The sequence below is a fragment of the Ectobacillus ponti genome (genome assembly GCF_024294785.1).
Lineage (GTDB): Bacteria > Bacillota > Bacilli > Bacillales > Bacillaceae_G > Ectobacillus > Ectobacillus ponti.
The window spans coordinates 1-55456 of sequence record NZ_JANCLT010000010.1 but is presented as its reverse complement, the minus strand read 5'-3'; the positions used below and the strand labels follow the sequence as shown (position 1 = coordinate 55456).

Annotated in this window: 61 protein-coding genes (1 of these 61 cut by a window edge); 56 read left to right on the top strand and 5 right to left on the bottom strand. The window is 51.6% G+C overall.

Translation table 11 applies throughout. The annotated features are described in order from the left end of the window. Positions 1-1288, bottom strand: the 5' portion of a protein-coding gene (locus NK662_RS16960) for a hypothetical protein (protein WP_254760132.1). It extends 116 nt beyond the left edge of the window; 1288 of the gene's 1404 nt are visible here — the first part of the coding sequence; it begins with the start codon at positions 1286-1288; the stop codon falls past the left edge of the window. A 336-nt stretch (positions 1289-1624) separates the two neighbouring features. On the opposite strand from NK662_RS16960, the gene NK662_RS16955 reads away from it, so the two are divergent. From NK662_RS16955 to NK662_RS16905, 11 genes are all read left to right on the top strand, one after another. Further along, positions 1625-2197 carry a sulfurtransferase TusA family protein gene (locus tag NK662_RS16955; protein ID WP_254760131.1) on the top strand — a complete coding sequence of 191 codons (573 nt, stop codon included), beginning with the start codon at positions 1625-1627 and terminating at the stop codon, positions 2195-2197. A gap of 12 nt (positions 2198-2209) precedes the next feature. Continuing rightward, positions 2210-2599 (top strand): DsrE/DsrF/DrsH-like family protein, encoded by a 390-nt coding sequence (locus tag NK662_RS16950; protein ID WP_254760130.1) that lies wholly within the window; start codon positions 2210-2212, stop codon positions 2597-2599. Between the two features lie 12 nt (positions 2600-2611). After that, positions 2612-2899, top strand: coding sequence for a glutaredoxin family protein (locus NK662_RS16945; protein ID WP_254760129.1), 288 nt, complete (start codon positions 2612-2614; stop codon positions 2897-2899). After that, the gene (locus NK662_RS16940) at positions 2854-3975 is read left to right on the top strand and encodes an MBL fold metallo-hydrolase (RefSeq protein WP_254760128.1); all 1122 of its coding nucleotides are present in this window, start codon (positions 2854-2856) and stop codon (positions 3973-3975) included. The genes NK662_RS16945 and NK662_RS16940 overlap by 46 nt, the downstream gene beginning before the upstream one ends. Positions 3976-4120: 145 nt before the next feature. Then, positions 4121-4489 (top strand): rhodanese-like domain-containing protein, encoded by a 369-nt coding sequence (locus tag NK662_RS16935; protein ID WP_254760127.1) that lies wholly within the window; start codon positions 4121-4123, stop codon positions 4487-4489. Next, entirely contained in the window at positions 4479-4739 is a 261-nt protein-coding gene (locus NK662_RS16930) for a metal-sensitive transcriptional regulator (RefSeq protein WP_254760126.1), read from the top strand. Before NK662_RS16935 ends, NK662_RS16930 begins: the two co-directional genes overlap by 11 nt. Positions 4740-4820: 81 nt before the next feature. Then, a complete protein-coding gene (locus NK662_RS16925; RefSeq protein WP_254760125.1) occupies positions 4821-5048 on the top strand; it encodes a sulfurtransferase TusA family protein in 228 nt (75 codons plus the stop codon). Positions 5049-5094: 46 nt separating this feature from the next. Further along, complete coding sequence (locus tag NK662_RS16920) at positions 5095-5574, top strand: DsrE/DsrF/DrsH-like family protein (protein WP_254760124.1); 480 nt, start codon at positions 5095-5097, stop codon at positions 5572-5574. Between the two features lie 7 nt (positions 5575-5581). After that, positions 5582-5950 (top strand): rhodanese-like domain-containing protein, encoded by a 369-nt coding sequence (locus NK662_RS16915; protein ID WP_254760123.1) that lies wholly within the window; start codon positions 5582-5584, stop codon positions 5948-5950. Between the two features lie 16 nt (positions 5951-5966). After that, on the top strand, positions 5967-6263 hold the full coding sequence (locus NK662_RS16910; protein ID WP_254760122.1) for a rhodanese-like domain-containing protein: 297 nt from the start codon (positions 5967-5969) through the stop codon (positions 6261-6263). Between the two features lie 36 nt (positions 6264-6299). Further along, complete coding sequence (locus NK662_RS16905) at positions 6300-7079, top strand: sulfite exporter TauE/SafE family protein (protein ID WP_254760121.1); 780 nt, start codon at positions 6300-6302, stop codon at positions 7077-7079. A gap of 85 nt (positions 7080-7164) precedes the next feature. On the opposite strand, the gene NK662_RS16900 is transcribed toward NK662_RS16905, so the two are convergent. Continuing rightward, positions 7165-7338 (bottom strand): hypothetical protein, encoded by a 174-nt coding sequence (locus NK662_RS16900; RefSeq protein ID WP_254760120.1) that lies wholly within the window; start codon positions 7336-7338, stop codon positions 7165-7167. A 341-nt stretch (positions 7339-7679) separates the two neighbouring features. Here NK662_RS16900 and NK662_RS16895 point away from each other — a divergent pair, with 341 nt between their 5' ends. From NK662_RS16895 to NK662_RS16880, 4 genes are all read left to right on the top strand, one after another. Next, positions 7680-9158 carry an FTR1 family protein gene (locus NK662_RS16895; protein ID WP_254760119.1) on the top strand — a complete coding sequence of 493 codons (1479 nt, stop codon included), beginning with the start codon at positions 7680-7682 and terminating at the stop codon, positions 9156-9158. A 1-nt stretch (position 9159) separates the two neighbouring features. Beyond that, complete coding sequence (gene efeO, locus NK662_RS16890; RefSeq protein WP_254760118.1) at positions 9160-10329, top strand: iron uptake system protein EfeO; 1170 nt, start codon at positions 9160-9162, stop codon at positions 10327-10329. 20 nt (positions 10330-10349) lie between these two features. Further along, on the top strand, positions 10350-11591 hold the full coding sequence (efeB, locus tag NK662_RS16885) for an iron uptake transporter deferrochelatase/peroxidase subunit (protein WP_254760117.1): 1242 nt from the start codon (positions 10350-10352) through the stop codon (positions 11589-11591). Positions 11592-11837: 246 nt separating this feature from the next. Next, the gene (locus NK662_RS16880) at positions 11838-12590 is read left to right on the top strand and encodes an SDR family NAD(P)-dependent oxidoreductase (protein WP_254760116.1); all 753 of its coding nucleotides are present in this window, start codon (positions 11838-11840) and stop codon (positions 12588-12590) included. 41 nt (positions 12591-12631) lie between these two features. Here the strand turns inward: NK662_RS16880 and NK662_RS16875 are convergent, their stop codons facing one another. Continuing rightward, positions 12632-13015 (bottom strand): VOC family protein, encoded by a 384-nt coding sequence (locus tag NK662_RS16875; RefSeq protein ID WP_254760115.1) that lies wholly within the window; start codon positions 13013-13015, stop codon positions 12632-12634. A 315-nt stretch (positions 13016-13330) separates the two neighbouring features. Between NK662_RS16875 and NK662_RS16870 the strand changes: the two genes are divergently transcribed. Beyond that, positions 13331-13741, top strand: coding sequence for a cytochrome-c oxidase (locus tag NK662_RS16870; protein WP_254760114.1), 411 nt, complete (start codon positions 13331-13333; stop codon positions 13739-13741). A gap of 63 nt (positions 13742-13804) precedes the next feature. Here NK662_RS16870 and NK662_RS16865 read toward each other — a convergent pair whose 3' ends face one another. Further along, a complete protein-coding gene (locus tag NK662_RS16865; protein ID WP_254760113.1) occupies positions 13805-15514 on the bottom strand; it encodes an Rqc2 family fibronectin-binding protein in 1710 nt (569 codons plus the stop codon). 110 nt (positions 15515-15624) lie between these two features. Here NK662_RS16865 and NK662_RS16860 point away from each other — a divergent pair, with 110 nt between their 5' ends. The 17 genes from NK662_RS16860 to NK662_RS16780 all read left to right on the top strand — a co-directional run bounded on the left by NK662_RS16860 (position 15625) and on the right by NK662_RS16780 (position 32962). After that, positions 15625-18348 carry a calcium-translocating P-type ATPase, SERCA-type gene (locus tag NK662_RS16860; RefSeq protein WP_254760112.1) on the top strand — a complete coding sequence of 908 codons (2724 nt, stop codon included), beginning with the start codon at positions 15625-15627 and terminating at the stop codon, positions 18346-18348. A 225-nt stretch (positions 18349-18573) separates the two neighbouring features. Then, entirely contained in the window at positions 18574-18837 is a 264-nt protein-coding gene (gene remA / locus NK662_RS16855; RefSeq protein ID WP_254760111.1) for an extracellular matrix/biofilm regulator RemA, read from the top strand. Between the two features lie 12 nt (positions 18838-18849). Beyond that, positions 18850-19467 (top strand): guanylate kinase, encoded by a 618-nt coding sequence (gene gmk / locus NK662_RS16850; protein WP_254760110.1) that lies wholly within the window; start codon positions 18850-18852, stop codon positions 19465-19467. A gap of 2 nt (positions 19468-19469) precedes the next feature. Continuing rightward, the gene (rpoZ, locus tag NK662_RS16845) at positions 19470-19682 is read left to right on the top strand and encodes a DNA-directed RNA polymerase subunit omega (protein WP_254760109.1); all 213 of its coding nucleotides are present in this window, start codon (positions 19470-19472) and stop codon (positions 19680-19682) included. A 107-nt stretch (positions 19683-19789) separates the two neighbouring features. Then, positions 19790-20992: a bifunctional phosphopantothenoylcysteine decarboxylase/phosphopantothenate--cysteine ligase CoaBC gene (coaBC, locus tag NK662_RS16840; protein ID WP_254760108.1), complete on the top strand. Its 1203-nt coding sequence runs from the start codon at positions 19790-19792 to the stop codon at positions 20990-20992. After that, positions 20989-23388 (top strand): primosomal protein N', encoded by a 2400-nt coding sequence (gene priA / locus NK662_RS16835; RefSeq protein WP_254760107.1) that lies wholly within the window; start codon positions 20989-20991, stop codon positions 23386-23388. The genes coaBC and priA overlap by 4 nt, the downstream gene beginning before the upstream one ends. Positions 23389-23399: 11 nt before the next feature. Next, entirely contained in the window at positions 23400-23876 is a 477-nt protein-coding gene (gene def, locus NK662_RS16830) for a peptide deformylase (RefSeq protein WP_254760106.1), read from the top strand. A gap of 26 nt (positions 23877-23902) precedes the next feature. Beyond that, positions 23903-24847 (top strand): methionyl-tRNA formyltransferase, encoded by a 945-nt coding sequence (fmt, locus tag NK662_RS16825; protein ID WP_254760105.1) that lies wholly within the window; start codon positions 23903-23905, stop codon positions 24845-24847. After that, positions 24844-26178 carry a 16S rRNA (cytosine(967)-C(5))-methyltransferase RsmB gene (gene rsmB / locus NK662_RS16820; RefSeq protein WP_254760104.1) on the top strand — a complete coding sequence of 445 codons (1335 nt, stop codon included), beginning with the start codon at positions 24844-24846 and terminating at the stop codon, positions 26176-26178. Before fmt ends, rsmB begins: the two co-directional genes overlap by 4 nt. A gap of 4 nt (positions 26179-26182) precedes the next feature. Continuing rightward, a complete protein-coding gene (gene rlmN / locus NK662_RS16815) occupies positions 26183-27268 on the top strand; it encodes a dual-specificity RNA methyltransferase RlmN (protein ID WP_254760103.1) in 1086 nt (361 codons plus the stop codon). A gap of 4 nt (positions 27269-27272) precedes the next feature. Further along, positions 27273-28025 carry a Stp1/IreP family PP2C-type Ser/Thr phosphatase gene (locus tag NK662_RS16810; RefSeq protein ID WP_254760102.1) on the top strand — a complete coding sequence of 251 codons (753 nt, stop codon included), beginning with the start codon at positions 27273-27275 and terminating at the stop codon, positions 28023-28025. Positions 28026-28033: 8 nt separating this feature from the next. Continuing rightward, positions 28034-29995, top strand: coding sequence for a Stk1 family PASTA domain-containing Ser/Thr kinase (gene pknB / locus NK662_RS16805; protein ID WP_254760101.1), 1962 nt, complete (start codon positions 28034-28036; stop codon positions 29993-29995). Positions 29996-30015: 20 nt separating this feature from the next. Then, positions 30016-30897, top strand: coding sequence for a ribosome small subunit-dependent GTPase A (rsgA, locus tag NK662_RS16800; RefSeq protein ID WP_254760100.1), 882 nt, complete (start codon positions 30016-30018; stop codon positions 30895-30897). A 3-nt stretch (positions 30898-30900) separates the two neighbouring features. After that, entirely contained in the window at positions 30901-31548 is a 648-nt protein-coding gene (gene rpe, locus NK662_RS16795; protein ID WP_254760099.1) for a ribulose-phosphate 3-epimerase, read from the top strand. Positions 31549-31608: 60 nt separating this feature from the next. Further along, positions 31609-32247 carry a thiamine diphosphokinase gene (locus NK662_RS16790; protein WP_254760098.1) on the top strand — a complete coding sequence of 213 codons (639 nt, stop codon included), beginning with the start codon at positions 31609-31611 and terminating at the stop codon, positions 32245-32247. 70 nt (positions 32248-32317) lie between these two features. Beyond that, a complete protein-coding gene (gene spoVM, locus NK662_RS16785) occupies positions 32318-32398 on the top strand; it encodes a stage V sporulation protein SpoVM (protein WP_034670092.1) in 81 nt (26 codons plus the stop codon). Between the two features lie 144 nt (positions 32399-32542). After that, positions 32543-32962 carry a hypothetical protein gene (locus NK662_RS16780; RefSeq protein ID WP_254760097.1) on the top strand — a complete coding sequence of 140 codons (420 nt, stop codon included), beginning with the start codon at positions 32543-32545 and terminating at the stop codon, positions 32960-32962. A gap of 40 nt (positions 32963-33002) precedes the next feature. Here the strand turns inward: NK662_RS16780 and rpmB are convergent, their stop codons facing one another. Continuing rightward, a complete protein-coding gene (rpmB, locus tag NK662_RS16775) occupies positions 33003-33191 on the bottom strand; it encodes a 50S ribosomal protein L28 (RefSeq protein WP_254760096.1) in 189 nt (62 codons plus the stop codon). Positions 33192-33553: 362 nt separating this feature from the next. Here rpmB and NK662_RS16770 point away from each other — a divergent pair, with 362 nt between their 5' ends. The 23 genes from NK662_RS16770 to rnhB all read left to right on the top strand — a co-directional run bounded on the left by NK662_RS16770 (position 33554) and on the right by rnhB (position 55362). Continuing rightward, complete coding sequence (locus tag NK662_RS16770) at positions 33554-33916, top strand: Asp23/Gls24 family envelope stress response protein (protein WP_254760095.1); 363 nt, start codon at positions 33554-33556, stop codon at positions 33914-33916. Positions 33917-33951: 35 nt separating this feature from the next. After that, the gene (locus tag NK662_RS16765; protein WP_254760094.1) at positions 33952-35634 is read left to right on the top strand and encodes a DAK2 domain-containing protein; all 1683 of its coding nucleotides are present in this window, start codon (positions 33952-33954) and stop codon (positions 35632-35634) included. A 190-nt stretch (positions 35635-35824) separates the two neighbouring features. Next, positions 35825-36487 carry an L-serine ammonia-lyase, iron-sulfur-dependent subunit beta gene (gene sdaAB / locus NK662_RS16760; RefSeq protein ID WP_254760093.1) on the top strand — a complete coding sequence of 221 codons (663 nt, stop codon included), beginning with the start codon at positions 35825-35827 and terminating at the stop codon, positions 36485-36487. An 18-nt stretch (positions 36488-36505) separates the two neighbouring features. Next, entirely contained in the window at positions 36506-37387 is an 882-nt protein-coding gene (gene sdaAA, locus NK662_RS16755; protein ID WP_254760092.1) for an L-serine ammonia-lyase, iron-sulfur-dependent, subunit alpha, read from the top strand. Between the two features lie 8 nt (positions 37388-37395). Continuing rightward, positions 37396-39426 (top strand): ATP-dependent DNA helicase RecG, encoded by a 2031-nt coding sequence (recG, locus tag NK662_RS16750; RefSeq protein WP_279664967.1) that lies wholly within the window; start codon positions 37396-37398, stop codon positions 39424-39426. Between the two features lie 87 nt (positions 39427-39513). After that, on the top strand, positions 39514-40107 hold the full coding sequence (gene fapR, locus NK662_RS16745) for a transcription factor FapR (protein ID WP_254760239.1): 594 nt from the start codon (positions 39514-39516) through the stop codon (positions 40105-40107). Continuing rightward, a complete protein-coding gene (plsX, locus tag NK662_RS16740; protein ID WP_254760090.1) occupies positions 40104-41105 on the top strand; it encodes a phosphate acyltransferase PlsX in 1002 nt (333 codons plus the stop codon). The genes fapR and plsX overlap by 4 nt, the downstream gene beginning before the upstream one ends. 23 nt (positions 41106-41128) lie before the next feature. Continuing rightward, positions 41129-42073, top strand: a complete 945-nt coding sequence (fabD, locus tag NK662_RS16735) for an ACP S-malonyltransferase (protein ID WP_254760089.1) — start codon at positions 41129-41131, stop codon at positions 42071-42073. Continuing rightward, positions 42073-42813 (top strand): 3-oxoacyl-[acyl-carrier-protein] reductase, encoded by a 741-nt coding sequence (fabG, locus tag NK662_RS16730; RefSeq protein WP_254760088.1) that lies wholly within the window; start codon positions 42073-42075, stop codon positions 42811-42813. The genes fabD and fabG overlap by 1 nt, the downstream gene beginning before the upstream one ends. Positions 42814-43050: 237 nt before the next feature. Then, a complete protein-coding gene (locus NK662_RS16725) occupies positions 43051-43284 on the top strand; it encodes an acyl carrier protein (protein WP_254760087.1) in 234 nt (77 codons plus the stop codon). A 73-nt stretch (positions 43285-43357) separates the two neighbouring features. After that, positions 43358-44095 carry a ribonuclease III gene (gene rnc / locus NK662_RS16720; protein ID WP_254760086.1) on the top strand — a complete coding sequence of 246 codons (738 nt, stop codon included), beginning with the start codon at positions 43358-43360 and terminating at the stop codon, positions 44093-44095. A gap of 49 nt (positions 44096-44144) precedes the next feature. Next, positions 44145-47705, top strand: a complete 3561-nt coding sequence (gene smc, locus NK662_RS16715; protein WP_254760085.1) for a chromosome segregation protein SMC — start codon at positions 44145-44147, stop codon at positions 47703-47705. A 14-nt stretch (positions 47706-47719) separates the two neighbouring features. After that, positions 47720-48709, top strand: coding sequence for a signal recognition particle-docking protein FtsY (gene ftsY / locus NK662_RS16710; RefSeq protein ID WP_254760084.1), 990 nt, complete (start codon positions 47720-47722; stop codon positions 48707-48709). A gap of 144 nt (positions 48710-48853) precedes the next feature. Further along, positions 48854-49186: a putative DNA-binding protein gene (locus NK662_RS16705; RefSeq protein ID WP_254760083.1), complete on the top strand. Its 333-nt coding sequence runs from the start codon at positions 48854-48856 to the stop codon at positions 49184-49186. A 12-nt stretch (positions 49187-49198) separates the two neighbouring features. Beyond that, complete coding sequence (ffh, locus tag NK662_RS16700; RefSeq protein WP_254760082.1) at positions 49199-50545, top strand: signal recognition particle protein; 1347 nt, start codon at positions 49199-49201, stop codon at positions 50543-50545. Between the two features lie 105 nt (positions 50546-50650). Next, positions 50651-50923: a 30S ribosomal protein S16 gene (gene rpsP / locus NK662_RS16695; RefSeq protein WP_254760081.1), complete on the top strand. Its 273-nt coding sequence runs from the start codon at positions 50651-50653 to the stop codon at positions 50921-50923. Positions 50924-50928: 5 nt separating this feature from the next. Next, positions 50929-51156: a KH domain-containing protein gene (locus tag NK662_RS16690; protein ID WP_254760238.1), complete on the top strand. Its 228-nt coding sequence runs from the start codon at positions 50929-50931 to the stop codon at positions 51154-51156. A gap of 131 nt (positions 51157-51287) precedes the next feature. Further along, on the top strand, positions 51288-51806 hold the full coding sequence (gene rimM / locus NK662_RS16685) for a ribosome maturation factor RimM (protein WP_254760080.1): 519 nt from the start codon (positions 51288-51290) through the stop codon (positions 51804-51806). Then, positions 51803-52537 carry a tRNA (guanosine(37)-N1)-methyltransferase TrmD gene (trmD, locus tag NK662_RS16680; protein WP_254760079.1) on the top strand — a complete coding sequence of 245 codons (735 nt, stop codon included), beginning with the start codon at positions 51803-51805 and terminating at the stop codon, positions 52535-52537. The genes rimM and trmD overlap by 4 nt, the downstream gene beginning before the upstream one ends. Positions 52538-52692: 155 nt before the next feature. Next, the gene (gene rplS, locus NK662_RS16675; RefSeq protein ID WP_254760078.1) at positions 52693-53037 is read left to right on the top strand and encodes a 50S ribosomal protein L19; all 345 of its coding nucleotides are present in this window, start codon (positions 52693-52695) and stop codon (positions 53035-53037) included. A 77-nt stretch (positions 53038-53114) separates the two neighbouring features. Then, the gene (lepB, locus tag NK662_RS16670) at positions 53115-53672 is read left to right on the top strand and encodes a signal peptidase I (protein WP_254760077.1); all 558 of its coding nucleotides are present in this window, start codon (positions 53115-53117) and stop codon (positions 53670-53672) included. Positions 53673-53685: 13 nt separating this feature from the next. After that, positions 53686-54555: a ribosome biogenesis GTPase YlqF gene (ylqF, locus tag NK662_RS16665; RefSeq protein WP_254760076.1), complete on the top strand. Its 870-nt coding sequence runs from the start codon at positions 53686-53688 to the stop codon at positions 54553-54555. Positions 54556-54594: 39 nt separating this feature from the next. Beyond that, positions 54595-55362 (top strand): ribonuclease HII, encoded by a 768-nt coding sequence (gene rnhB, locus NK662_RS16660; protein WP_254760075.1) that lies wholly within the window; start codon positions 54595-54597, stop codon positions 55360-55362. The last annotated feature ends 94 nt before the right edge of the window (positions 55363-55456 follow it).

The following is a 55456-nucleotide window of genomic DNA, read 5'->3' as shown; positions in this document are numbered from 1 at the left end:
AGGCCCAAGGGATGAGGGTCCCGCCTCCCGTCCATATCGCTGCAATTTGGCCGAGAGCTGTCAGTGTGGCGACACCGCCGCCGATGGCTGTGCCGAACAGGTTGGCGATGGAGCCGGCCAGGGAGATACCGGAGAAGCCGGAGCCATCCAACCCTGTAACCGCACCCACTGCTGTCAGTGTGATGGCCGCGACATTGGCATTGACTGGGACAGCATGGGACAAGGCGACGCCAAGGTCATTAATAATGCCATTTGATCCCTTTGGCAAGTACTCGCCGACAATTTTTACGAAACCGCTGTCACCCAAGTAGAACAAAGCAGCAATTGGGATGACGGGGCCGAAGATTTTAAAGCCAAACTGCAGCCCTTCAATGAAATAGCTCGTTGTCTGGGCCAGCGCAGTTTTTCTGTAGGACAACAAAAGAATGAAGAGCATGATGACGACTGTGGTGCCGCCAATCAGCGCGGTGGCATCGCCGCCCTGCAGCTTATAGTGCAGCATGAGGTAGATGTCGACTGCATACAAAACAGGAATGAGGAAGGCGAGCAAGCGCTTCCAGCCAGTGCTCAAGCTTGGCTGTTCACCAGCTTCGACAGCTGCGGCAGCGGAAGCGGGGGCCTCCACAGTGGTGTCGGCCAGTGTGCCGCGCTTCATGTCCCGGCGCAGCAGGAAGAAGGCGGTAATGGTTGTGACAATCCCCATCACAATGACAAGCGGAACACTGGCGGACACAACGTCGGCAACTGGAATGCCGGCCGCATCAGCCGTCAACTTCGGCGCGCCTTGAATCACAAAGTCGCCGGACAGGGCGATGCCGTGGCCGAACAGGTTCATCGCCATGGCTACGCCGATTGGCGGGAGACCTACACGCACGGCAACTGGAAGCAGCACTGCACCCATCAGGGCAACAGCCGGAGACGGCCAGAAGAAAAGAGAGATCACCATCATCAGGAGACCGGTCACCCAGTACGCCAGTGTCGGCGTGCGGATGAGCGAAGCGAACGGTGAAATCATGACATCGTTAATGCCGGTTCGGATCAGAAGATTGCTCATGGCCACAATGACCGAGATAATCAGAATGGTAGGCAGGAGTTCTGTGATTGCGTAAATAAAACTGGTGAAAATGCTGCTGATGCTGTGGCTGATGGAGCCGGTGGCGGTGAGCGCAAGCAGGAAAATCATGACGATGGAGACAAGTGTCGTGTCCTTACGCAAGAGGAAGCAGCCGATAATAATAAGAAGAAAGAGGACGTACAGCCAGTGAAGCGCAGTTAATTCAATGCCCATGTTATATCACTTCCTTTATGTGTAGTGATATAGCATATGGGCGGGAGTGGAGATGGTGAGTGTCCTATGAAAAAGATGGTGAGGCAGCTTTTTAGCTGGATATTGGAAATTTGTATTGAGCAGTGTACGTGATGTCTATTTGTTCGTACATGACTGTAAACGAGGGAGGAGATGAGGGCCAAGAAAAAATACTTGCGCTCCTATTCGCTGTGCGCTACTATATACATATACCTAAAGGGGTATATTTTTTTGAAAGGTATCATACCCTCAGGGGTAAAGACGGCTGTATGAAACAGGTGATACAAAGCAAGCTAACCATAAAGGAGGGATGCAGGCATGCACATTACAGCAAATCAAACTCTGGATGCAAAGGGGCTTTCGTGCCCGATGCCCATTGTAAAAACGAAAAAAGCAATGACGGAATTGGCGCCTGGACAGGTGATGGAGGTGCAGGCTACTGACAAAGGATCTACTGCTGATCTGAAGGCATGGGCAGCTAGCACAGGCCATCAATATTTAGGAACGATTGAAGAGGGAAATGTATTGAAGCACTACTTGCGCAAGTCCAGCAGTGAGGAGACAAGTGCAGAGAAACAGCATCCACATATCATCAGTTTGGAGGAACTGCGCCAAAAAGTAGAAGGACCGGAAAAAATCTCTATTTTGGACGTACGGGAGCCGGCGGAATACGCCTTTGGCCATATACCTGATGCAGTATCCATTCCGCTTGGTGAACTGGAGGAACGCTTTGCAGAGCTGAACCGTGATGAGGAAATGTATGTGATATGCCGGACTGGAAGCCGCAGTGACCTTGCAGCACAAAAGCTGGCGCAGCATGGCTTCCAAGTAAAGAATGTGGTGCCCGGCATGACGGGATGGACGGGTCCGCTTCATACAACACAATCCTAAGGAGGAGTACACATGAAAGTTGCGATTATTGCCGCGAACGGCGGTCTGTTTGATGCCTATAAGGTGTTTAATATTGCAACCGCAGCGGCAGCTACGGATGCACATGTGGAAATTTTTTTTACATTTGAAGGGCTCAATCTCATTCATAAAGAGGGTCATAAGCAGTTGCCGCTGCCGGCCGGCCGGGAGCATTTCCAAGAAGGATTCCAAAAGGCAAACGTACCGCCGATTGCAGACTTGGTCAGCATGGCACAGGAGATGGGCGTCAAGTTTATTGCATGTCAAATGACAATGGATGTTATGAGTTTGGAGAAGGAGCATTTTGTCGATGGCATTGAAGTCGGTGGTGCAGTGACGTTCCTGACATACGCCAAGGATGCTGATGTTACACTAACGTTCTAAGAAGGGCGAAGCATGAATCAGGTAACGGTATACACAACGAGTATCTGCCCGATGGTGAAAAACCTTCTGCAGGAGCAAGGAATTCCGTTCCGGGAAGTGAATGTGCAGCGTGATGCTGCTGCAGCACGGAAGCTGGTGGCGACGACTGGGCAGATGGGTGTGCCGCAAACCGAAATGAACGGCCAATGGGTCATCGGATTCGATCCGGATGCAATTGTGGAAGCATTACAAAAGGAATGGGGAGGAGATTGGAGATGGCAGCAAAGTCTATATCTGTACAGGAGATTGCAAAAAAGGTAATTGCCAGGGAAGAGATGTTCATTCTCGATGCCCGCAATACTGGGGATTTTAATGATTGGAAGATTGAGGGTAAGGGTGTTGAGGTGATGAATGCGCCATATTTTGACCTTTTAGATGGAGTTGAATCCATCCAGGATCAACTCCCTGCGGGCAAACCGGTTTATGTTGTCTGTGCAAAAGGCGGTTCTTCTGAAATGGTGGCCGAAATGCTGGAAGAGGCGGGCTTTGAGGCATATTCCATTGACGGCGGAATGAAGGCATGGAGTGAATACCTGGAGCCGGTCAAGGTTGGCGGATTGAAGAATGGCGGTGCTTTGTACCAGTTTGTCCGTCTGGGCAAAGGCTGTTTATCCTATTTTATCGTTTCAAACGGCGAGGGTGCCCTTATTGACACGAACCGCATGATTGAGACGTATGAACAGTTTGCCAACAAACAAAACGTAGACATCAAGCACATAATTGATACGCATCTGCATGCGGACCATATCTCCGGCGGCCGCAAGCTGGCTGAAAGATACGGTGCTGTGTATTATCTTCCGCCAAAGGACGCAGAAGAGGTTGTCTTCCCGTACAAGCCGATTCAAAATGGTGACATGGTTACCGTAGGGGGTACAAAGATTGAAGCCTTGTACTCACCAGGGCATACAATTGGCAGCACCTCCTTTATCATTGACGACCAATACTTGCTGACAGGGGATATTTTGTTCATTGATTCCATTGGACGCCCGGATTTGGCGGGAATGGCACAGGATTGGGTAAGCGATTTGCGTGAAACCCTGTACGGCCGTTATAAGGAATTGGCTGATGACCTGCTGGTGCTGCCGGCACACTTCATGGGTATCCATGAGATGAATGAGGATGGAAGTGTGTCTGAAAAGCTGGGTGTACTGTATAAGCAAAACCACGGCTTGACCATTGAGAAGGAAGCGGAATTTCGGAAGACGGTGACAGAGAATCTGCCGCCGCAGCCAAACGCTTATCAGGAAATCCGTCAGACAAATATGGGCAGAATCACCCCGGATACAGAAGAACAACGGGAAATGGAGATTGGACCAAACCGTTGTGCCGTGCGATAAAGATGAACAGGGATACCAGAACAGGTATCTCTGTCTTTCTGTATGAATGTTTGGAAGAAACTACATGATGCAAAACTCTTGTCCTTATACTGTATGGGGTATATGATGTGTTGTAGTAAGTCTGATACAACGAAGGTGATGCCGTATGTTTATAGTAGGAATCCTTGCAAGCTTTTTAGCTGCTCTTGTACTCTATATACGATATATGCCCGTTTATGGCGTACAGGCTGCTGATGAGGCAAGAGCGGACATTCTTGTTCTGGATGTCCGTGATTATAATGAGACAAGCAAATGCCAGACCAATGCCGCAGTTCATATTCCCTATGCCTATCTGGTGAGATTTTATCAGGATATCCCAAAAAGGCCGCTTCATGTCGTCGCAGCCAGCCGGCTGGACCGTAACCTGGCTATCCGGTTCCTGCGGCGTAGAGGATATACGATAGCGAGTTACCATATTACAAATGGCAAGGGAGCTACAAAACAAGGAAGAGAGGTGTTCCATTGTGGAGTATAACAAAGAAATCCGCAATCGTCTGAAGCGGATTGAGGGACAGCTAAAGGGGATTATGGGCATGATGGAACAAGGAAAGGACTGTAGGGACGTGGTGACCCAATTATCGGCGGTACGCAGTGCAGTGGACCGTACGATTGGGGTGGTCGTCAGCACAAATCTGGAGCAGTGCATCCGGAATAACATTACGAATGGAGAAGCGACAGATGAGGTTGTGAAGGAAGCCGTCGCATTATTAGTGAAGAGTCGTTAAAAAATACCCTTGACGGTATAAAAGAAACGTTGTAATATACCCCTATAGGTAATTGAAAATACATTTTAGGAGGAATACGAGATGAACGTAAATAAAGTGGTAGATGCAAAAGGACTGGCGTGCCCGATGCCGATTGTAAGAACAAAGAAGGGCATGGATGAGCTTATGTCCGGCCAAGTGCTTGAAGTACAAACAACTGACAAGGGTGCAAAGAGCGATTTGACGGCATGGGCAAAATCCGGCGGCCACGAACTGTTGGATCATAAGGAAGAGAACGGCGTGCTTACGTTCTGGATTCGCAAGGCCTAAATTTTTTTGATGAATATTATACCTGCATGGGTAATGGGGGAAGAGCATGACAGAGACGAAAAAAACAACCATTGTGCTATTCAGCGGTGACTATGATAAAGCAATGGCGGCATACATTATCGCCAATGGCGCGGCTGCCTACGATCATGAAGTGACGATCTTTCATACGTTCTGGGGATTGAATGCCCTTCGCAAAGATGAACCTATTGCGGTGCAGAAGAGCTTCTTAGAGAAGCTGTTTGGCAAAATGATGCCGCGCGGCGCCAATAAAATGGGATTGTCCCGGATGAATTTTGCCGGCATGGGCCCGCAGATGATTAAGCATATCATGAAGAAGCATAACGCGATGCCGCTGCCTGACTTGATTGAACTGGCGAAAGAACAGGGTGTGAAGCTGGTCGCCTGCCAAATGACAGTGGACCTGCTTGGGCTGAAGCCTGAGGAAATCATGGATGGCGTGGATTACGCTGGAGTAGCAGCCTACTTGGGAGATGCAGCAGAAGGAAATGTAAATCTATTCATCTAAAGGGGCGATGAGCATGTCGATGGCGATTAATGGATTACTGGTAGTTCTGATTGGCTGGTTGGTGATGAGACGGATGATGCCTGTAAAAGGAGTGCAGGTCATTACGACAGATGAACTGAAAGCAGAATTGAAAAATAAGCAGGTGCAGTTTGTGGATGTTCGTACGTCTGGGGAGTTTCGAGGAAACCATATTAAAGGATTTCAAAACATTCCGCTGCACGAACTGGGACAGAAGGCAGAAAAGCTTTCCAAGGAAAAAGGTGTTGTTGTCATTTGCCAAAGCGGCATGAGAAGCACGCAGGCGAGCAAACTGCTGAAAAAGCTTGGGTTTGTCAATATTAAAAATGTAAAAGGCGGCATGAGCGCCTGGAACTAGAAAGGGAGCGAGTCTAATGAAGAGCATGACAACAAAAGAACTGGAAGCAAAGCTGGCGGCAGGGGAAGCATTGAATTTAATTGATGTGCGTGAGACAGATGAAGTGGCAGCAGGGAAAATTCCCGGCGCTGTGAACATTCCGCTTGGGCTTGTGGAATTCCGTATGCATGAGTTGGATAAAAACAAGGAGTACATTATGATTTGCCGCTCAGGCGGCCGCAGCGGCAGAGCAACGGAGCTGTTGGAAAGCCACGGCTACAAAGTCATTAACATGACAGGCGGCATGCTGGCATGGGAAGGTGCTGTAGAGTAAGGGAGAAGTACGGAATGCTGCCTGGGGGGATGCACAATGGGGCTGAGTTTCATCCTTACGTTATTTCTAATTGGTTTTGTCGGATCTTTTATTTCCGGAATGCTGGGCATCGGGGGGGCCATTATCAATTATCCGATTCTGCTTTATGTTCCCGCTGTACTGGGCTTCACAGCCTTCAGCGCTCATGAAGTATCCGGTATTGTGGCTGTCCAGGTGTTCTTCGCCACCTTGGGAGGGGTTTGGTATTACCGGAAAAGCGAGTATATGAACCGGTCACTTGTCCTCTACATGGGAATCAGCATTTTGGCGGGAAGCTTGATTGGCGGGTTTGGCTCTAAACTCATCAGCGAAGGCCAGGTAAACGTGATTTATGCTGTGCTGGCGACAGCAGCTGCCGTTATGATGCTGATTCCAAAGAAGGGAGTGGAGCACCTCCCTCCCGAGGAAGTGAAGTATAACGGCGGGATTGCTGCGGGGGCAGCGTTTCTTGTCGGGACGGTTTCAGGCATTGTCGGTGCCGGCGGGGCATTTATTCTTGTTCCCATTATGCTGGTAATCTTAAAAATCCCGACTCGCATGACCATTGCTTCATCCTTGGCCATCACGTTTATTTCATCTATTGGATCCATTGCCGGGAAGGTGGCAACCGGCCAAGTTGTATGGTTGCCCGCAGCGATTATGGTTGTGGCAAGTCTGATTGCTTCGCCGCTTGGGGCGAAAGCAGGCCAGAGAATGAATACAAAGGTTCTGCAACTCATCCTGGCAGGATTGATTGTTGCCACCTCCATCAAGATTTGGCTGGATATTTTAGGATAACGATGAAACAATCACAAGGACTGGGCGCACTGCTGTAGGTAGTGTGCTTTTTATTTTGGTGTAAGGGGCCTTCATTGAATTTTTCTCATTGCTTTAGAACCTCAACAGGTATCTCTAATGCCGGGTGCTGTTCTTTCTCGTAGTGTCCATCCGGGCACTGTTTTGTAACATGGGATGAGAAGAAATGGTGGGCCTCTGTTGCAAGAGCTTTCTTGCATACGGGACAGACATCTTGAGATACGGAAAAACGCTTTAGCATGATAACACCTCTTTTAGTTGATAAATCTCATTTGTTTACTAAGAATTATAGTGTGGGGGAAGAGAATTGTAAATGAATAACTGCCTTATAGTTTTTTATTCCCATTTACAAGGTATGGGCAGAACTTCTTTATACAGAGCACATGTGTCTGTACAGTGCAACTGGCGGGTCTTTCTGAGTGGTTTGCCTGGGTATCGTGTACAAATAAGGCAAGAGAAGAGCACCATATATGATGTGGTATATGCAAATGAGATTGAGATTCATTATTGACAGAGTGGATATATTTTGATAAAACAAAGAGAGAATGATAATCGTTTTCAATTTAAATGCGGGGTGTGGGAATGAAAATTCATAGAGTTTTGAGGGGAGTCTTTTCATTTCTCCTTGTTTTGTACATAAGCGGACACAATCTGGTGTTTGCCGCAGATGGAAGTCTGCAGAACGGGATTCAGGCATTGGTGCCGGATGTGGACGGTGCAATTCAACAAGTGAAGGAAGATAATTTTGAAAAAGCAACAGAGTCCTTCCAGGCTTTTAAAAAGAATTGGAGCCAGATGAAGGGCGATATGAGGGAGCAGTCCCCGGATGCGTTGGGAAAAATAGAAACAAAGATGGCGACTGTCTCTGTATCCCTGTTGAATCACGACAAGCAAAAGGCGGAGGAGTCCTTACAGCTGCTGAAAAGTGTACTGAACCAGTACAGCCAAGGATACTTGGAGAAGAACGAGAAGTCTGTCAAGAAAATGACTATAACCGCTTATATCAGTCTGCTGCAGCAGGCGAAGCAATCCCTGACAGACGGAGACATGGCGAAAGCAAAGGCTGAAATAGAAGCGCTGAAGTCACAATGGCTGAGCATTGAAGGGGATGTGGTCAGTCAGTCGAAAACGGTATACAACAATGCTGAGCAACGGCTCGTCCAATTGTCTTCCTATATGGAGGAAGCAGGCGGAGTGAAAAAGGCAACCGCTGCCATCGATGCCATGACCAGGGATTTAGAGCCGCTGTCACAAGCTTCATATGGGATGTGGGATGCTGCATTAATTCCGATCCGCGAAGGAGTGGAAGCCTTGTTGGTTGTGGGAGCGTTGCTCACCTTCAGTAAAAAGGCAAACATGAAGCGGGGCGGCACATGGATTTGGGGAGGCACTATCACCGGGCTTCTTGCAAGCCTGGCCGTCGGCTTCCTTGTGAGCTACGCGCTGAGTGCAGCGGCATTCGGCCAAAATAATTTCTTGATTAACGGATTATCTGGTGTCATTGCCAGCCTTATGCTGCTGTATGTAAGCCATTGGCTTCATCGGAATGCCAATGTGAAGAGATGGAATGCTTTTATGAACCAAAAGACAGAGCAAGCAATCAGCAATGGAAAAGCGTTCTCCTTTGCGGCTCTCGCTTTTCTGGCGATTCTGCGGGAAGGGGTGGAAACGGTGATCTTCCTGGTCGGCATGGTGCATCAAATGTCAATGTCGGAGCTGGCCGCCGGAATTGCCGTTGGCTTCGGGGTCCTCCTTGTCATCGGAGTACTGATGCTGAAGCTGAGTGTCCGCTTGCCGCTCAAGCCGTTCTTCCTTGCTTCCAGTCTGATTATATTTTATATGTGTATTAAGTTTATGGGATCAGGAATCCACAGCCTGCAGCTGTCAGGCATGATTCCTTCGGCGGGAAATGATATGCTGCCGACCATTTCGTTCTTGGGCATGTACCCGTCTTGGTACAGTGCATTGCCGCAATTTGCAGTTATCCTTCTTTCTCTTGTCATCGTTTTGATGCAAAGAAAGCCAAATCGCAGAAAACAAGTGAGCCAGGAGGCCGTATAATATGAAATTTAAAAAACCATTTACCTATACAGCACTTACTCTTTCTCTTCTGACACTCCCTGTCCTGTCAGCCTGCAGCAAGGAAGCAAACTCTTCCAAAGCAAAGGACCAGCAGGAGGCAAAAGCGGAAGGGAAACAAACATCCCTGAAGACGAATGTAGAAGCGATGCAGGCTTCTTTAAAGAAGCTGCAGGAGTCGCTGCAGCAGGATGATAGGAAGCAAGTAAAACAATACGGAACAGAGCTGAATGAGAAATGGCTGTCTGCCGAGAACGAAATACGTGAGAAGTATCCTTTATTGTATACAGACGCAGAGAAATATTTGCAGCCGCTCTATACAGAAGCAATGAAAGAAACTGTTGATAAAACAAAAGCGCAGGATTTAAGCGTGCAGCTCAGCCGTTCACTGGAGAATCTGAAAAATCCGAAGCAAACAGCGATGAAGAATTCTGAGGCGCTGCAGAAGGCGGTTGAAGAGTACAGCGCGTACGTAAATGAGCAAACCGCCTCCTTCGTGACAACAACAAAAGCATTTACAGAAGCGGTGAAGGCGAAAAATATGGAGCAGGCAAAGCAGCTGTATGGCGCTTCCCGTGTATATTACGAGCGCATTGAGCCGATTGCGGAAAGCTTCGGCGATTTGGACCCCAGAATTGACGCGCGTGAAGGAGATGTGGCGGCTGAAGAGTGGAGCGGCTTCCACCGCATTGAAAAAGCGCTTTGGGTGGATGGCTCCCTGACAGGTATGGAGAAATATGCCGACCAGCTGAATCAGGATGTAACAGAGCTCCAGACGAAGATTAAGGGTGTAAAGCTGGAGCCGACGCAGGTGGTTGCCGGAGCGATGGAGCTTCTGAATGAAGCGGCTATTTCCAAGATTACTGGGGAAGAAGAGCGGTATTCTCATATTGATCTTGTTGACCTGGCAGCAAACGTAGAAGGCTCGCAGGCAATCTATCATGCCATTCTTCCAGCCCTGAACGAGAAGAATGCTGAGCTGGCGAAAAAGCTTGATGAACAATTCAACGGTATTACAGCCTCCCTGGCGAAATATAAGCAAGGTGATTCCTATATGAACTATACATCTCTGACAAAGGAACAGGTTCGGGAATTAAGCCAGCAGCTGAGCGCCTTGTCTGAGCTGATGGCACAAACTGCTGAAATTTTTTAATAGAGTAGGAGAGAAATAGAATGGAACAGACCGAAAGCAAAAAGTATTCCCGCCGGGACCTGCTGAAGCTCTCGCTGGCGGCAGGGGCAGGCATGGCAATCAGTGCCAGTGGCATCGGGACATTTGCCGCCATTACGGGAGGCTCAGCCAAAAGCGAGGCTGCTGCAGGAAAGAGCCGGAATACATCGGTTCTTCCTTTCTATGGGCAGCATCAAGCAGGGATTGTCACACCGCAGCAAACGTATATGTATCTGGCCGCCTTCAATCTGACAACAGGCAGCAGAAGCAGTGTCATCCAGCTTTACAAGACCTGGACGGCCCTTGGCGCGCAAATGAGTATGGGGGACACGGCAGAGGATAAGGGCAATGATTGGCTTCCGCCGAAGGACACAGGCGAAGCATTGGATTTGCAGCCGTCGCGGCTGACGATGACTTTCGGCTTCGGTCCTTCCTTCTTCAGCCAAAACGGTGTGGACCGCTTTGGCGTGCTGGAAAAGATGCCAAAGCATGTAAAGGATATCCCGCCATTTCCGCGTGACGACCTGCAGCAGCCCTTCATTGGCGGGGACATCTGCATACAGGTTTGCGCGGATGACCAGCAGGTTGCGTTCCATGCAGTCCGCAACTTTATCAAGACAGCGGTTGGAACGGCAGAACTGAAGTGGATGCAGTCCGGTTTTATCAGCACGCCGGATGGGGAAACCCCGCGCAATTTGTTTGGCTTCAAGGATGGTACAGCAAATGCGTCCCCGGAAGATGTGCATGCGCATGACGAGATTGTTTGGGCCGGAGAAGAAGAGCCGGACTGGATGAAAGGCGGGACCTATATGGCCTGCCGCAAGATTAAAATGTTTTTGGAAGTGTGGGACCGCTCTTCCTTGAAGGAGCAGGAGGATACGTTCGGCCGGAAAAAGACTTCCGGTGCGCCTTATGGCAAGGTGAAGGAGCATGACACTGTTGACTTGGCCCAACAGCCTTCCACCTCACATACCGGGCTTGCGAAACGAACCGGCCAGCAGATTTATCGCAGAGCCTATTCCTATACGGATGGAGTGGATGCAAAAACGGGCTATGTCGATGCGGGCCTGATGTTCATCAGCTATCAGAAAAATCCCGACCGGCAACTCCTGCCCATGCTCGAAGTGCTCTCCAAGCAGGATAAGCTGAACGAGTATACCAAGCATGTGGGAAGCGCCATGTTTGCTTGCGCGCGCGGCATACAAAAGGGAGAATACATTGCGCAAGCTTTATTGGAAGGGTAAAGCTGCTCCGCAAAGGGGGATGGCCGAAGAGACTGCCTGCAGGCGGGCTTCTGTGCCGTCCCTCTTTTTGTGTGCATCGTGCAGAAGGGAAGGAAAAGTATGTTGAAATCAGCCGGACTTCCGGGAGTCCGCTTGTCCCCCTGACAATGCATAAGGTTGCCCCGCATACTTCAACAGCAGAAGAAGGCGCTCTATAGTAAAATAGTGGAGAGAATCGTATATCCACGAAATGGGGAGGTCTTGCACATGCAGTATGATTTGAAGAACAAAGTGGCCCTTGTGACGGGCGGGTCCAGAGGATTGGGACGGTTCATTTGTCTCGCATTGGCGGAAGCCGGCGCTGTTGTGGCCGTCAACTACGCTTACAGCGCGGAGGATGCTGTGCGGACCGTCAGGCTGATTCAAGAGGCCGGGGGAACAGCATTTGCAGTACAGGGGGATGTAACGGATGAAGCTTCTGTGGAGCGCATCGTGCGGGAAGCGGAGGCTGTCTGCGGCGGCACCATTGATATTCTGGTGAATAATGCCACGGGGCCGCAGCCGGAGCTGTCCATCGAAGACAGCACTTGGCAGGATTATCTGGACCAGCTTCACTTTTTTGTGAAGGCGCCCCTGCTGCTGACGAAGGCAGTACTGCCGGGCATGAAGGCAAAGAAGGCCGGCCGGATCATTCAGATCGGCAGCGAGGTTGTGCAAATCGGCAATCCTAACTTCGCCAGCTACGTAACGGCGAAATCCGCCCAGCTTGGCATGACACGTTCATGGGCAAATGAGCTGGGTTCCTTTAACATTACCGTGAACATGATCAACCCGGGCTTTATTCCGGTAGAGCGGCATGCGGGAATCGATACAAGCGGGTATCAGCAGGGCGTGCCGCTTGGGCGTACGGGGGAGCCGCTTGATATTGGCAATGCCGTCGTGTTCCTGGCGTCAGATGCTGGGAGATTTATTACAGGCCAGTCGCTTTCGGTGAATGGCGGCAATACATTCGGCATTTGATAAAAGCTGATGGCTGCAGGGTATCATCTGCAGCCATCAGCTTATTTCCGTTCCACATGCAGTTCAATTAAATTGCCATCGGGATCGGCGCAGAAAATCTGGGCAAAGCCGCTTTTGCTGTCAGGCTTCTCCAGCACTTCAATTTCATGCTTCTGCAGCCAAGCGAGGGTTTGCTCGTAGCTTTGTACCCGCAAGGCAAAGTGGCCTTCCCGGCTGCTCAGCTGTGTGGTATGGCGCAGCGTGTGGGAGCCAGGCTGGACCAGCAGATGAATCTGCTGGTTTCCGACTGCGTACCAGGCGCCTGGGAAATCAAAAGCAGGGCGGTTCAGTTCCTGCAGGCAGAGCACCGTGCCATAGAAATGCTTTGCTTGTTCCAAGTTTGTCACATTCACCCCAATATGGTGCAACTCCTCATATTGAATCAATATATTCACCTCAAAGTTGAATTTTCTTATATCCTATCATGCCAAAAACACTTTGTCCCCTATGCCGGCGGGCAAGGGGAGCGTGCTGTGCAAATATTTCTTCCTCCATATCTTTTATTTCATGTACCGTAATGCTTGTCTGGAGCATACTCTTACATCTGCCTGTAAAAGGGGAGGTACTGTTTCCGCAGAGCAGTCCGTTTCCGGCGCAAGTTTCATGGAAAACCTGCAAAATATCCCCCTTACTTATTTGAGAATTTTTATGTATTATAAAAAACGTATAATAAATTCCAGATAAAGGAAGGTGGGAGGGTGATGGGGGTTCGTTTTATCAAAATTTCGGTCTTATATTTTGTATTGGGTGTTTGTATTGGCATGGGCATGTCCATGACACATCAGTTTGCGCTGACCCCGGTGCATGTGCACATCAATTTGCTGGGCTGGACAGCCTTGACCCTTGCCGGAATCATCTATCACTTATTTCCGCAGGCGGGCGCATCTAAGCTGGCGAAGGTGCATTTCTGGCTGCACAACGTTGGATTGCCGTTCATGATGATCGGATTGGCTGTTCAACTGCTGGCCGGTGTCGAAATGGTTCCGCTGATCGCTCTTGGCGGGACAATGGTGGTTGCGGGAGTCATTGTATTTGCGGTGAATGTGTTCAAGCGTGTGCAAGCACCGGCTGTTGATGCGGCCGCCGGGGAGGAGCAATCACCTTCCATGTAAAATGCAAAGAAGACACCTTTCATATTGAGGGTGTCTTCTTCATTTCCGGTGTAAACTCGCTGCTTATGCCTTCAGCTGCAGAACAAGATCTTCATCCGGCGTCACATATAGTGTCTGTTGGTTGTCATAGGTCACAAAGCCAAGTTTGGCACCGCTCGGTTTTTTGACGTGGCGGATTTTGGTGTAATCTACCGGCACAGAACTGGACTGCTTCGCTTTGCTGAAGTACGCTGCCAGCACGGCGGCTTCCTGCAGCGTTTGCTCGTCAGGCTCCATGGAACGGATGACAACGTGCGAACCTGGTATATCCTTTGTGTGCAGCCAAATTTCATCGCGGCGGGCCAGTTTGTTTGTGACATAATCATTTTGCTTATTATTCTTGCCTACTAGAATTTCAATTCCGGCAGTGGAAACATAACGGTCCGGCACTGGCTTCACCGGCTTTTGCTTCTTCTGGGCTTTGCCGCGGCTGCGCAGGTATCCTTCCTCCACCAGTTCCTCGCGAATTTCCTCCGTATCCTTTTGGGAGGCAGATTCCATTTGCTGAAGAAGACCTTCGAAATAGGAAATTTCAGCTTCTGTTTTTGCAATTTGCTCTTCAATAATAGAAACGGAATTTTTCGCCTTCTGGTATCGGGTAAAGTAGCTTTGTGCATTTTCAGACGGTGTTTTTAATGGATGTAGCGGAATGGTGATGGTCGCGCCGTTTTCGTCGTAATAGTTGATAACCTCAATTTCCGCCTGTCCGCGCTTCATATTGTACATATTGGCGGTCAGCAGCTCGCCGTACAGCTGATATTGTTCCGCCTTTTCCGCATCCTGCAGCTCCCGGCACAGCTTCTCCAGCTTCTTCTCATTCTTGGCCAGTTCATTCGTAATGAGCCGCTCCAAATCATGCGATTGCTGCTTTACCCGGTCGCGCTCGCCCTTGCCGAAGAAGAAGCGGTCGAGAAGCGCGCTCAGGCTGTCGAAGGTCCGGACCTCGCCCAGTATGTGCGTCAGCGGGAGCATGTAGAAGGTTTCCTTTGCTTCCTGTGTGATCATGACCGGCGTATAGTCATGCTGTCTGATGCGCTGCATGATATCCAAAAAGGCTGCCGGCAGTGTCCGCTCATTGACGAGTCCGGCTGTTTTTACGATTTCCTTTGCGAGCAGCGGGGACACGCCGGCAAACACATTCACAAGCTGTTTATCCATTTTCCCTGCCAGAAAATCAAGCGGGCGCAGCAGTTGGTCGGCTGTTTCCACCGCAAGCGGGTCCACCTTATGCTGCTCCGGCGGCGCGACATAGGCATGGCCCGGAAACACGGTGCGGTGCCGGTTGACGGCAGGGGACAGGTGCTTCAGGCTGTCGAGAATGGTGCCGGTGGCGGTATCAATCAGGATGATGTTGCTGTGCCGACCCATAATTTCCACGATTAATGTTTTGTAGGATTCATCGCCAATCTCATTCCGGCTGCGGACTGTCAGGCGGATGATGCGCTCCAGCTCCACCTGTTCAATTCGTTCAATGATCCCGCCCTCCAGATGCTTGCGCAGCAGCATACAGAACATTGGCGGCAATGCCGGCGAGTCGTAGCTGTGTGCTGTCATATGCATCCGTGCATAGGACGGGTGGGCAGAGAGCAGCAGTTTTTCATTTTTTCCCCGTGCCCTTGTATGTAACAGAATCTCATACTTGGAGGGCTGATATATTTTAGAAATCCGGCCGGATTCCAGTCGTTCCTTCAATTCTTTGGCAATTGCTCTTGTAAACAGTCCGTCAAAAGACATGCATACCACTCCTTTCGTGCAGCCAATGGCTTATTATAGCATTTTTTAGGACGAGTCTGAATACCATTTGAGTAGAGCATGTCTCGTAAACAGAGAGTTGAGGTGAGAGGATGAATTGGTATGAGCTGCGGGCCCATGAAGTGGAGAAGAAGACGAACACAAATGTCAAAGCGGGGCTGTCAGAGCAAGAGGCAAATGCCCGCTTAAAGCAATTTGGCCCGAACGAACTGCAGGAGGCGAAACGTCCGTCTGCGCTGGTTGTATTTTTGTCGCAGTTTAAGGATTTTATGGTGCTTGTTTTGCTCGGGGCGACTATTGTCTCGGCCCTGCTCGGGGAAATGGTGGATGCCGTGGCCATCATTGCCATTGTGCTGATCAATGGCGTTCTCGGATTTTTCCAGGAACGGCGGGCGGAAAAGTCGCTGGAAGCACTGAAGGAATTGACCGCGCCGCAGGTGACCGCTCTCCGGAATGGAAAATGGATTAAGATTCCCTCAAAGGGGCTTGTGATTGGCGATGTGCTGAAGTTTGGAAGCGGCGACCGCATCGGGGCGGATGTGCGTATCGTGGAGGCATCGAGCTTGTACATAGAGGAGTCCGCCCTGACCGGTGAGTCTGTGCCGGTACAAAAGAAGGCTGATGCCATTGCCGGCAGCAACGTGGGAATTGGCGACCAGTCCAACATGGCATTCATGGGAACCATGGTGACGCGGGGATCCGGGATTGGGGTTGTGGTCGGCACCGGCATGAACACGGCTATGGGGCAGATTGCCAACATGCTGCAAAACGCAGAGGAAAGTGAAACGCCGCTGCAAATCCGGCTGGAGCAGCTCGGAAAGATTCTTATTGTGGTAGCGCTGGCGCTGACGGCATTGGTTGTATTGGTTGGCGTCTACCAAGGAAATGACCTCTACCGGATGTTCCTGGCGGGTGTGTCATTGGCTGTAGCCGCCATTCCAGAAGGGCTGCCGGCAATCGTGACAGTGGCATTATCGCTTGGCGTGCAGCGGATGATTAAGAAGAAATCCATTGTCCGCAAGCTGCCTGCGGTGGAAACGCTGGGCTGTGCTTCCGTCATCTGCTCTGATAAGACGGGCACCATGACGCAAAACAAAATGATGGTGACGCATCTGTGGGCCGGGGGAGACACATGGCAGGTCAGCGGGCAGGGCTACAATCCGTCCGGCGCCTTCCATCGCGGACAGGAGCAGGTCAACCCGGCAAAGGTCCGTTCGCTGTATCAACTGTTGACCTTTGGATGCTTGTGCAATAACGCTTCCATTGTAAAAAAGAAGAAGGAGTATGTGCTCGACGGCGACCCGACAGAAGGGGCACTTGTGGCCGCTGCGATGAAGGCGGGTTTATCGAGAGAGGTGCTGGCACAGCAGTTTCATATTCTAAAGGAGTTTCCATTTGATTCGACGCGAAAAATGATGAGCGTGATTGTAAAAGACAGCAGCGGCAAGCGGTTCGTGGTGACAAAGGGGGCACCGGATGTTTTGCTTGGCATTTCCGGCAGCATTCTCTGGGGCGACAAGCAGCAGCCGATGAGCACGCTGTACAAAAATGAAGTGCAGAGTGCAGTAAATGTGCTTGGCGGGCAGGCGCTCCGCACGATTGCAGTTGCCTATAAACCGCTGCGCGACAGCGACACGATTCATAATGAGCAGGAAGCTGAGAGCAATCTCATGTTCATCGGTCTGCAGGGCATGATCGATCCGCCGCGCCCGGAGGTGAAGCAGGCGGTACAGGAGTGCAGGGAGGCCGGCATCCGTACCATCATGATTACCGGAGACCACAAAGTGACCGCCATGGCCATCGCGAAGCAGCTGGATATTTTGCCGGAGGGCGGACGGGTTGTAGAAGGCGCTGAGCTGATGCAAATGTCAGTGGAGGATCTGGAGAGCATCGTGGAGGAAACCTACGTGTTTGCCCGCGTCTCGCCGGAGCATAAGCTGAAGATCGTAAAGGCGCTGCAAAACAGGGGCCATATTGTCGCCATGACTGGCGATGGCGTGAATGATGCACCGGCAATCAAGGCTTCTGATATTGGCGTGGCGATGGGAATTACAGGAACGGATGTGGCGAAGGAAGCGTCCTCGCTTATTCTGCTGGATGATAACTTTGCCACCATCAAGGCTGCCATTCAAGAGGGGCGCAACATCTATGAAAATATCCGCAAGTTCATTCGTTACCTGCTTGCTTCCAACGTAGGGGAGATTTTGGTCATGCTGTTTGCCATGCTGCTGGCACTGCCTCTTCCGCTTGTGCCCATCCAAATTCTATGGGTGAATCTCGTAACAGACGGGCTGCCGGCAATGGCGCTCGGCCTTGATTCTGCAGAAGAGGATGTAATGCGCCGGAAGCCGCGCCATCCAAAGGAAGGCGTGTTTGCACGCGGCCTTTCCTGGAAAATTCTGAGCCGCGGCTTCCTCATAGGCTTCGTTACACTGTTGGCGTTCATTATTTCCTACAACCAGAATCCAAATGAACTGAAGTATGCACAGACAGTGGCATTTGCAACATTGGTGCTGGCACAGCTGATCCATGTCTTTGATTGCCGGAGCGAGCATTCCATTTTCCATCGCAACCCTTTTGGCAATATGTACTTGGTGGGCTCCGTCATTATTTCCATCCTGCTCATGCTGGTCGTTATCTATTACGAGCCGCTGCAGCCGATTTTTGACACTATGCCGATTCAGGCGCGGGATTGGCTGCTGATTGTGGGGCTGTCTTCCATCCCAACCTTCCTGCTCGTCGGCTCGCTGCTGACCGGCGGCAAGGACAAAAAGAAAAAGAAGCCGGTTCTGCAGCAGCAGGCAAACTTAAAATAGTCAAATGAAGGACAATATGATATACTTTGAAAAGGTAGTAGAGTGGTCTCTATTACCTTTTCTGTTGCTCATTTTTTTCTGAAGCGGACAAGCAGCCCGCCGGCTGATTTGTAAATTTAGCTTGAAAAAAGCAGCGGGCACGTTCAGAATATGGAGTAGCCACGGTGTGTGGAGACGGTTATATTGTAGAAGGAATTCGGTTAGACTTACTAGGAGGCATCCGGTATGGCCATGCGGTTTTTAAATATTGGATACGGCAACATCGTATCTGCTCATCGAATTATAGCAATCGTAAGCCCAGAATCTGCTCCCATTAAGCGAGTTGTGCAGGAGGCACGCGAGCAAAACGTGCTGCTTGACGCGACATACGGCCGAAAAACACGAGCTGTCATCATGATGGATGATGGCCATGTTGTCTTAAGTCCCATTCAGCCGGAAACAATCGCGCAGCGGCTGAACAATAAAGAAGATTTCAGTGATGAAGGGTAGGTTTACATACACATGAGAAGTGAAAGAGGATTGCTGATCGTTCTGTCCGGCCCGTCCGGCGTGGGAAAGGGAACCGTGCGGAAGGCGCTGTTTGAGCAAGAAGATCTTGCTTTGCAATACTCCATTTCCGTGACGACACGCAAGCCGCGTGAAGGCGAAGTGGACGGAGTGGACTATTTCTTCCGGACGCGGGAGGAGTTCGAGGATATGATCCGCAGCGAGAAGCTGCTGGAGTGGGCGGAGTTTGTCGGCAACTATTATGGAACACCGGTCGACTATGTAGAGCAAACGCTGCAGGAAGGCAAAGACGTCTTCTTGGAAATTGAGGTGCAAGGTGCGCTGCAGGTAAAGAAAGCATTTCCTGAAGGCGTGTTTGTCTTCCTCGCTCCGCCAAGCCTGTCTGAGCTCAAGAGCCGGATTGTCGGCCGGGGCACAGAAACCGAGGAGGTTATCCAAAACCGTCTGCGGATGGCGAAGGAAGAAATTGATTTGATGGATGCTTACGACTATGTCGTCGAAAATGATGAAATTCATCTTGCCTGCGAGCGCATTACATCCATCGTGACAGCAGAGCATTGCCGCCGTGATCGTGTGGCGAAATATTATAAACAAATGACGGAGGCTGAATAAATATGTTAAATCCATCTATTGACTCCCTGTTGAACAAAATTGATTCAAAATACACACTTGTCACAGTGGCAGCGAAGCGCGCGCGTGAAATGCAGGAGCGCTATGATTGCCGTGTGGAGCGCCCTGTTTCCCATAAGTATGTGGGGAAAGCGCTGGAGGAAATCGACAGCCGCATGCTGGACTACAAGCCGCAAGAAGAGAAATCCGGCAAGTAATCTTTATATCTCTTTTCGCCACAACAACCTATTTACAAATAGGTTGTTGTTTTTTTACGATGTATGTAAGAACGGCCGCTGCAGGCGGATAAAGGGGAGAGCGTACGATGCGTGGGAAAAACATTCTACTATGTGTAACAGGAGGCATTGCTGCTTTCAAAGCGGCAGCTTTGACAAGCAAGCTGGTGCAGGAGGGTGCGGTTGTCAAGGTAATGATGAGCGGGGGAGCGGTGAAATTTGTAACCCCTCTCACGTTTCAAGCTTTATCGCGCCAGGAGGTATACACGGATACGTTTGCTGAGAATGAGCCATCCGTTATTTCTCACATCCATCTTGCGGACTGGGCGGATTTGATTATCGTGGCGCCGGCAACAGCCAATATCATCGGCAAGCTTGCGAATGGAATGGCGGATGATATGATTTCCACTACACTGTTGGCGGCAACGGCACCTGTCATGATTGCGCCGGCCATGAATGTACATATGTATGAGCACCCGGCCGTGCAGAAGAATATGGAGACGCTGGCCGGATTCGGCTATCGCTTTATTGAACCGGGAGAAGGATTTCTGGCCTGCGGCTACATGGCGAAGGGACGCCTGGAGGAACCGGAAACCATCGTGGCGCTGATCAAGGAGCATTTCTCCCAGGAGCGTCCGCTCGCCGGAAAAAAGGTGCTCGTCACAGCCGGACCGACAAGAGAGCGTATCGATCCGGTCCGCTATCTGTCAAACTTCTCTTCCGGCAAAATGGGCTATGCGATTGCGGGGGAAGCGGCTAAGCTGGGGGCGGATGTAACACTTGTGACCGGACCGTCTGCACTGCCTATCCCTCCCAATGTACAGGCTGTCAGCGTAGAATCTGCCCAGGAAATGCTGGAAGCGGTATTGTCGCGGTATGATTCAGTTGATGCGGTTATCAAGACTGCCGCTGTCGCCGATTATCGTCCGAAAACCGTGCATGGGGAGAAAATGAAAAAGCAGGCAGACGAGCTTGTCATTGAACTGGAACGGACGACGGACATCTTGAAAACCTTGGGCATGCGCAAGCGGCAGCAGGTCCTCGTTGGCTTTGCCGCGGAGACAACAAATGTTGCCGAGTATGCCGCGGGCAAGCTGGAGTCCAAAAATCTGGATATGATTGTCGCCAATGATGTGACGAAGGCGGGTGCAGGCTTTGGCACGGACACAAATATTGTGACCATGTACAAGCGTGACGGCACGTCCATTCCGCTTCCGATGCTGTCTAAGCAGGAGGTTGCCCGCAGCCTTTTGGCAGAGGTGCAAGGTTTGTTGAATGGGGGACATGTATGAAGATTGCGAGCGTGATTGTCGATGTGCCGGCCCGGCAAACAGACCGTCCGTTTGATTACCTCATTCCGGCCCGCTGGGAGGACCTGGTGCAGCCCGGCATCCGTGTGGCTGTGCCGTTCGGCCCACGCAAGCTGCAGGGCTTTGTTGTCGGAGTCAAGGAGCATCTTGATGTTGCTCCTGACAAGCTGAAGGAGCTGGCGGAAATTTTGGATGTCACACCCGTGCTGAATGAGGAACTGCTCAGCCTGGGCTTTCAGCTGGCGGAGGATACGCTTTGTTTTACCATCTCGGCCTTTCAAGCCATGCTGCCGGCGGCGATACGGGCTGCTTATAAGAAGCAGCTGCTGCTGCGGGGCGGGGTGCCGGAGCAGGTGCAGGCCTTGTTCGGCGGAAAGGATGCGATTGACTGGGAAGCAGCGGAGGAGCATCCGGGTCTGCTGCGCAGCCTGCGTGCCTCCATTGCAGAAGGAGCCATTGAGGTGGTCTACGAGGTGAAGGACCGGGCACAGAAGAAAAAGCAGCGCGTCATTTATCCGTCTGCCCCGCAGGAGGAGCTTGAGCGGCTGGCTGACGGCTTGAAGAGCGAAATGCAGCAGGATATTCTGCGCTATTTTATTGAACATTACATGCCGGTGCCGCTTTCTGTATTAAAGGAAGACGTGCAGGTGACGGAGTCTCCGGTTAAGTCGCTTTTGAAAAAGGGAATCCTCACAGAGCGGTATGTGGAGGTCTACCGCAGCCCGTATGATGAGGAGCAGTTTGCCCGGACCGTGCCGTTTCCGCTTACAGAGGAGCAGCGTACAGTCATTGCCCCGATTCTTTCGAGCATTGAAGAGAAGCGCCACGAAGTATTTCTGATGTACGGTGTAACAGGGAGCGGCAAGACAGAGGTGTACTTGCAGTCCATTGAGGCTGTGCTGCGCCAGGGCAAGGAAGCCATCGTGCTGGTTCCGGAGATTGCGCTGACGCCTCAAATGGTGGATCGCTTTAAAGGGCGGTTCGGCTCGCAGGTGGCCGTGCTCCACAGCGCTTTATCCATTGGCGAAAAATATGATGAATGGCGGAAAATTCTGCGCAAGGAAGTGCGGGTTGTGGTCGGTGCGCGCTCAGCAGTCTTTGCGCCATTTGAGAATTTGGGCATCATCATTATTGATGAGGAGCATGAATCCAGCTATAAGCAGGAGGACAATCCGCGGTACCACGCCAAGGAGGTGGCCATCCGGCGCGGTGCGTATCATGGGTGTCCTGTTATCTTGGGAAGCGCGACACCAACGCTTGAATCCTTTGCCCGGGCGAAAAAAGGTGTGTATCATCTCCTGACTATGACAAAGCGGATGAATGAGCAGGCATTGCCGGCAGTCGACATTATTGATATGCGGGAGGAGCTGCGCGGGGGCAACCGCTCCATGTTTTCAGCCCTGCTTCATGAAAAAATTGCGGATCGGCTGCAGAAGGGGGAACAAACCGTTCTGTTCTTGAATAGAAGGGGGCATTCGACCTTTGTCATGTGCCGTGATTGCGGCTATGTGGTGCAATGCCCGCATTGCGACATTTCTCTGACATACCACCGTATGAATCAACGGCTAAAGTGTCATTACTGTAGCTATGAAGAGGTTTTGCCGCAAGCCTGCCCGTCCTGTCAAAGCCCGCATTTCCGCTTCTTTGGAACGGGAACGCAGAAGGTGGAAGAAGAGCTGGCAAAGCTGTTTCCGGAAGCCCGTGTCATCCGCATGGATGTGGACACGACGAGCCGGAAGGGTGCGCATGAAAAGCTGCTGACACAGTTCGGTGAAGGAAAAGCGGACATTTTACTGGGGACTCAGATGATTGCCAAAGGACTTGATTTCCCAAGAGTGACGCTTGTTGGTGTCTTGACGGCGGATACGATGCTCCATTTGCCGGACTTCCGGGCCAGCGAGAAAACATATCAGCTGCTGACGCAGGTGAGCGGCCGGGCCGGACGCCATGAGCTGCCGGGCGAGGTTGTCATTCAGACGTATACGCCGGAGCATTACAGTGTCCAGCTTGCAAGGGCACAGCAGTATGAGCACTTTTTTGAGCAGGAAATGCGGATCCGGCGGGCCCATCATTATCCGCCATATTATTATCTCACACTTGTAACGGTATCCCACCCCCAACTGCTTCAGGCGGTGCATGTAACAGAACGCATTGTGGCCATGCTGCGGCAGACATGTGCCGCGGATACCATCATCCTCGGCCCGGCTGCGTCGCCAATTGCAAGGATAAAAGATAGATATCGATACCAGTGCATGATAAAATACAAGCGGGAACCGAACCTGAAGGCCGTGCTCCGCATGATTTATGAGCAGTATCAGGCGGATATGGCCAAGGATTTGCAGATTGCAATTGATTTTAATCCCACTATGGTAATGTAACGGAGGAAGATATGGCAGTGTTACGAATTGTGGAGCATCCCAATGAAGTGTTGGAAACGCCGTGCGAGCGTGTGTTGAATTTCGACAAAGCGTTGACGAAGCTCTTAAATGATATGCATGAAACAATGCTCGCAGCGGACGGCGTCGGCTTGGCGGCGCCGCAGGTCGGCGTGCTGAAGCAGGTGGCTGTCGTGGATGTGGATGATGACCACGGCCGGATTGACCTGGTGAATCCGCAAATACTGGAATCCCGGGGTGAACAGACCGGTCCGGAGGGCTGCTTGAGCTTTCCGGGCTTATATGGGGATGTCCCGCGTGCCGACTATATTAAGGTGCGTGCACAAAACCGCCGCGGCAAAACATTTGTGCTGGAGGCCCGTGGATTTTTGGCCCGCGCCATCCAGCACGAAATTGACCACCTGAACGGGGTGCTGTTCACTTCTAAGGTGACGCGCTATTACGAGCCGGAGGAACTGGAAGAAGCGTAAGCGTACGGAGAAAGAAGGAGACATATATGGTAAAATTAGTATTTATGGGAACGCCGGATTTTTCCGTTCCCGTATTGCGTCAATTGATTGAGGACGGCTATGAAGTCATTGGCGTTGTCACGCAGCCGGACCGGCCGGTCGGCCGCAAAAAGGTGCTGACGCCGCCGCCGGTCAAGGTGGAGGCTGAAAAGCACGGCATTCCCGTGCTGCAGCCCTTGAAAATCCGCCAGCCGCATGAGTATGAGCAGGTGCTGGCGCTGCAGCCCGACCTGATCGTTACGGCTGCCTTCGGCCAAATCCTGCCGAAGGAAATTTTGGAGGCGCCGAAGTACGGCTGCATTAATGTGCATGCTTCTCTGCTGCCCGAGCTGCGCGGCGGTGCGCCCATTCATTATTCCATTATACAAGGGAAGGAAAAAACGGGCATCACAATCATGTACATGGTGGAGAAGCTGGATGCCGGCGATATCCTCACGCAGGTGGAAGTGCCGATTACAGAGCGGGACAATGTGGGCACGCTGCACGATAAGCTGAGCGCAGCCGGGGCGAAGCTGCTGTCAGGGACGATTCCTCTATTGATAGAAGGCGGCATCACGCCTGTTGCCCAGAAGGATGAGGAGGCAACGTTTGCCTGGAATATTAAGCGCGAGCAGGAACGCATTGACTGGACAAAGACCGGTGAAGACATCTACAACCAAATCCGCGGTATGCATCCTTGGCCGGTTGCGTATACAACACTTGACGGCCAGACGATGAAGGTATGGTGGGGCGAGAAGGTACCGTCCGCCGGCCGGCACGAACCAGGTACAGTCATTCGTGCAGAAGCAGACGGATTTGTTGTGGCTGCCGGCAACGAAACAGCTGTCAAAATCACAGATCTGCAGCCGTCCGGCAAAAAACGGATGAGCGGCAGTGAGTTTCTCCGCGGCACACAGCTGGCCGCAGGCACAAGACTGGGAGAAGAGGCATGAAGAAAAATGTGCGCGAAATCGCGCTTGATGGCTTGCTGCAGGTAGAGAAAAGCGGCGCTTACAGCAACCTGCTGTTGAATTCGCTCATTGAGAAGAACAAGCTGGAGCCAAAGGATACCGGGCTCCTGACTGAGCTTGTGTATGGAACGATTCAGCGCCGCGATACACTGGATTATTATCTGCAGCCGTTTTTGCAAAAGAAAATCGAAGTATGGGTGCGCGTGCTGCTCCGCATGTCACTGTATCAGCTGCTCTATCTGGATCGGGTTCCAGCCCACGCCGTATTGAATGAGGCTGTGGAGATTGCCAAGAAACGCGGCCACAAAGGCATTGCTTCGATGGTGAACGGTGTGCTCCGTTCGGTGCAGCGCAAGGGAGTGCCGTCCTTATCGGAGATCCAGGACCCGGCAGAACGGATTGCGACGGCTTACAGCCATCCCGTTTGGCTTGTACAGGAATGGATGGAAGCATTCGGTCCGGAAACAGCAGAGCGCATGTGCGAGGTAAATCTGCAGCCGCCCGTGCCGACAGCCCGCGTCAACACAGCGCGCATTACGAGGGATGAGATAATCGGGCTGTTGGAGCAAAGCGGGATTCAGGCGAAAAAGGGAGAGCTTGCCCAAGATGCCCTTGTCATGGACAAGGGAAATGTGGCCCATACCCGTGCATTTCGGGAAGGCTTGCTGTCTATTCAGGATGAAAGCTCCATGCTGGTGGCAAGGGCTGTCGGTCCTGAGGAAGGGGACCGTATCCTCGACAGCTGTGCGGCGCCAGGCGGGAAAACTGCACACATGGCGGAGCTGCTGCAGGGAACCGGGCAGATCGTTTCGCTGGATTTACATCCGCATAAGGTGCGGTTGATTGAGGAACAGGCAAAGCGTCTCGGTTTGGAGAATGTGCAGACGAAGGCGATGGATGCACGAACGCTGGGGCAGCATTTTCAGCCTGAAAGCTTTGACAAAATCCTTGTGGATGCCCCGTGCTCGGGCTTCGGTGTCATTCGAAGAAAGCCGGACATTAAGCTTGGCAAGAAGAAGGAAGACAGTGAGCGGCTGTCGGTCATTCAGCAGGCCATCCTTCGGGAAGCAGCGCCTCTGCTGAAAAAAGGCGGCCGCCTCGTATACAGCACATGCACCATTGAGCGCTTGGAGAATGAAGCGGTCGTGGCGCAGTTTTTACAGGAGCATCCGGATTTCGAATATGATTTGACGATGGCAGAGCGTCTGCCGCAGTCTTTGGCTCCTTATACGGAAAACGGACAGGTTCAAATTCTGCCGCATTATTTTGCGACAGACGGTTTTTATATTGCTTGCTTGCGAAAGAAGGTGTAACATCATGGAAACAACAATCAGACAACAACGACCAGCAACAGAGAAGAAGCCATCTATTTACTCTTTGGAATTCCACCAGTTACAGGAGTGGCTGAAGGAGAACGGCGAACCGGCATTCCGGGCGGGGCAGCTGTTTGACTGGCTGTACAAGAAACGTGCGGCAGATTTTGCAGAAATGACGAACCTCGGAAAAGGATTACGTGAGAAGCTGTCGAATTCCTTTGACATCACCACGTTAAAAACGCTGGTGAAGCAGGTGTCAGCTGACGGTACCATTAAATTTTTGTTTGAGCTGTACGATGGCTATTCCATTGAAACGGTATTGATGCGCCATGAATACGGCAATTCCATTTGTGTCACGACACAGGTCGGCTGCCGGATCGGCTGCACGTTCTGCGCCTCCACCCTGGGCGGATTGAAGCGCAACCTGGAAGCAGGAGAGATTGTGGCACAGGTTGTGGAAGTGCAGCGGGCGCTGGATGAAACAGAAGAACGTGTCAGCTCCGTTGTCGTAATGGGAATTGGCGAACCGTTTGATAATTATGATCATCTGATGACGTTCCTGCGCACAGTGAACAGCGACAAGGGGCTTCATATCGGAGCGCGCCATATTACAGTGTCAACAAGCGGAATCATTCCAAAGATTTATAAGTTTGCTGAGGAACAAATGCAAATTAATTTTGCGATTTCTCTGCACGCGCCAAATACAGAGCTGCGTTCCAAGCTGATGCCGATCAACCGGGCCTACAAGCTGCCGGATTTAATTGAGGCAGTGCGCCACTACACAGACAAAACAGGCCGCCGCGTTACGTTCGAGTATGGACTGTTCGGCGGGGAGAATGATCAGGATGAGCATGCGGAAGAGCTGGCCCGGCTGCTGAAGGGACTGAAGTGCCATGTGAACTTGATTCCGGTGAACTACGTGCCGGAACGGAATTATGTGCGCACACCGCGCGAGCAAATCTTCCGCTTTGAGAAGATTTTGAAGGAACGTGGCATTAACGTGACCATTCGCCGGGAGCAGGGGCATGACATTGATGCAGCCTGCGGGCAATTGCGTGCAAAGGAGCGCAAAGAGGAGACGAGGTGAGCGCATGAGAACCGTGTTTCTTTCCGATCAGGGGAAGGTGCGGACGCACAATGAAGACTGTGCGGGTGTATTTCGCAATTTAAACGGCGATATTTTGGCCGTAGTGGCGGATGGCATGGGAGGTCATCGGGCTGGTGATGTAGCCAGCTCGATGACCATTCAGCTATTTGCAAGCTATTGGGAGCAAACCTACAGCATGGATACACCCAAAAAGGCGGAGGGCTGGCTGCACAATCATGTGCAGATTATTAACGAGAGACTGTTTAAGCATGCCGGTGACCATGAGGAGTGCCAGGGAATGGGGACAACCATCGTAGCCGCGATATGCACGGAGCAATTTGTGACCATCGCGCATATCGGGGACAGCCGCTGCTATGTACTGTCTGATGAAGTGCTTTCACTTGTCACAGAGGATCATTCTCTTGTTAATGAACTGGTGCGTCATGGGGAAATTACGAAAGAAGATGCCGAGTCACATCCGCGTAAAAATGTACTGCTGCGCGCGCTTGGAACGGAACAGCAGGTGCAGGCTGATTTGAAAACGCTGATTTTAGAGCAAGGCGATATGCTGCTGTTGTGCTCCGACGGGTTATCAAACAAAATATCTGCAGAGCAAATGAAGCAGGTTTTGCTGTCAAATCAGGAGATGGAGCAAAAGGGCCGGCAAATGATTCAGCTCGCAAACGACCATGGCGGTGAGGACAACATCACACTCGTGATTGTTGACTATTTTGACTCGGCGCATGAAGGCGGGTGACGTGCAAGGTGATGATTGGAAGAAGGCTGAATGACCGCTATAAGCTGATGCAAATGATTGGCGGCGGTGGCATGGCCAACGTCTACTTAGCGCATGACGGTATATTGGACCGCGATGTGGCCGTTAAAATTTTGCGTCTGGATTACGCGAACAACGAGGAATTTATTAAACGTTTCCACCGGGAAGCGCAGTCGGTCACAACTCTGTCCCATCCGAACATTGTGAACATTTATGATGTCGGGGAAGAGGATGGGATTTACTATCTTGTCATGGAATATGTGCCCGGACAAACATTAAAGCAATACATACAGCAGGCAGGGATGCTGCCTGTAGAAAAAGCGCTCGATATCATGGAGCAGTTGACATCGGCGATGGCGCATGCCCATCATTTCGCGATTGTGCATCGTGACATTAAGCCGCAAAATATTCTGATCCGTGACGATGGCGTCGTGAAGGTGACGGATTTCGGCATCGCAACGGCCACCAGCGCGACGACCATCACGCATACGAACTCTGTGCTGGGCTCTGTGCATTATTTGTCTCCCGAACAGGCACGAGGCGGTGTAGCGAATAAAAAGTCTGATATTTACTCGCTCGGCATTGTCATGTTTGAATTGTTAACTGGCCGGCCGCCTTTTTCCGGCGAGTCAGCCGTTTCCATTGCGCTCAAGCACCTGCAGCATGAAACACCATCGCCAAAACGCTGGAATCCGGCCATTCCGCAGAGCGTGGAAAATATAGTTTTAAAAGCGACAGCCAAGGACCCGTTTCACCGCTACGACTCAGTGGATGAAATGCGGGAGGCTGTGGTGACAGCTTTGTATCCGGAAAGGGCAAATGAACAGCGTTTTCATATTCCGGAGGATGAGGATGCCACGAAGGCAATTCCGATTATCAGGCACGATACCATCGTGCCAAGCGACAGCGAGGAGACGATTGTCTCAACAGGAAAGCCTGAAGAGGTAAAGAAAAGCAAGCCTGCCAAGTCAAAGAAGAAACGGCTGGTGCTGCTGCTGACAGCCATTTTTCTCTTACTGGGTGTAAGCGGGGTATTGGCGCTCACCGTTGTACCCGGCTTTTTCATTCCGAAGGATGTGACGGTGCCGGATGTCTCCGGCATGAGCTACGAGAAGGCGCTCACTGTCATTACCAGCAAGGGATTGAAAGTGGCCTCCTCCTCGCCGCAAATTGTCTATACCGAGGATGTAGAGGAAGGCAAAGTGATTGGGACAAAGCCGGATGCGGGCCGGCAGGTGAAGGAAAACAGCGAGGTAGCCATTATTCAGTCAGGCGGCAAGCAAAAGAAAAAGATGCGGAATTTAGTGGGGCAGCAGTATAGTGAAGTAAAGGATGAGCTAAAAGCGCAGTATAAAGAAGTGCTGACTTACTATACGAACAATGACCGGCCAAAGGGGGAAATTCTGGAGCAGGTGCCTGCTGCTGACCAGGAAGTCATTGAGAAGGAGCAGGAGGTGCGCCTGTGGATTAGTGACGGGCCCAAACGTACCGCCCTCTCGGATTTTTCAGGATGGACGGAAAATAGCGTGCGAAGCTACGCTGCCGATAAGAAACTGAAGGTGGAGGTAAGCCAGGAATACTCGGAAACGCTGGAGAAGGGTCTTGTGCTGTCACAATCGCCAAAGGCGGGGGCGCAGCTGAAGGAAGGCGACAGCTTTACCATTGTCATTTCTGCCGGACCAAAGGAAAAACCGCCGAAGACCGTTACAGTGACTGTGCAGGTGCCGTATGAACCGGTGAAGCCGGAGGATGCGGGTAAGCCGCAGAAGATTGAAGTGTATAAGGAAGATATGGAACATACGATGTCAGAGGCAGTTGAGACGAGACCGATTTCCGCGACAACTTCCCTGTCCATCGACCTTATTATTCCGTATGGAAAGAAAGCGCGTTATAAGATTGTAAGAGATGGCGTAACCATTCTGGAAAAGGAAGTTCCGTATCCAGCTGATTGAGTCAAGCAGGGAGTGAGTGTATGCCAGAGGGCAAAATCATCAAAGCATTGAGCGGATTTTATTATGTAGCGCATGATGGCGAAATTACGCAGTGTCGCGGAAGAGGTGTGTTCCGCAAAAATAAAATTACTCCGCTTGTCGGCGACCAAGTTGTATTTCAGGCGGAAAATTCCACTGAAGGATATATTTTGGAGGTGGCTGAGCGCAAGAATGAGCTCGTCCGTCCGCCTATTGCGAACGTGGATCAGGCCATTCTTGTCTTTTCAGCGGTTGAGCCGGGTTTCAGTCCGGTTCTGCTGGACCGCTTTCTCGTATTGATTGAATTTAACTTCATTAAACCGCTGATTGTAATCAGCAAAATGGACCTCGCTGATCATGCAGCAGCGGAAGAAATTGAACGATATGCATCAGAATATCGAAAAGCCGGCTATGATGTGCTGTTGACATCAGCTGAGGCTGCCGACGGTATCGACAGCCTCCGTCCGTTTTTGGAAGGGCGCATTTCTGTTGTAGCGGGACAATCCGGCGTCGGCAAATCTACGCTGCTGAATATGCTTCGTCCGGACCTGGAGCTGAAAACGAGCGGAATATCTTCACATCTGGGGCGCGGGAAGCATACAACCCGCCATGTAGAGCTGATTGAAATTGGCGGAGGGCTTGTTGCTGATACGCCGGGTTTTAGTTCACTGGAATTCACCGAGCTTGAGGTTGAAGATATGACAAGGTGCTTCCCGGAGTTCTTGGAGCGCAGCGAATTCTGCAAGTTCCGCGGCTGCACGCATCTGTCAGAACCGAAATGTGCTGTCAAGGATGCTGTAGAAGCGGGGGATATTCCAAAGTACCGCTATGAGCACTACACCGAATTTGTTCAGGAAATTAAAGATAGAAAGCCGAGGTACTGATATATGGTAAAGATTGCCCCCTCCATTCTTTCGGCGGATTTTGCCAAATTGGGAGACGAAATTAAAGATGTGGAAAAAGGGGGGGCGGATTACATTCATGTTGACGTGATGGACGGACACTTTGTGCCTAATATCACGATTGGTCCGCTGATCGTGGAAGCAATCCGCCCAATCACCTCGCTGCCCTTGGACGTCCACCTTATGATTCAGCAGCCGGACAGCTACATTCCGGCATTTGCAAAAGCGGGAGCAGATATCATTACCGTGCATGCGGAAGCATGCCCGCACCTGCATCGGACAATTCAGTTGATTAAGTCGCACGGCATTAAAGCGGGGGTTGTATTGAATCCGCATACGCCGGCTTCTGTCCTTGAGCACGTTTTAGATGAACTGCATATGGTGCTGCTCATGACGGTGAATCCAGGCTTTGGCGGCCAGAAGTTTATTCATGCTGTGCTCCCGAAAATACAGCAAGTCGCTGCTATGGTTGCCGAACGCGGTTTGGACGTTGAGATAGAGGTGGACGGTGGCGTAAATGCCGGAACAGCGCGTCTATGCGTGGAAGCCGGCGCCAATGTTCTGGTGGCAGGCTCAGCTGTTTATAATGAAAAAGACCGTGGGGCGGCAATCCGTGCCATCCGCGGGGAATGAAGTATATACATGAAGGCTGTCTCCGAGCGGGAGGCAGCCTTTTTGACAGGAGGAGTCATCATGATGATTCATTTGTTGGCAGGAGGGCCGCAGGACCATCATCCTGATCTGCGGCGCTATAATAGCACAGGCGTGGTCTGGGCAGCTGCGGACCGGGGCGTGTACCATCTGCTGCAGCTCGGCATTCAGCTGGCTGCGGCCTTTGGAGATTTTGATTCTGTTACAGATCAGGAGCTGTCTTGGATGCAGAAACGTTCTGAGCTGCAGCTGCTGCCGCGCGAGAAGGACGAGACGGACTTGGAGATTGCCCTCGGCTGGGCGCTGGCGCAAAAGCCCGCCGGAATCCGGATTTTTGGCGCGACCGGCGGACGGCTGGACCACAGTCTGGCGAACATACAATTGCTGGTAAGAGGGCTGGAGCAAGGGGTTCCCATCACCCTGGCGGACCGGCAAAATGAATTGTCACTGAGACAGGCAGGCCGGCATACAATTCAAAGGGATGACGCATTTCCCTACGTGTCCTTCTTGCCGTTTACCGGTGTGGTGGAAGGGCTGACACTGGAGGGGTTTAAATATCCGCTTACCGCAGCCGCAATCCGGCCTGGGTCAACTTTATGCGTCAGCAATGAACTCGCTGCTGAAAAAGGTACTTTTTCTTTTGAGAGCGGCATATTAATGGTGGTAAGAAGCAGGGATTGACAGCTTGCCGCATGCAATCATACATGAAATCTGGTGATGAAGGACTTGGGAGTAGGAGGGAAACCAAATCATGAGATTTTACACGATTAAATTACCGAAGTTTCTTGGCGGCCTTGTGAGAGCGATGTTAAATACCTTCAAAAAGGGTTGAAGCACCAGGTTTGGTGCTTTTTCCTTTTTCTTGAGTGGCTGTGGGCTGGCGGTTAAATCTCATGGGAGTTCCTGGATTTGGAGGAAGTATCGTTATATCACGGAGAATGGGATTCGGGGGATACTAGGCTTGAGGTGGTGTAAGATGATTCGAGCTATTTTGCTGTCAATTTGTATCCTATTCGGCATAATGTCCCCCGTGTCAGCTGCAGGCCAGGTTGAAATTTTTGACCTGTCCAAGGAGCAGGTGGTGAAAAGGGTTCCCATGCAGCCTGAAATGCGGCGGGAGGCCCTGTCTTATATAAAGGAAATTACTGCTGTGTATCCAAATGTAAAACCGATTCCAAGGAAGGGCTATATCATCCGCGTGCCCCTTCAGCCTCCGGCAGCTGTTGAGAACAGCTGGGTAAAGACGAGAATTGACGAGGTGTTCATCATCAGCTCTGGGGATGCTCCCCCGGTGTTGTTCTTCTTCAATGAAAAAAATCAGCCGTACTTTTTCCTGTTCAACGGGGATGTACAAAAGCTTTGGCAGCTGCTGCAGTTCCAGCCGGCAGGAGAATAAGCGCAAAATAAAAAGAGTCCTGCGGAGGACTCTTTTATCATTAAACGCGTTCGATCTTGCCAGATTTCAATGCTCTAGCGGACACGTAAACACGCTTTACTTTGCCGTTGATAACAACGCGAACCTTTTGCAGGTTAGCGCCCCACTTGCGCTTTGTAGCGTTCATCGCGTGAGAACGGGAGTTGCCAGAACGAGCTTTACGCCCAGTAATTGCACAAACACGAGCCATTTCTATTTCCCTCCTAACTTACATCAGCATTACAATTTTCATTGTCAGTCTTTGAGAGATGCTGAAAACACTACTATAATTTAACACAGCTGTTTTCAGAATGCAACAGGATAAAATGAAGAACGCAAGAAAATTTCCTTGACATAACAGGGCGCTGCATGTTGTATAATAACAATGGACAACTTTGTTCAAGAAGCCGACATGGTGCCATGTATGAAGCAAAAAGTGCTGGCCGACAAGCGTACATCCTTACTTTCTCAGCAGAAGCGCGGTAGGGGGATTGGTGTTTTCCCTGAAAACAGTATATGATAAGGAATAGGCAGTCTAGCTCGCTTTGACCACTTACAAAGGGGGAAAAACAAATGTCAATCGAAATGAAAACGCAGTATGGACAAATTGATATCAGTACCGATGTAATCGCGACCATCGCCGGCGGTGCCGCTGTAGATTGCTACGGCATTGTTGGAATGGCTTCCAAAAATCAGCTGAAGGATGGACTGACAGATATTTTGCGCCGCGAGAATTTCACACGGGGCGTGGTGGTTCGGACAGAGGATGCTGAGGTACATATTGATATGTATATCATTGTAAGCTATGGCACAAAAATTTCGGAAGTGGCACATAATGTGCAGACGAAAGTAAAATATACGCTGGACCAAACAATGGGGCTGGCAGTTGATTCGGTAAACATCTATGTGCAGGGAGTCAAGGTGACCAACCTGTAAGACGAACTTGTGATGTGCAATAAGGAGGAAGGTCTGTGTCAATCAAGCAAATTGATGGGAAGCGTCTGGCGCAAATGATTTTGCAGGGTGCGGGTAATTTAACAAACAATGTGAAACTTGTGGACGCCCTGAACGTTTTCCCTGTTCCAGATGGCGATACAGGTACAAATATGAATCTGTCCATGACGTCAGGGGCGAGAGAAGTGCGCAATAACCCGGCCGATCATGCGGGCAGGGTGGGGGCCAGTTTGGCGAAAGGGTTGCTCATGGGCGCCCGCGGCAACTCCGGAGTGATTCTGTCCCAGCTGTTCCGCGGTTTTGCCAAATCCATTGAGCAGAAGGCCGTGCTGACAACAGCAGACTTCGCGCTCGGGCTGGAGGCTGGTGTGGAGACAGCCTATAAGGCTGTTATGAAGCCAATTGAGGGAACCATCCTGACAGTGGCAAAAGACACTGCCAAGAAAGCAGTTGTTCTTGCAAAAAAGCACGAGGATTTCGTGCCGTTTATGGAAGAGGTCGTCAAGGAGGCCAATGCATCCCTCGACCGCACACCTGATTTGCTTCCCGTGCTGAAGCAGGTTGGCGTTGTGGATAGCGGTGGAAAAGGTCTTTGTGTCGTATATGAAGGCTTTTTGGCGGAGCTGAAAGGGCAAACAATCGTTTCTGCAGCTCCAGTGGAAGCGCCTGTGCAGCAGAAAGAGTATCATAATGTGCAAAGCCAGCTGAGCACGGAAGACATTCAATATGGCTACTGCACGGAATTCATGGTGAAGCTGGATACGGAAAAGCTGAAGCAGCATCCATTCTCGGAGCAAACATTCCGCGAGGATATCAGTGCGTACGGTGATTCCCTGCTCGTTGTAGCAGATGAAGAGCTTGTAAAGGTTCACATTCATGCCGAGCATCCGGGCGATGCAATGAACTATGGGCAGCGCTACGGAAGTTTGATTAACATCAAGATTGAGAACATGCGGGAGCAGCATACGCATTTGCTGCACTCTGATGAAGAGGTCGCGGCTGTCTCTGCAGCAGACCGTACAGTCAGCGAAGCGCGCGAAAAAGCTCCGTACGGCATCGTAACAGTGGCAATGGGCTCTGGAATTAAGGAACTGTTTGAAAGCATCGGTGCTTCCCAGGTCATTGAGGGCGGACAGACCATGAATCCGAGCACAGAGGATATTGTAAAGGCGATTGAAGCGGCCCATGCTGAGAAGGTTATCGTATTGCCGAACAACAGCAACATCGTAATGGCGGCGCAGCAGGCAGCTTCTGTAGCTGAGGTGGAGGTTCTTGTTGTCCCATCCAAGACTGTGCCTCAAGGCATGGCAGCTGTGCTGGCTTTCAATCCGGCGAACAGTCTGGAAGAGAACGAGCATGTGATGAAGGCGGCTTTGTCCCGTGTGAAGACAGGACAAATCACGTACGCGGTGCGCGATACAGAACTCGATGGTGTGAATATTAAGAAGGACGACTTCATGGGCATTGCGGACGGCAAAATTGTGGCGACAGACAGTGCCGAGCTGGAAGCGGCGAAGAAGCTGCTTCTTGCTATGGTCGATGAGGACGCAGAAATTGTAACTGTGCTTCAGGGCGAGAGTGTTTCAGACGAAGAGCTGGAGGAACTGGTTGCTTTCATTGAAGAGCAGTTTGGGGATGTTGAGGTTGAAACTCATAAAGGAAATCAGCCGCTGTATTCCTATATCTTTGCAGTGGAATAATGGAGAGGAGATTTGCCGGACGGCAAATCTCTTTTTTTTCTGTTAACAAACGGAACAGTTCCCGCTATACTTAGTAAGGTATAGAAAGCGCTTTCATCCTATGTTAGATTTTGGCTTATCGGCAATTTGCTTTGCAAATGCTGCTTCTTATGATGTAATTAATTCTGTAAAGCAGCCAAGGGGGAGAAGTATGAAATACAAATCCGTTTTTGATATTATTGGTCCTATTATGATTGGGCCGTCCAGCTCGCACACGGCGGGTGCAGCCCGCATCGGCCGGGTGGCGCGTACGCTGTTTGGCAAGCAGCCGACTGAGGTGCGCGTGTCTCTGTACGGTTCTTTCGCCCAAACGTACAAAGGCCATGGTACAGACGTAGCCATAATTGGCGGTATTCTGGATTTCGACACATATGATCCGCGCATTCCGACATCTATTGTGCTGGCGGAGGAAGCGGGCATGTCGGTTGTATTTATTGAGGAGGATGCCGTGACAGACCATCCGAATACCGCGCGTATTTGGATGACGGATGGACGGGAGGAACTGGAGATCGTGGGCATTTCCATTGGCGGCGGAAAAATTGAGATCACAGAGCTGAACGGCTTTGAATTGAAGCTGAGCGGTATGCATCCGGCTATCTTAGTTGTGCATAACGATCGATATGGCACCATTGCCTCTGTAACAAATATTTTAACGAAGCATCGGATTAATATTGGACATATGGAAGTATCGCGCAAGGAAGTTGGTAAATTGGCACTGATGGTCATTGAGGTGGACCATAATATTGAAGATGCCGTGATTGCCGAAATTCAATCGCTCCCGAATATTACCCAAGTAACACGTATGATAGAATAGAAGAAGGACGGTGCAGGAATGTTTCGAAATGTGGCGGAGTTAGTAGAATTGGCGGAAGGGCAAGGCATCACAATTGCTGAAGTAATGATTCGGCAGGAAATGCAGGTGACAAACTCATCCCGGGAAGCGGTTTTGGAGCGGATGGGCCGCAATCTCGATGTAATGGAGCAGGCGGTGGAACGGGGACTGCGCGGGGTGCAATCTGTATCCGGGCTGACGGGAGGAGATGCGGTTCTGCTGCAGCGTTATATTCAAAGCGGCAAGGCGCTCTCAGGCGAACTGCTGCTGGATGCGGTCAGCAAGGCAGTCGCAACAAATGAAGTGAATGCAGCCATGGGGACCATTTGCGCGACGCCGACAGCCGGTTCGGCCGGGGTTGTTCCGGGCACGCTGTTTGCTGTAAGAAACAAACTGAACCCGACCCGGGAGCAGATGATTGCGTTCCTCTTCACAGCGGGCGCCTTCGGGTTTGTCGTAGCCAATAATGCTTCTATTTCCGGCGCGGCAGGGGGCTGCCAAGCGGAGGTTGGTTCCGCCAGCGGCATGGCTGCAGCTGCCATTGTGGAGCTGGCCGGCGGCACGCCGCAGCAGGCGGCAGAGGCGATGGCCATTACCTTGAAGAATATGCTGGGTCTTGTATGCGATCCGGTTGCCGGGCTCGTGGAGGTGCCATGTGTAAAACGGAATGCAATGGGTGCTGCCAATGCCATGGTGGCAGCCGATATGGCACTGGCTGGCATCACAAGCCGCATCCCATGTGATGAAGTCATTGATGCCATGTACAAGATCGGGCAGACCATGCCGGTCGCTTTGCGTGAAACCGCACAGGGCGGGCTGGCAGCGACGCCAACGGGCAAGCGGCTTGAGGCGAAAATTTTTGGGGTGACGTTAGGAAAGTGAGTGAGAGTATGCAGGCTGTAACAGAATTGAGAGGTGTCGGCGCCGAAACGGCGGAGCTCCTGCATGAGATGGGCATTTACACAATCCGTGATTTGATTGAATATGTTCCTTATCGGTACGAGGATTATGCCATGCGGGATTTGGCCGAAGTGAAGCACGATGAACGAGTGACGGTTGAGGGGAAAATTCATAGTTTGCCGGTGCTGCAGTATTATGGAAAGAAAAAATCCCGTTTAACCTTCCGTGTTCTGGTGGACCGCTACCTGATCAATGTGGTCTGCTTCAACCGGCCCTATTATAAGGATAAAGTCCTCATTGATGAAACAGTTACAGTTACGGGGAAATGGGACCAAAGCCGGCAGACCATTGCAGCCACAGAAGTGAAATTTGGACCTGTTGTGCGCCAGCAGGAGCTGGAGCCGGTCTATTCTGTCCGCGGGAAAATGTCCGTGAAGCTGATGCGCCGCTTAATCGGGGCTGCGCTGCAGAGCGGCATGGATGTAGAGGATGTGCTGCCGGAGGGGCTGCGGCAGCGGTATCGGCTGCTGCCGCGGCTGCAGGCATTGCGTGCTTTGCATATGCCTGTCAGCCAGGAGGAAATCAAGCAGGCGCGGCGCCGGGTTGTGTATGAGGAATTTTTCTTGTTCCAGCTGAAAATGCAGGCGCTTCGGAAGGTGCAGCGCGAGCATTCCGCAGGTGTGAGCAAGACCTATGATGAGGCGGCGCTGCAGGAATTTACTGCCAGCTTGCCGTTTCCGCTGACAGGAGCCCAGCAGCGGGTCGTCAATGAGATTTTACAGGATATGTCCTCTCCCTACCGGATGAATCGGCTCTTGCAGGGGGATGTCGGGTCAGGGAAGACGATTGTTGCCGCAATCTCTTTGTATGCTGCGAAGCTGTCAGGCTGCCAGGGAGCTTTAATGGTTCCCACAGAAATTTTGGCGGAGCAGCATTTCCAGTCGCTGCAGGACATCTTTGCCAGAGTTGATGTGACGGTTGAGCTGTTGACAAGCTCGGTGAAAGGAGCGCGCCGCCGCGGGATTTTGGAGCGCTTGGAGGCGGGAGAGGTGGATGTGCTGGTCGGCACACATGCCTTGATTCAAGATGAGGTAAACTTCCACCGCCTTGGTTTGGTCATCACCGATGAACAGCATCGCTTCGGTGTATCGCAGCGCCGTGTGCTGCGGGAGAAAGGGGAAAGCCCGGATGTTCTTTTCATGACAGCAACCCCGATTCCGCGTACGCTGGCAATCACCGCATTTGGGGAAATGGATGTATCCGTAATTGATGAAATGCCGGCCGGCCGGAAAAAAATTGAGACGTACTGGGCAAAGCATGATATGTTTGAGCGCGTGCTGTCATTTGCCGAAAAAGAGCTGCAAAAGGGCCGGCAAGCATATGTGATTTGTCCGCTTATTGAAGAGTCTGAAAAGCTGGACGTACAAAATGCCATTGACCTGCACAGTATGCTGACCTTCCATTTCCGCGAAAAATGCCGGATCGGCCTTATGCACGGCCGATTGTCCGCGCAGGAAAAGGATGCGGTGATGCGGGAGTTCAGCGAAAATCAAGTGCAGGTGCTTGTTTCCACCACTGTCGTAGAGGTTGGAGTGAACGTGCCGAATGCGACTGTAATGATTATCTATGATGCGGAGCGCTTTGGTCTGTCGCAGCTGCATCAGCTGCGCGGGCGTGTCGGGCGCGGCAGCGAGCAGTCCTATTGTATTCTGATTGCCGATCCGAAATCCGAGGTGGGCAAAGAGCGCATGAAAATCATGACGGAAACAAATGATGGCTTTGAGCTGTCTGAGAAGGATTTGGAGCTGCGTGGGCCCGGGGACTTTTTTGGCAGCAAGCAGAGCGGACTGCCGGAATTTAAGCTGGCTGATATGGTGCATGACTACCGGGCGTTGGAAACGGCCAGGACGGATGCGGCAGTGCTCGTTGCATCGCAGGCATTTTGGGAAAGTCCGCAGTATGAAGCCTTGCGCTCCTACCTGGAGCAGTCCGGTGTATTCCAAAGCGAGAAGCTTGATTAGAAGCAGAAGCAGCAAAGTTTTTGTTGCATTCTGCTTTTTTCGCTTATATACTACTGTTAGTACCTAGTCATAAAACGGATGGGGCACATACATATGCGAAGAAATAAGAAGGAAAGACAGCGATTGCTGCAGGAAACGATTACTGAAAATCCATTCATCACAGATGAGGAGCTTGCAGAAAAGTTTCAGGTCAGCATCCAGACAATCCGTTTGGACCGGCTGGAGCTCTCCATCCCGGAATTGCGGGAGCGGATCCGGCATGTGGCAGCCAAGCGTTTTGATGAAAATGTAAAAGCGTTGCCGCTTGAAGAAGTCGTCGGCGAAATCATTGATATGCAATTGGATCAGCACGGCATTTCCATCCTGGAAATCGGCCCGGAGCATGTATTCAAGCGCAACAATATCGCCAGGGGGCATCACCTGTTTGCCCAGGCGAACTCACTGGCTGTGGCGCTGATTAATGAAGAGCTTGCGCTGACGGCAAAAGCAAACATTCAATATGTGCGTCCCGTCAGGCTCAAGGAACGGGTTGTAGCAAAAGCAAAAGTGCTTGATATAGAGAATGATAAAGGCAGAACGGTCGTCGAAGTAAAGAGCTTTGTCGGCACAGAAGTAGTGTTTACCGGGACATTCGAAATGTACCGGTCCAACAAAATGGATGAGGAAGGTAACAGCATATGAAAATTGCAATCGATGCCATGGGCGGCGATCATGCGCCGAAAACAGTGGTGCTTGGTGCGGAAAAAGCAGTTGCCGCATTTCCTGATTTAAAAGTGACTTTAGTTGGAAAAGAAGAGGAAATTCGGAAGTATCTTACGAAAGAAGAACGTATTACGATTATTCATACAGACGAAGTGATTGAGGCGACAGACGAACCGGTGCGGGCGGTGCGCCGCAAGAAGACGGCTTCCATGGTGCTGGCAGCGCAGCAGGTAAAGGAAGGGCAGGCAGATGCCTGTATTTCAGCCGGCAACACGGGTGCGTTAATGGCGGCCGGGCTGTTTGTGGTGGGACGTATCTCCGGAGTGGAACGTCCGGCATTGTCCCCGACGATGCCGACTGTGGACGGCAAGGGCTTTGTTATGCTAGACGTGGGTGCCAATGTGGACGCGAAGCCGGTGCACCTGTACCAGTACGCGGTGATGGGAAGCATTTACGCGGAGAAAGTCCGCGGTATTGCAAGCCCGCGCGTGGGACTGCTGAACGTCGGCACAGAGGACGGCAAGGGCAATGACCTGACAAAGCAGGCGTTTCAGCTGTTAAAGGATTCCTCCCTGAACTTTGTAGGCAATGTGGAAGCGCGGGATCTGCTGCAGGGTGTTGCGGATGTTGTGGTTTCCGACGGCTTTACCGGCAATGTGGCATTAAAAGCGATTGAAGGGACAGCGATGTCTGTATTCTCCATGCTGAAAAAGCAGCTGACAAGCTCATTCACGAGCAAGCTCGCCGCAGGAGTGCTGAAGCCGAAACTGCTGGAGCTGAAGAATCAAATGGATTATTCCGAGTACGGAGGCGCTGCATTGTTCGGCCTGCAGGCGCCGGTCATTAAGGCGCATGGTTCATCAGACGCACAAGCTATTTTCAGTGCCATCCGCCAGACGCGGGAAATGGTGCTGGGCGGTGTAACACCGACCATCACAGCAGCGATCCAAGAGACAGCGCTGCAAACAGAAGAATAAGAATATACGAAGGAGGAATGGACGTGGGGAAAATCGCATTTGTCTTTCCGGGACAGGGCTCACAGGCAGTCGGCATGGGCAAGGAGCTCGCCGGCTTCCATGAAGAGGCCGCGGCAATCATCCGCCAAGCAGATGAGGTGCTCGGAGAGTCTCTTTCTCAGCTCATGTTCGAAGGGCCGCAGGAGCAGCTGACGCTGACAACGAATACACAGCCGGCGCTTTTGACAGTAAGTACGGCAATTCTGGAGATTTTAAAGCAGCACGGCATCCGGCCTGATTATACAGCGGGCCACAGCCTCGGTGAATACAGTGCACTTGTTGCGGCGGGGGCGATGTCTTTCGCTGACGCGGTATATGCAGTCCGTAAGCGCGGCGAATATATGGAAGAAGCGGTTCCAAACGGAGAAGGCGCGATGGCGGCCATCCTTGGTATGGATCCGGCGCTGCTTCGCGATGCAACAACTGAAGTGACAGCGGAAGGACACCCTGTACAAATTGCGAATATGAACAGCAAGCAGCAAATTGTCATCTCAGGAACGAAGACGGGCGTGGAGCTTGCATCCCAAAAGGCAAAGGAAAACGGGGCGAAGCGGGCCATTCCGCTTCGGGTAAGTGGCCCATTCCACTCCTCCCTGATGCAGCCTGCGGCAGAAAAGTTCCGTGCTGTGCTGGAGGGTATTGAAATCCGGAATCCGCAAATTCCGGTGATTGCCAACGTGACTGCCGATGTTGTGGCAGACAGTGCGGACATTCGGGAAAAGCTGGTGCAGCAGCTGTATTCCCCGGTGCTCTGGTATCCGTCTGTGGAACGGATGGTGGAGCTTGGTGTAGATACAGTGGTGGAAATCGGACCGGGCAAGGTGCTTGCAGGGCTGATGAAGTCCATTGCCCCTGGCGTAAAAACATATGCAATCTATGATGAAGCAACGCTGCAGGATACGATTGCCAAATTGAGAGGAGAAGGCTGATGCTGAACGGACAAGTTGCAGTTGTAACGGGTGCATCCCGCGGAATTGGACGGGCTGTTGCGCTTGAACTGGCAAAGCAGGGCGCGAAGGTTGTCGTGAACTATGCCGGCAACGAAGCGAAAGCAAATGAAGTGGTGGATGAGATTAAACAGCTCGGCAGTGAAGCCATTGCCGTAAAAGCGGATGTAGCGAACGGGGAAGAAGTGACGAACCTCATAAAGCAAGCCGTTGATACCTTCGGCAAGATTGATATTCTTGTAAATAATGCAGGCATCACAAAAGACAACCTGCTGATGCGGATGAAGGAAGATGAGTGGGATGCAGTCATCAACACCAACCTGAAGGGCGTGTTTCTCTGCACGAAGGCAGTGTCCCGCTATATGACGAGACAACGCTCCGGCCGGATCATTAACATCGCTTCCGTTGTCGGTGTCATGGGCAACCCCGGCCAGGCAAACTATGTAGCTGCCAAAGCCGGCGTAATCGGCCTGACAAAGACGGCGGCCAAGGAGCTTGCCTCCCGCAATATTACTGTGAATACGGTGGCGCCGGGCTTTATTGTAACGGATATGACCGATGCTTTGCCGGAAAATGTGCAGCAGGAAATGTTGAAGCTGATTCCATTGGCTAAATTTGGGCAAGCTGATGATATCGCTCATGCGGTGACATTCTTGGCTTCCGAGAAGAGCGGCTATATTACAGGCCAGACATTGCATGTGAACGGCGGTATGGCAATGTAACAACCGGCTGGCTCCCTTCTGGAAGCTGAGCGAGCCGGTTGCGCTTTTCTGTAATTGTCCAGCTGCGAGGGCTGGCAACAGCCAGGGAGAACCTGCCCGCATAAAAGGCAAAAAGTGCCTGTTAGCGGCCAGAACCTCCCTTCTGGAAACTGAGCAAGCCCTCTCCGCTTTTCTGTAATTCCACCTAGTTTTTTTAGAGGATATCTACTATAATGACTTGAGGGGAGGTGAACAAGCATGTCAGACGTTTTAGAGCGTGTAACGAAAATCATCGTAGACCGTCTCGGAGTAGACGAAACAGAAGTAACACCTTCTGCTAGCTTTAAAGAAGATCTAGGTGCAGATTCTTTGGATGTAGTAGAATTGGTAATGCAGCTAGAGGATGAGTTCGAAATGGAAATTTCCGACGAGGATGCAGAGAAAATCGCAACTGTCGGTGATGCGGTTTCCTACATAGAGAGCCACCAATAAGAAAGTTGAGCAAGTCCCGCCTGCAGCGGGGCTTTCTCAGCATATATACACCCGCGCGGATTGGGAGGTCCCCATGCCATACAAACGACACAGAGATAAGAGGTACGAAGCGAAGTACAAGGAAGCGTTCAAGCGCTTCCAGGAAAAAATCGGAATTGTATTTACAAACGAACGGCTGCTGGTACAAGCCTTCACCCATTCATCGTATGTGAATGAGCATCGAAAGAAGCCTTATGAAGACAATGAACGGTTAGAGTTTTTGGGAGACGCGGTACTGGAGCTGACGGTTTCGCAATACTTGTTTCAAAAATATCCGACAATGAGCGAAGGAGAATTGACCAAGCTGCGGGCAGCCATCGTCTGTGAGCCGTCGCTTGTGCAGTTTGCCAATGAGTTATCCTTTGGTGAAATGGTTCTGCTTGGCAAAGGTGAGGAAATGACAGGCGGTCGTGAACGCCCGGCACTTTTGGCGGATGTGTTTGAAGCATTTATTGGCGCTCTGTACCTGGACCAAGGATTGGAAACCGTATGGAGCTTTCTAAAAGGCGTTGTATACCCTAAAATCAATGATGGTGCTTTTTCTCATGTGATGGATTTTAAAAGCCAGCTGCAGGAGCTGATCCAGCGTGACGGCAGCGGCAACATTGAGTATCAAATTCTGCAGGAGAAGGGTCCTGCCCATAACCGGGAGTTCGTATCCCGGGTGACGCTGAATGGAGTGGCGCTGGGGCTTGGCAGTGGGAAGTCCAAGAAGGAAGCGGAGCAGCATGCTGCTGAGGAAGCGCTCAAAAAATTAAAAGAAGAAGTGTGAATCCCCCTTGCTTGAGGGGGATTCCTTATGCATAGAAGGGGGAGTTTGAATGTTCCTCAAGAGATTGGAAATCGTTGGGTTCAAATCATTTGCGGAGCGTGTCTCCGTTGATTTTGTGCCAGGCGTCACCGCGGTTGTCGGACCAAACGGCAGCGGGAAGAGCAATATTACGGATGCCATTCGCTGGGTGCTGGGAGAGCAATCTGTCAAATCCCTGCGCGGGGCAAAGATGGAGGATATTATCTTCGGCGGCAGCGATACCCGCAAGCCGTTAAATATTGCGGAGGTTACGCTTACGCTTGATAACGAGGACCAGCGGCTGCCGCTTGCGTATAATGAGGTCAGCGTAACCCGGCGGGTGTACCGTTCGGGTGACAGTGATTTTTTCATTAATAAGCAGTCGTGCCGTTTAAAGGATATTGTTGATTTGTTTATGGATTCCGGCATGGGCCGTGAAGCTTTCTCCATCATCAGCCAGGGGAAGGTGGAGGAAATTCTGAGCAGCAAGCCGGAGGACCGGCGCGGCATTTTCGAGGAGGCCGCCGGCGTGCTTAAGTATAAGAACCGCAAAAAGAAAGCGGAATCCAAGCTGGCGGAAACGCAGGAAAACCTGAACCGGGTGGAGGATATCATCCATGAGCTGAGCAGCCAGGTGGAGCCGCTGCGGCTGCAAGCCTCCACTGCGAAGGATTACCTGGAAAAGAAGGAAGAGCTGGAGAAGGTGGAGGCGGCTCTCATTGTCTATGAAATTGAAGAGCTTCACGGCAAATGGGAGAGTCTGCAGGAGCAGTTGGAGCAGAACAAGGACCGTGAATTGCGCCTTGGCACAAAGCTGCAGAAGGATGAGGCGGAAATCGAGGGCATGCGCGAGAAAATGCAGGCGCTTGATGAATCCATAGAGTCGCTGCAGGAGGTGCTGCTGCTGACGAGCAAGGAATTGGAGAAGCTGGAGGGGCAGCGCGAGCTTCTAAAAGAGCGGAAGAAAAATGCCGGTGCAAGCTGTGAGCAGCTTCAGCAGGCTATCACTGCCGCCGAAGCGAAGCTGCTGCGCTATGGCCGGGATGTGAGCGGAGAGCGCAGCGCCCTGCAGGAGCTGGCACGCCATGTGCGGCAGCTGGAGAAGCTGCTGCGGGAGAAGGAACAGACGCATGCAGCCTACGAGCAGAACCTTGAGGAGCAGTTGGATCACCTGAAGGCGGAATATATTGAACAGCTGAATAAACAGGCGGTCCGCCGCAACGAGTTGCATTTGCTGGAGGAACAGGCCAAGCAGCAAAGCTTCAAGGATCAGCGTCTGGATGAAGAGAACGGTAAGTTTCTGGAGTTGCGCACGCAGCTGCAGCAGGAAAAGCAAGAGCTGCTGCAAAAGCAAGAGCAGTTCTTGCAGGAAGTTGCCGGACAGTCCGCTTTGCTGCAGCAGAGCGAGGAAGCGCGGTCAGGCGCCCTCCACCAGCAGTCTGAGAATGAAACAAAGCTGTATCAGGCGTATCAATACCTGCAAAAGGCCCGTTCCCGCAAGGAAATGCTGGAGGAGATGCAAGAGGACTATACCGGCTTCTTCCAAGGTGTGCGGGAAGTGTTAAGAGCGAAGCAGCGATTGGCCGGCATCGAGGGGGCTGTGGCTGAATTGATGTCTGTGCCGTCTGCTTATGAAACAGCGGTTGAGACAGCATTGGGTGCCGCGATGCAGCATGTGGTGGTGCAGACAGAGGACCATGCCCGCGCAGCCATTGCGTTTCTGAAGCAGCATCAATACGGACGCGCTACCTTCCTGCCGATGTCTGTCATCAAAGGAAGAAGCATCCCTGCTGAACAGCTGCAGGGCATTGCCAAGCATGAAGCGTTTATCGGCACAGGGGCAGGATTGGTGCAGTATGATACGCGTTACACCTCCATTGTGACGAATCTGCTCGGCACGGTCATTGTCGCAAGAGACTTACGCGGAGCAAATGAGCTGGCGCGCCGCCTGCAATACAGGTATCGTGTCGTCACCTTGGATGGGGATGTGGTGAATCCGGGCGGGTCCATGACCGGCGGAGCCGTGAAGCAAGCAAAAACCTCGCTGCTCGGCCGTCAGCGCGAGCTGGAGGAATGGACAGGCCGTTTGGCGGAGATGGAGGAAAAGACCCGCCAGCTGGAGCAGTACGTGAAGTCGCTGAAGGACACCATCCGCGGACAGGAGCAGCAGGCACTTTCCCTGCGCCAGTCATTGGATGCCCTGCGTTCGCAGGAGCAGGACATCCGCGGGGCATTGGCGCAAACAGAAGCGGAGGAACGCCGTATTAATGAGCGGCTTTCCATCTATGATATGGAAATGTCAGGCTCTCTGGCCGAGCGTTCCCGTTCTGCTGAAAGGAAGACTGTTCTGCAGCGGGAGCTGGAGGAAGTGCAGCGCCTTCTCCAGCAGCTGGATGAAGAAATTGCGGCTTTGACAAAGAAGAAAAGCGAGCAGCATTCCTCCAAGGAGCAGCTGCAGCGGGATATTACTGACCTGAAGGTACAGGCAGCTGAGCAGCAGCAAAAGCTGTTTAACCAAAAGGAAAAGGTGGCGCGCCTGGAGCAGGAGCAGGAGGAAACGAAGCAACTGCTGGAGAAGACAAGAGAGGATCTTGCGCTGCTTCAGACAGAAATGTCCTCTAATTCCAGTGGGGAAACGCAGATGTCCGGCATGATTGAGAAGAAGGCGCATGACCGGAACCAAACGGTGGAGCTGATTGCTTCCCGGCGCGAGCAGCGGTTTGAACTGCAGGCGCTGCTTGAGAATATGGAACGGGAAACGAAGGAAGCGAAGCGGCAGCATAAATATTTGCTGGATGTGTTGAAGGATCAGGAGGTCCAGACGAACCGCCTGGATGTGGAGCTGGAGAACCGGTTGACGCATTTACGTGAGGTCTATACGATTTCCTATGAAGCTGCCAAGCTGAAATATCCGTTGGAGCTGCCGGCTGACGAAGCGCGCAGAAAAGTAAAGCTGATCAAGCTGTCGATTGAAGAGCTGGGAACAGTGAACCTGGGAGCCATTGAGGAGTATGAACGGGTGGCAGAGCGCCATGACTTCCTCCAGGAGCAGCGTACGGACCTGCAGGAAGCGAAGGATACCTTGCATCAGGTCATCGGGGAAATGGACGAAGAAATGAAGAAGCGCTTCTCTTATACGCTGGAAGCAATCCGCGCGGAATTCAGGCTGGTATTCACCGAGCTGTTTGGCGGCGGCCGAGCTGATTTGGTGATGACAGACCCGCAGGATTTGCTGAACACTGGTATTGATATCGTCGCGCAGCCGCCGGGGAAAAAGCTGCAGAATCTCGGGCTTCTGTCCGGCGGGGAGCGGGCCTTTACAGCGATTGCCCTCCTGTTTGCGATTCTGAAGGTACGCCCGGTGCCGTTCTGTGTGCTGGATGAAGTGGAGGCGGCGCTGGATGATGCCAACGTGTCGCGTTTTGCCCAGTATCTCAAGCGCTTCAGCAGCGAAACACAGTTTATTGTAATTACCCACCGCAAGGGTACAATGGAAGAGTGTGATGTATTATACGGCGTCACGATGCAGGAATCGGGTGTATCCAAGCTTGTATCCGTCCGGCTTGACCATGCCAGTGCCGCCGTTGAATAGAAAGGATGAGAAGCATGAGCTTTTTCAAAAAGCTGAAGGAATCTATTTCACGTCAAACAGAGGCAGTAACGGAAAAGTTTAAGCAAGGTCTGGAAAAGACGCGCAATTCCTTTGCCGAAAAGGTGAATGACCTTGTGTATCGTTACCGCAAAGTGGATGAGGACTTTTTTGAAGAATTGGAAGAGATCTTAATTGGCGCGGATGTCGGCGTTACAACAGTCATGGAGCTCATTGACGAGCTGAAGGAGGAAGTGAAACGCCGCAACATTCAGGACCCGCGCGAGGTGCAGGCTGTCATTTCCGAGAAGCTGGTGGACATTTACAAGGGGGACGGCAGCTTTGATAACGAGCTGAACCTGCAGCAGGATGCGCTCACGGTCATCCTGTTTGTCGGCGTGAACGGCGTGGGCAAAACGACAACCATCGGCAAGCTTGCCCATAAATTCAAAAGCGAAGGCAAGAAGGTGCTGCTTGCTGCCGGCGATACGTTCCGTGCCGGTGCAATTGAGCAGCTGGAGGTATGGGGCGAGCGTGTGGGCGTTGAAGTCATTAAGCAAGGCTCCGGCAGCGACCCGGCGGCTGTCATGTACGATGCCGTACAGGCGGCAAAGGCCCGCAAGGCAGACATTTTGCTGTGTGATACGGCAGGGCGCCTGCAAAATAAGGTGAATCTGATGAAGGAGCTTGAGAAGGTCAAGCGTGTGATTGAGCGTGAAATCCCGGGTGCGCCGCACGAGGTGCTTCTGGTGATTGACGCGACAACAGGCCAAAACGGCCTGAGTCAGGCAAAAACCTTCCGCGAGGCAACGGATGTAACGGGCATTGTGCTGACAAAGCTTGACGGCACTGCCAAAGGCGGCATTGTTCTCGCCATCCGCAATGAAATGGATGTGCCTGTGAAGTTCGTCGGTCTTGGGGAAAAAATGGACGACCTGCAAGAGTTCCATCCGGAGCAGTATGTGTACGGCCTGTTCGGCGATTTCATGGAGAAGCAGGAAGATTGATGCCTGCCTTGCCGCCCATTTGGCGGCAAGGTTTTCTCCGCATGCTTCACTCTCAGCCTCGTAAAGAAAAAAACTTGACACGCACATAGCAAATCGCTACACTTAATTTGTAAAGGGAATTCACTTAACAAAGGATGATTGCGCATGCTCGAAAAAACAACGAGAATGAACTATCTTTTCGATTTTTATCAATCGTTGTTAACTCCGAAACAGCGGAGCTACATGTCGCTTTACTACTTGGACGACTACTCTCTCGGTGAGATTGCCGAGGAGTTCGGCGTAAGCCGCCAGGCCGTCTACGATAACATCAAGCGTACGGAAGCCATGCTGGAGGAGTACGAGGAAAAGCTGCTTCTTCTGGCGAAGTTCCAGGAACGGCAGCGCCTCATCGCGGAGCTGAAGAAAGAACTCAGCAAGAGCGGGCATGCAGGCGCAGAAGCACTGACAATTGTTGAAGCTATTGAAAAATTGGAATAGGAGGGCGGCCCGATGGCATTCGAAGGATTAGCCGACCGACTTCAACAGACATTACAGAGAATTCGCGGCAAAGGAAAAGTAACAGAAGCCGACGTCAAAGAAATGATGCGCGAGGTGCGCCTGGCGCTGCTCGAAGCGGACGTAAACTTTAAGGTCGTAAAGGACTTTATTAAGCGTGTGTCAGAACGGGCAGTCGGACAAGATGTCATGCAAAGCCTGACACCGGGCCAGCAGGTTGTCAAAGTCGTGCAGGAGGAATTGACAGCGCTGATGGGCGGCGAGCAAAGCAAAATTGCTGTGTCAAACCGTCCGCCGACTGTCATTATGATGGTCGGTCTGCAAGGTGCTGGTAAAACAACCACCACCGGCAAGCTGGCAAACCTGCTTCGCAAAAAATATAACCGCAAGCCGCTCTTAGTGGCCGCTGATATTTACCGTCCAGCCGCCATCAAACAGCTTGAAACGCTTGGCAAGCAGCTTAGCATGCCGGTGTTCTCGCTGGGCGACAAGGTCAGCCCGGTGGAAATCGCGCGGCAGGCCATCCAGCATGCAAGAGATGAGCATCACGACTATGTGCTGATCGACACAGCCGGCCGCCTTCACATTGACGAAGCGCTCATGGATGAGCTGCAGCAGGTGAAGGAAATTACAAAACCGGATGAGATTTTTCTTGTTGTCGATGCGATGACAGGCCAGGATGCCGTCAATGTGGCCCAAAGCTTTCATGAGCAGCTCGGCCTGACCGGTGTTGTGCTGACGAAGCTGGATGGCGACACGCGCGGCGGTGCGGCTCTGTCCATCAAGGCTGTCACGAACACCCCGATTAAGTTTGTGGGTCTTGGCGAAAAGCTGGATGCCTTGGAGCCGTTCCATCCGGAGCGCATGGCGTCCCGTATTTTGGGCATGGGTGACGTGCTGACGCTGATTGAAAAGGCGCAGGCGACGGTGGATGCTGAAAAAGCGAAAGAGCTGGAGCAGAAGATGCGGACGCAGTCCTTTACGCTTGACGACTTCCTGGACCAGCTGGGACAGGTGCGCAAGCTCGGGCCGCTTGATGAGCTTTTGGGCATGCTGCCGGGCGCAAACAAGATCAAAGGGCTGAAGGATGTGCAGGTGGACGAAAAGCAAATCGGCCGCGTGGAGGCGATTATCCGCTCCATGACCATGGCGGAGCGTGAAAACCCTGACATTTTGAACGCAAGCCGCAAGCGGCGCATTGCCAAGGGCAGCGGCACTACGGTGCCGGAGCTCAACCGCCTGTTGAAGCAGTTTGAGGAAATGAAGAAGATGATGAAGATGATGACGGGTATGCAGCAGAAGGGCAAGAAGAAGGGCGGCTTCAAGTTCCCGTTCATGTAAGCTTCAGAAAAAATACCTGCTGTTAAGAAATTATACTTTACAAAGGGTAAAGGTGTTTGCTAATATAATTATCTGTGTGAAACAAATTCGGAGGTGCTTTATAAAATGGCAGTTAAAATTCGTTTAAAGCGTATGGGAGCTAAGAAGTCTCCTTTCTATCGTGTAGTTGTTGCAGATGCTCGTTCTCCTCGTGACGGACGTTTCATCGAAGAGATTGGCTACTACAATCCAGTTGCTCAGCCAGCTGAAGTGAAAATCAACGAAGAGCTTGCTCTGAAGTGGCTGGCAAACGGCGCGAAGCCGTCTGACACAGTACGTAACCTGTTCTCCCAAGCAGGCGTGCTTGAGAAGTTCCACCTGTCCAAGCAAGGTAAGTAATGACGATGACAGGGTTAATCGAGACGCTCGTACAAGCCCTGGTCGACCATCCTGAGGATGTGAAGGTTACGCGCGAGCAAGGCGGCAGAGATGTCATCTACCGGCTGACTGTTCATGCTGAGGATGTAGGAAAAGTCATTGGCAAGCAGGGCCGTGTCGCGAAGGCGATCCGCACGGTTGTGTATGCCGCTGGACATAACAAGAACGAACGTATTACGCTTGAAATTCAATGAAAAGGGAGAGGAGCATTCCTCTCCTTTTTTCTGTGAAAAAGGCTGTATCGCCCTTTAAGGCATAAAGGGTTTATGAGAACAAAGACCGAAGGAAACACTACATATATATTTTGAATAAAGCAGGTGACTCAATGACAAAATGGTTCAATGTCGGCAAAATTGTGAATACGCATGGCATCCGCGGCGAGGTGCGGGTGATTTCCCGGACTGATTTCCCGGAGGAGCGGTACCGCGTCGGCAATAAGCTGTATATGTTTCAGGAAAAGAGCAACGAGCCGTTGGAGGTGAAGATTGCTTCTCACCGGACACATAAAAATTTTGATTTGCTGACCTTTGAAGGGCTGGAGGATGTGAATCAAGTAGAGAAGTTGAAGGGTGCGGTGCTGAAGGTGCCGGAGGAGCAACTGGGCGCATTGCCGGAAGGGGAATACTACTACCATGAAATCATTGGCTGCACTGTGGTAACGGAGGATGGAGAAGAAATCGGCAAGATTATCGACATTCTCTCTCCCGGCGCGAATGATGTGTGGGTGGTAAAAGGGCCAAAAGGCAAGGAGCATTACATCCCGTATATTGAGCAGGTTGTATTGGCAGTGGATGTACAGGAGAAGCGGGTGACCATTCATCCGATGGAAGGTCTGTTGTCATGAAGATTGATATCTTGACGCTGTTTCCAGAGATGTTTACCGGCGTGTTCGGCTCTTCCATTTTAAAAAAAGCGCAGGAGAAGGAAGCAGTAAGCATCCATGTAGTAAATTTCCGGGACTACTCAGCCAGCAAGCACGGCAGTGTGGATGATTATCCGTATGGAGGCGGAGCCGGCATGGTGCTGGCTCCGCAGCCCCTGTTTGATGCTGTGGAGGCTTTGACAGCCGGGACGGAAAGGAAGCCGCGCATTATCCTCATGTGCCCGCAGGGGGAGCGTTTTACACAGCGCAAAGCCGAGGAGCTGGCACAGGAGGAGCATCTGGTGTTTCTTTGTGGTCACTATGAAGGCTATGACGAGCGCATCCGGGAGCACCTGGTCACAGATGAAATCTCTATTGGCGATTATGTGTTGACCGGCGGCGAATTGGGGGCAATGGTCGTGACAGACAGCGTGGTGCGCCTGCTTCCTAATGTGCTGGGCCGGGAAGAATCCCATGTGCAGGACTCCTTCAGTACCGGACTGCTGGAGCATCCGCACTATACGCGTCCGGCTGACTTCCGGGGGCTGAAGGTGCCGGATGTCCTCTTGTCCGGCAACCATGCCAAAATTGAGGAATGGCGCAGGAAGGAATCGTTGCGCCGCACTCACATAAGACGCCCGGATTTGCTGGAAGGACATGAATGGACAAAGAAGGAGCAGCAGTGGCTGGCCGAGTTTGAAGGAGACAAGTAAAAAACCTTAACACTTTCGAAAATCTCCTTGCAACTGCCTGTCTCATATGCTAAGATATCATTTGTGACTTACTTCGTAGGTCCATAGCAACGATGTTCCGCTGCGTGAGCCGAAACGGTACGTAAGAGCATCGGTTTGGAAGGAGAGAAAAAGAAATGCAACATTTGATTGAAGAAATCACAAAAGCACAGTTGAAGACTGACCTACCTGCATTTCGTCCTGGTGACACAGTACGTGTACACGTTAAGGTAGTAGAAGGTACTCGCGAGCGTATCCAGTTGTTCGAGGGTGTTGTGATCAAGCGTCGTGGCGGCGGCATCAGCGAAACATTCACAGTTCGTAAGGTTTCTTACGGTGTAGGTGTTGAGCGTACATTCCCAATCCACACTCCACGTATCGCACAGCTCGATGTAGTACGCCGTGGTAAAGTACGTCGTGCGAAGCTGTACTACCTGCGCAGCCTGCGTGGCAAGAAAGCACGTATCAAGGAAATTCGATAAGACATGCATGGGAGCTTGTGCAAACAAGCTCCCTTTTTCCGATTCAGCTGTAAATACATATGGCGGAGGAGCAGGCAATGGCGAAGGAAAAGAGCCAGACATGGGAATGGATGAAGGCGATTGTGATGGCTGTGATATTGGCGGCGGTGATCCGGCAGTTTTTCTTTGCACCGATCCTTGTTGACGGCGTATCCATGATGCCGACACTGCACGACCGTGACCGGATGATCGTCAATAAAATTGGATATAAGTTCGCTGAACCGCAGCGCTTTGATATTATTGTATTCCGGGCCACGGAGGATAAGGATTATATTAAACGTGTCATTGGTGTGCCGGGGGATACAATCGAGTATAAGAATGATGTGCTGTATATTAATGGAAAAATGTATGAAGAACCGTATTTGGCAGAATTTAAAAAGCAAGTATCAGATGGGCCTTTAACATATGATTTTAAATTGGAGGAGATTACGGGACAGAAGACTGTGCCGAAGGGGCGTGTGTTTGTGCTGGGTGATAATCGCCGCTTCAGCAAGGACAGCCGTACCATTGGCACTGTGTCTGTGGATCAAATTCTCGGCAAGGCCAACATCGTGTATTGGCCCATGTCCGATGCCCGTATGATTCAGCATCCTTAGGAGGGTGAACAGTATGACAATTCAATGGTTTCCGGGCCATATGGCGAAAGCCCGGAGGCAGATCACGGAAAAGCTGAAGCTCATTGATGTGGTCATTGAGCTTGTGGACGCCCGTTTGCCGGCATCCTCGCGCAATCCGATGATCGATGAGATTCTCACGCACAAGCCGCGGCTTGTTGTGTTGAATAAAGCAGACCTGGCCGATGATCGTGTCACGAAGCAATGGATTCAGTATTTCGCGGAAAAAGGGCAAAAAGCCATTTCCATTAATGCGCAGGCTGGACAAGGCATGAAGGAAATTACCGCGGCCAGCAAGGAGCTTGTAAAAGAGAAGTTTGATAAGATGGTTGCCAAGGGTATCAAGCCCCGGGCTGTCAGAGCCTTAATTGTCGGCATCCCGAATGTGGGCAAATCGACTCTGATCAATAAGGTGGCAAAAAAGAACATCGCCAAAACAGGAGACCGTCCCGGGGTAACGACGGCACAGCAATGGATTAAAATCGGCAAGGAGCTGGAACTGTTGGATACGCCGGGAATCCTCTGGCCGAAGTTTGAGGATGAGATGGTCGGCTACCGTCTGGCGGCAACTGGGGCGATTAAGGATACCATCCTGAACCTGCAGGATGTGGCGGTGTATGCACTTCGCTTCCTGGCTGCGCATTATCCGAAGCAGCTGCAGGAGCGCTATGCTCTGACGGAAATTCCCGAGGACATTGTCGAGCTGTTTGATGCAATCGGCAAGCGCCGCGGCTGTTTGGCCGGCGGCGGCATGATTGATTATGATAAGACGGCGGAGCTGGTGCTGCGCGAGCTTCGTGCAGGTCTGCTTGGCCGCATTACATTCGAAACACCGCAGGAGGAAGCGGCGGCAATAGAGGAATAGACGTGCGGGCGCACGTCTTTCTTTATGGGAGGGGACGTTATGGAGAAGCTGAGCATAGCAGAAGCGGCAAGTCTGCTGCAGGAGATTGTGGATGGACAAGACGATCGGCTGCAGCAGCTGCTTGCGGATGAGCGCAAAGGTGTGCAGAAGCTTGTGGCCAATTGGCATAAGCGCCGGGAGCAGGAAGAGAAGGACCGGGCATTATTTGCACAGATGTGCCGCTACGAGCAAGAGCTGCGCGCCGGGGGCGTGCAGTATATTGCCGGGGTGGATGAGGTGGGCCGCGGTCCGCTGGCAGGTCCTGTTGTAACGGCGGCTGTCGTGTTGCCGGAGTCCTTTTATCTGGCCGGGCTGAATGATTCAAAGAAGCTCAGCGAGGCAAAGCGGGAACAATTTTACGAAATCATCATGCGGGAGGCAACGGCTGTCGGCATCGGCATTGTAGGTGCGGCTGAAATTGATGAGCTTAACATTTACCAGGCTACGAAGAAGGCCATGCTGGCGGCGATTCTGCAACTGCAGACGAAGCCGGAGCATTTGCTGATTGATGCGATGGAGCTGCCATTGGAGGTGCCGCAGACCTCCATTATTAAAGGGGATGCAAGCAGTGTCAGTATTGCGGCAGCCTCGGTTGTTGCCAAGGTGACACGCGACCGGATGATGAAGGAACTCGGGGCCGCCTATCCGCAATATGGATTTGAAAAGCATATGGGCTATGGAACGAAGGAGCATCTGCAGGCAATTGAGTCCTGTGGGGTGCTCCCGGAGCACCGCAAGTCCTTTGCGCCAATTAAACATATGATATGAAAGCTGCCTTTGGCGGCCATTGCCATCAACTTAAGAACATGCATAAAATCATAAAAGTAGGACACCCTTTCATGCAGTACTGCATGAAAGGGTG

What these genes read in the sequence shown, in the direction of transcription:
- sdaAA (WP_254760092.1), top strand. Translation starts at nt 36,506, where the DNA reads ATGTTTCGAAATGTGGCGGAGTTAGTAGAATTGGCGGAAGGGCAAGGC.
- NK662_RS16865 (WP_254760113.1), bottom strand. Translation starts at nt 15,514, where the DNA reads ATGTCTTTTGACGGACTGTTTACAAGAGCAATTGCCAAAGAATTGAAG.
- rnhB (WP_254760075.1), top strand. Translation starts at nt 54,595, where the DNA reads ATGGAGAAGCTGAGCATAGCAGAAGCGGCAAGTCTGCTGCAGGAGATT.
- ffh (WP_254760082.1), top strand. Translation starts at nt 49,199, where the DNA reads ATGGCATTCGAAGGATTAGCCGACCGACTTCAACAGACATTACAGAGA.
- recG (WP_279664967.1), top strand. Translation starts at nt 37,396, where the DNA reads ATGCAGGCTGTAACAGAATTGAGAGGTGTCGGCGCCGAAACGGCGGAG.
- NK662_RS16705 (WP_254760083.1), top strand. Translation starts at nt 48,854, where the DNA reads ATGCTCGAAAAAACAACGAGAATGAACTATCTTTTCGATTTTTATCAA.
- rpsP (WP_254760081.1), top strand. Translation starts at nt 50,651, where the DNA reads ATGGCAGTTAAAATTCGTTTAAAGCGTATGGGAGCTAAGAAGTCTCCT.
- rpoZ (WP_254760109.1), top strand. Translation starts at nt 19,470, where the DNA reads ATGTTAAATCCATCTATTGACTCCCTGTTGAACAAAATTGATTCAAAA.
- smc (WP_254760085.1), top strand. Translation starts at nt 44,145, where the DNA reads ATGTTCCTCAAGAGATTGGAAATCGTTGGGTTCAAATCATTTGCGGAG.
- coaBC (WP_254760108.1), top strand. Translation starts at nt 19,790, where the DNA reads ATGCGTGGGAAAAACATTCTACTATGTGTAACAGGAGGCATTGCTGCT.
- NK662_RS16860 (WP_254760112.1), top strand. Translation starts at nt 15,625, where the DNA reads ATGAATTGGTATGAGCTGCGGGCCCATGAAGTGGAGAAGAAGACGAAC.
- sdaAB (WP_254760093.1), top strand. Translation starts at nt 35,825, where the DNA reads ATGAAATACAAATCCGTTTTTGATATTATTGGTCCTATTATGATTGGG.
- NK662_RS16910 (WP_254760122.1), top strand. Translation starts at nt 5,967, where the DNA reads ATGAAGAGCATGACAACAAAAGAACTGGAAGCAAAGCTGGCGGCAGGG.
- def (WP_254760106.1), top strand. Translation starts at nt 23,400, where the DNA reads ATGGCAGTGTTACGAATTGTGGAGCATCCCAATGAAGTGTTGGAAACG.
- efeB (WP_254760117.1), top strand. Translation starts at nt 10,350, where the DNA reads ATGGAACAGACCGAAAGCAAAAAGTATTCCCGCCGGGACCTGCTGAAG.
- efeO (WP_254760118.1), top strand. Translation starts at nt 9,160, where the DNA reads ATGAAATTTAAAAAACCATTTACCTATACAGCACTTACTCTTTCTCTT.
- priA (WP_254760107.1), top strand. Translation starts at nt 20,989, where the DNA reads ATGAAGATTGCGAGCGTGATTGTCGATGTGCCGGCCCGGCAAACAGAC.
- rplS (WP_254760078.1), top strand. Translation starts at nt 52,693, where the DNA reads ATGCAACATTTGATTGAAGAAATCACAAAAGCACAGTTGAAGACTGAC.
- NK662_RS16895 (WP_254760119.1), top strand. Translation starts at nt 7,680, where the DNA reads ATGAAAATTCATAGAGTTTTGAGGGGAGTCTTTTCATTTCTCCTTGTT.
- NK662_RS16810 (WP_254760102.1), top strand. Translation starts at nt 27,273, where the DNA reads ATGAGAACCGTGTTTCTTTCCGATCAGGGGAAGGTGCGGACGCACAAT.
- NK662_RS16780 (WP_254760097.1), top strand. Translation starts at nt 32,543, where the DNA reads ATGATTCGAGCTATTTTGCTGTCAATTTGTATCCTATTCGGCATAATG.
- rimM (WP_254760080.1), top strand. Translation starts at nt 51,288, where the DNA reads ATGACAAAATGGTTCAATGTCGGCAAAATTGTGAATACGCATGGCATC.
- gmk (WP_254760110.1), top strand. Translation starts at nt 18,850, where the DNA reads ATGAGAAGTGAAAGAGGATTGCTGATCGTTCTGTCCGGCCCGTCCGGC.
- rsgA (WP_254760100.1), top strand. Translation starts at nt 30,016, where the DNA reads ATGCCAGAGGGCAAAATCATCAAAGCATTGAGCGGATTTTATTATGTA.
- spoVM (WP_034670092.1), top strand. Translation starts at nt 32,318, where the DNA reads ATGAGATTTTACACGATTAAATTACCGAAGTTTCTTGGCGGCCTTGTG.
- rpmB (WP_254760096.1), bottom strand. Translation starts at nt 33,191, where the DNA reads ATGGCTCGTGTTTGTGCAATTACTGGGCGTAAAGCTCGTTCTGGCAAC.
- NK662_RS16870 (WP_254760114.1), top strand. Translation starts at nt 13,331, where the DNA reads ATGGGGGTTCGTTTTATCAAAATTTCGGTCTTATATTTTGTATTGGGT.
- rlmN (WP_254760103.1), top strand. Translation starts at nt 26,183, where the DNA reads ATGGAAACAACAATCAGACAACAACGACCAGCAACAGAGAAGAAGCCA.
- ylqF (WP_254760076.1), top strand. Translation starts at nt 53,686, where the DNA reads ATGACAATTCAATGGTTTCCGGGCCATATGGCGAAAGCCCGGAGGCAG.
- ftsY (WP_254760084.1), top strand. Translation starts at nt 47,720, where the DNA reads ATGAGCTTTTTCAAAAAGCTGAAGGAATCTATTTCACGTCAAACAGAG.
- fmt (WP_254760105.1), top strand. Translation starts at nt 23,903, where the DNA reads ATGGTAAAATTAGTATTTATGGGAACGCCGGATTTTTCCGTTCCCGTA.
- NK662_RS16725 (WP_254760087.1), top strand. Translation starts at nt 43,051, where the DNA reads ATGTCAGACGTTTTAGAGCGTGTAACGAAAATCATCGTAGACCGTCTC.
- NK662_RS16940 (WP_254760128.1), top strand. Translation starts at nt 2,854, where the DNA reads ATGGCAGCAAAGTCTATATCTGTACAGGAGATTGCAAAAAAGGTAATT.
- rsmB (WP_254760104.1), top strand. Translation starts at nt 24,844, where the DNA reads ATGAAGAAAAATGTGCGCGAAATCGCGCTTGATGGCTTGCTGCAGGTA.
- NK662_RS16770 (WP_254760095.1), top strand. Translation starts at nt 33,554, where the DNA reads ATGTCAATCGAAATGAAAACGCAGTATGGACAAATTGATATCAGTACC.
- rnc (WP_254760086.1), top strand. Translation starts at nt 43,358, where the DNA reads ATGCCATACAAACGACACAGAGATAAGAGGTACGAAGCGAAGTACAAG.
- NK662_RS16950 (WP_254760130.1), top strand. Translation starts at nt 2,210, where the DNA reads ATGAAAGTTGCGATTATTGCCGCGAACGGCGGTCTGTTTGATGCCTAT.
- lepB (WP_254760077.1), top strand. Translation starts at nt 53,115, where the DNA reads ATGGCGAAGGAAAAGAGCCAGACATGGGAATGGATGAAGGCGATTGTG.
- NK662_RS16900 (WP_254760120.1), bottom strand. Translation starts at nt 7,338, where the DNA reads ATGCTAAAGCGTTTTTCCGTATCTCAAGATGTCTGTCCCGTATGCAAG.
- fabG (WP_254760088.1), top strand. Translation starts at nt 42,073, where the DNA reads ATGCTGAACGGACAAGTTGCAGTTGTAACGGGTGCATCCCGCGGAATT.
- NK662_RS16920 (WP_254760124.1), top strand. Translation starts at nt 5,095, where the DNA reads ATGACAGAGACGAAAAAAACAACCATTGTGCTATTCAGCGGTGACTAT.
- NK662_RS16790 (WP_254760098.1), top strand. Translation starts at nt 31,609, where the DNA reads ATGATGATTCATTTGTTGGCAGGAGGGCCGCAGGACCATCATCCTGAT.
- NK662_RS16915 (WP_254760123.1), top strand. Translation starts at nt 5,582, where the DNA reads ATGAGCATGTCGATGGCGATTAATGGATTACTGGTAGTTCTGATTGGC.
- NK662_RS16690 (WP_254760238.1), top strand. Translation starts at nt 50,929, where the DNA reads ATGACAGGGTTAATCGAGACGCTCGTACAAGCCCTGGTCGACCATCCT.
- rpe (WP_254760099.1), top strand. Translation starts at nt 30,901, where the DNA reads ATGGTAAAGATTGCCCCCTCCATTCTTTCGGCGGATTTTGCCAAATTG.
- NK662_RS16925 (WP_254760125.1), top strand. Translation starts at nt 4,821, where the DNA reads ATGAACGTAAATAAAGTGGTAGATGCAAAAGGACTGGCGTGCCCGATG.
- NK662_RS16880 (WP_254760116.1), top strand. Translation starts at nt 11,838, where the DNA reads ATGCAGTATGATTTGAAGAACAAAGTGGCCCTTGTGACGGGCGGGTCC.
- trmD (WP_254760079.1), top strand. Translation starts at nt 51,803, where the DNA reads ATGAAGATTGATATCTTGACGCTGTTTCCAGAGATGTTTACCGGCGTG.
- plsX (WP_254760090.1), top strand. Translation starts at nt 40,104, where the DNA reads ATGAAAATTGCAATCGATGCCATGGGCGGCGATCATGCGCCGAAAACA.
- NK662_RS16905 (WP_254760121.1), top strand. Translation starts at nt 6,300, where the DNA reads ATGGGGCTGAGTTTCATCCTTACGTTATTTCTAATTGGTTTTGTCGGA.
- NK662_RS16945 (WP_254760129.1), top strand. Translation starts at nt 2,612, where the DNA reads ATGAATCAGGTAACGGTATACACAACGAGTATCTGCCCGATGGTGAAA.
- remA (WP_254760111.1), top strand. Translation starts at nt 18,574, where the DNA reads ATGGCCATGCGGTTTTTAAATATTGGATACGGCAACATCGTATCTGCT.
- NK662_RS16955 (WP_254760131.1), top strand. Translation starts at nt 1,625, where the DNA reads ATGCACATTACAGCAAATCAAACTCTGGATGCAAAGGGGCTTTCGTGC.
- NK662_RS16935 (WP_254760127.1), top strand. Translation starts at nt 4,121, where the DNA reads ATGTTTATAGTAGGAATCCTTGCAAGCTTTTTAGCTGCTCTTGTACTC.